This is a genomic window from Rhabdobacter roseus, assembly GCF_014202275.1.
Lineage (GTDB): Bacteria > Bacteroidota > Bacteroidia > Cytophagales > Spirosomataceae > Rhabdobacter > Rhabdobacter roseus.
Genome location: NZ_JACHGF010000001.1, coordinates 113,966 through 171,636 on the forward strand (window position 1 = coordinate 113,966; position 57,671 = coordinate 171,636).

A 57,671-nucleotide genomic window follows, 5' to 3' on the forward strand; every position below is an offset into this window, starting at 1 on the left:
GGATCACGGATACATCCTGCAAGGCATTGGATTTGATCCGCTTCACGCCCGAGATAGACTTCAGTTGCTTCTCGATGGGCTTGTTGATGGTATTCTCCACGTCGGCCGGAGCGGTACCAAAGTACACCGTATTGATGTATACCTGCGGTATCTTAATGTCCGGAAACTGTTCCTTGGGGAGGTTGTTGTAGATCATAAGCCCCGCCAACGTAATGATGAACGTAAAGATGTAGATCGTCGTACGGTTCTCTACGCACCAGTTGGTAAAGCCCATCGTTTTATGATTATCTACTTGCATAGTTTGGTTTTAATTAAGAATCGGAAAGGGGTACTTTCCGTAATTCGGTTTGAGAGTCTCATTCACAGTCGCGTTGGAAAACACTGCGGCCGGGGCCGTCAGCAACGTAAGGCTGGGTTGTTGGGTTAAAAACTGACGGTCTGGCCATCGGCTACTTCCTGGTACCCCTGCGTGATCAGCTGGTCGCCCGCCTGTAGTCCTTCCACGATCTCCACTTTGCCGCTATAGCTCAGCCCGGTTTTGACGGTTTTGGCTTTGGCTACTTTTTTGTTGCCTTCGGTGGTCGCTACGTACACGACCTGTCCCTTCTCGGTACTTTGAATCAGGTTTTGGTCAATGACCAGGGCGTCTTTCTTGGTGGCGTCGTTGATCTGCACCTGGGCCAGCATGTTGGGCTTGATGGCACTGCTGGAGGGCAGGTTAGCCTCAATGGTGAAGGTTCGGCTTAAAGGGTCCACCGTGGTACTTACGAACGTGACGCGGGCCTTGTACTCCTGGTTTAGGTCAGGAAATTTGATCAGAACCTCGTCGCCTTTACGAATGCTGGCGGCGTAGGTATCCGACACCTTGGCTACGACCTTCAGGTTGCTCAGGTTGACCAGACGCACCACGCCCACACCCGGAGCGGCCATTTCACCTACCTTGATGTTCACCTGGTCTACCACGCCCGAGATGGGCGCAACGATGTTGGACTGCGCCAATTGCGTGTTGAGCGTAGCCAGCTTCTTATCCAGCGACTCCATGTTGTTTTGAGCCTGTAGAAACTGCAACTCGGTACCTATTTTCTGATCCCAGAGGTTTTTCTGCTTTTGGTACAGGGTAGTAGCCAGCGAAAGCTGGTTTTTTACTTCCTCAATCGACTGCCGCAAAATGCTGTCGTCCACTTTGGCCAGGGTACTTCCCGCTCTTACCTGGTCGCCCTCTTTGACGTACACGGCCGTCACGGCCCCGCCCGACTGCGGCGTTACCAGCACGTTGTTCTTGGCGTCCACGGAGCCCTGCATTTCTACGTAGTGGCGAAAGGTACCTGGCTCCAGGGTGCCTACGGTAACGGCTTTTGTGCGTTGCTGTTCGGCTGCTTTCGGATCGAGCTTGGTGATCTCTCCTTCCAGCGTTTTGATGCGCTGCGAAAGCTCCCGCTGTTCGGTTTTGAGCTGGGCCAACTCTTCCCGTTTGGCTTCAACTCCTTCTTTTTTCTCTCCTGAGCAGGCTGCTATAAATAAAGCAACGGCGCTGAGTAGTAGGGTGGTAGGTTTCATAATGTATCGATAGTAGCTGTTTCTGAGTTTCATTGGGTATAGATTGGAATAAAGTTATTTCCCGGCTTCGGAATAGAGCTCTCCTTTGGCCCGGCGAAGATCGACGTTCGCAATCAGCAAGTCGAAGAGCGAGGCAAAGTAGTTGGTCTGGGCTTCCTTAAAAGATGATTCTGCGTTGATGACCTCGATGTTGGAGCCAACTCCTTCCTTGTATTTGATCTTGGATACCCGCACTACCTCCTGGGCCAGATCCACGTTACGGCGCTGGGTTTCGAGCGTGGCGAAGGCGTTGGCGAGGTTGATGTTGGCCTGCCGTACTTCCAGGTCGATGGACTGCTCCAGGAGTGTTTGGCTTTGGCGGACTTTGTTTTGGGTAACCCGGGCCTGCTGCAGCTGGTAATGCTTCGTCATACCATCAAAGATAGGTACCTGTACGTTGAGCGTGATGGCGGCGTTGTTAAACCAGCGGGTGGTAAATAAATCGCCAAGATTGTCCCGCCCGTTGTTGTGGCCGTAGCCCGCCGAAAGCGATACTACGGGTAAGTACCCACTCCTAATGTTACGGATGTCCAGCCCGGCCAGCTCGTTCTGGGTTTTGAGAAGCGAGTACTCGATGCGGTTGTCGTAGTCGGCAGCTTCCCGGCGGACGGGCCGCAGGGATTCAATGTTTAGATCGTTGATTTTATCCGTGAGTGTGAGCGGGTCGTCGAGCGGCATGCCCATCTGGTACTTCAGCAGCGTGTAGCTGAGCTCAATGAGGTTCTGCACGTTCTGGCGCTCGGTTTTCAGGTTGTTGAGCTGTACTTCCAGCCGGTCTACGTCGATGCGCTCCACAAAACCGCTTTCGTTCAGCGCCCGGGTTTCGCGCATCAGGGTATCCAGCCGCTCGATGTTCAGGTCCAGTACCTTGGCGCGTTCCTCGGCTACCTGGGCCGAGTAGTAGGCCTTGGTCACGGCGTCAGCCACGGTGACCTTCGACTGCGTCACGTTTTTCTGGGCCAGCTCCCGGTAGGTAGCCGCGGCTTTGAGCCCCACAAAGTAAGAGCCGCTAAAGATGAGCTGATTGAGCGTAGCGCCGGCATTGCCCAGGTACTTTACCCCAAAGGCAATAGCCACCGGTGGCGCATCTGCTGGTACGCTCGGATCACCAAAAGCATTGGGAGGTAGAAAAACACGCTGGATGATCAGGTTGTCCGTAACACTAAAGTTAGCGCTCACCTGCGGCAGTCCTGCCGCGCGAATTTCCCCGATGCGGGCTTCGGCCGACACGGCGTCCAGCTGGGTGTTCTTAATGTTCAGGTTTTGCCGCAGGGCGTAGTCTACCGCCTGCTGCAAGGAGAAGCTATTTTCCTGGGCTTTCAGCGGTGCCATACTGAGTAGTAGGGCCAGGCCGATGAGTCCGTTTCGTAAGAGGGATACTCGTTTCATGGGTTGTTTGGTTCAATTGCTGACTGTTCTAGGTAGTGGTTGTAAAGTTGAAATCCTTTTTCGGTCAGAAGGCCGCGCAGAAAATGGTGCAGAAACTCCATCTGGACGTCGATCATGGAAAAACGGCTGGGTGGAAAAATCGACGGATCGAAGGCCATTTCCACTTGCTCGAGACGAAGGCGAGAAAGGATTTCCACGTTGAGGTCGGGTCGGTACAGTTCCAAGGCTATGCCTTGCTCCAGATTACGCCGGATGCTCTTCATCATGTGCTGCTGCTTATGAGCCTGAAACAGGTTCCAGGCCTTGGGATAGTACTTCTTGAGGTCGTAGAGCAACACGGGGTTCATGGAGGCCAGCTCCTTGCTGAGGTAACGGGAAGCCTGTAGCATTTCATCCACCGGGTTTTGCGCCTCGATCTCGAGCTGGGATATATCGGAGCGCTCACATGACAGTTCCATCCCTACCACTTCGTTGATGATCGCATCTTTATCCGCAAAATGCTGGTAGATGGTTTTCTTGGATATGCCTAGTTCCCGGGCCATGTCGTCCATGGTTACGCTCTTGACTCCGTACCGCCAAAATAGTTTTTCTGCCGTTTCCAGTATTCGGTCTCTCACTTCCTCCTAGTTGAAATTTTCTAATGCTGAGAACCGAGGAAACTTTAAAAAGGTTCTTGGTTTCCGTCCGGATTTTCGAAAAACCCTTTCAGAAACGACAATCAATGAGTTTTTTGTGATGAATGGTGATTATCAATGATAATTGGCTAATAAACATCCTAATTATTAATTGTACTTTTCTAAGCAAGCGCTAATTTTCCACGTAACAAAACTAGAAGGCACCGTAGCCAGGAACAACGATAAATCGATGAAAGGGAGATTTATGGGTATGAACACGAAAAATCGCGGGATAAAGTAATTGGGCGGGAATGATTATTGTCCGGACAGTGTTTGGATAAGACGTAATTAATAGTCAATTTCGCACCCCCTCTATCTAAAAGAAGATCAAGCCATTAACCCATTTACGCCCCATACGAAAGAATGAAAAGCTACATTGACCTGATTCAGCAAACGTTCGAGTTCCCGACCATGGAGTTTAACGTTGAAAATAACGAGTTGCTGTTCAACAATGTACCTCTGATGGACATCATCGAGGAACATGGCACCCCCCTCAAATTAACCTACCTGCCCAAGATCGGAGAGCACATCGAAAATGCGCGGATGTTTTTCCGGAATGCTTTCAAAAGGCATAACTATAAAGGTAGCTATACCTACTGCTACTGCACCAAATCGTCGCACTTCAGCTTTGTGCTGGAAGAAGCGTTGAAGCATAATATTCACCTCGAAACGTCTTCGTCCTTCGATATTCCGATTATTCGGGAGCTCTACCGGCGCGGTAAGGTGAGCAAGTCGACCTACATCCTGGCCAACGGCTACAAGCGGCCGCTGTACACGCAGTACCTCAGCGAGCTCATCAACGAGGGCTTCAACGTAGTACCTATCCTGGACAACCTGAAGGAAATCGAGTCGTACGAGCAGCTCGTGACCGCCGACAGCCTCAACCTGGGCATCCGCATCGCGACCGACGAGGAGCCGAACTTTGCGTTTTATACGTCGCGGCTCGGGATACGCTATAACGACGTGCAGCAGCTCTATAAAGAGAAAATTGAGCCAAACCCGAAGTTTAAGCTCAAAATGCTGCACTTTTTTATCAATACGGGTATTAAGGATAGCGCCTATTACTGGAGCGAGCTGACGCGGTTCATGTTTAAGTACTGCGAAATGCAGAAAATGTGTCCGGACCTGGATTCGATTGACATTGGCGGCGGACTACCCATCCAGACCTCGTTGCAGGCCAACTACGATTACCAGCAAATGATCGACGAGATCATCGAGAATATCCAGTGGATCTGCAACAAGAACAACGTACCCGTTCCGCACATCTTTACGGAGTTTGGTAGCTACACGGTAGGCGAAAGCGGCGCGGTGATCTACAAGGTGATCGACAAAAAGTTGCAGAACGACAAGGAACTTTGGTACATGATCGACGGCTCGTTTATTACGCACCTGCCCGACTCCTGGGGCATGAACCAGAAGTACATCATGCTGCCAATCAATAACTGGGACAATCCGTACCAAAAAGTAAACCTGGGCGGGCTAACCTGCGACTCGCAGGATTTCTACAATACCGAAATGCACAGCGCCGATCTGTACATGCCGATCTTCAGCGAAGAGGAAGACCAGTACATCGGGTTTTTCCATACGGGGGCTTACCAGGAGTCGCTGGGTGGGTACGGCGGGATTCAGCACTGCCTCATTCCGGCGCCCAAGCACGTACTCGTGGACCGCGACGCTGACGGCCGCATTACCACGCGTGTGTTTGCCAAGCCGCAAGACAGCGAGTCCATGATGCGCATTCTGGGCTTCCGCGACGAGTCGTACGTGCAGCAAGATACGCCTACTGAAGGAGAGCAGTCGAAGCCGGAAGAGTCCGAAGTACCCGAAATGGCTGATACTAAAAATTAGACGACTTCCATAAGTTGCAGGCATCTAATTCGTTATACAGTCGGTTCTTGCTAAAAGTACCGGCTGTATTTCCAAATATTGGTATTATTTTTGCCATCAAAAGAAAGATATTCACCCTGGATTTTCTCAACTACTAATCAACTTTGGTAATGAAAAAGGCCTTTTTACTCGTAGCCGTTAGCGGATTATTGCTTTTCGCTTCTTGCACCCGCCACGCCTGTCCTGCTTACGGCTCTACTCAGAAAGTAGAAAAAGTACCCGCTCAGCGCGTTTAAGGTACTTAAAGTACCTCCGTGCCATTTTGCAAAATGATCCGTGCTGCCTCCAGCAGCGAGGGGGCGGCATAGTCACCCGCCGAGGTACCTCCTGCGGCAACAATATGAATGGTATGTACCCCGGCCTTGCGGCCCGCCTGCATATCCCGGGCGTGATCGCCCACCATCCAGGATAGCGCTGGGTCAATGTGGTATTTGGCCATTGCTTTTTCGATCAGGAGCGAGTCGGGCTTGCGGGTTAGCGAGCGCGAAGTGTAGTCGGGGTGGTGGCTGGCAAAGTACAGATCATCGAACGCTACGCCCGTCAGCTCCTGCATCCGCGCGTGGATGACGCGTACATCCTGGCCGGTGTAAAGTCCTTTGGCGATACCCGCCTGGTTGGTAATCACGATCAGCAAGTACCCCGCTTCTTTTAGTAGCCGCAGCGCTTCGGCCACGCCGTCCAGCAGTACGAGGTCTTCCAGCTTATAAGTATAGTACTGGTCGTCGCGGTTAAGTACCCCGTCCCGATCCAGAAAAACACATTTCTTCTTCAAATTCGTAGGTCGTTAAAGTTCCTCACCTTCCAGCAGCTCCACCCGATTTCGGGCTAGCCGCACCCTATCCATTCGTTCCAGTTGTTTCAACAAGCGCGAAACGACCTCCCGCGAAGTACCCAGCTCCTGGGCTATTTCCTCGTGGGTACCTTCAATGATAGCAGGCTGGTCGGGTTTCTTGGTCGAAAGTCGGGCTTTTCGTCGCAGGTAGTTCCAGAGGCGTTCGTCCATTTTCTGAAACGCTACGCCGTCGATGGTCGTGAGCAAATCATCAAAGCGGCGCTGGTAGGTCTGAAACACAAATTGCCGCCAGCTGGGGTACTTGGTGATCCATTCCTCGATCTTCTCGACCGGGATCAGCACCAGCTCGGCGGGCTCCTCGGCCACGGCTGTTACTTCGCTGCGGCGGGCGTTGAGGCAGCAACTGAGCGACATCGCGCACGACTCCCCGCTGCCCAGGTAGTACATCAGAATTTCCTTTTCCTCCTGATCCGAGCGCAGGATTTTGAGGGTACCTGCCAAAATAATGGGAACCGAGCGGATGTAGGCACCCGGCGTCATGAGCACATCGCCCGCCGCTAGCTGGCTGTAATGCCCCACTTCCGCCAACGCTGCCAGCAAACGAGGCTCAAACTTTCCCTGGAAACGTTCTTCGTAAAAGGAAACCGGTTGTTGCATGGTATTCTTTTTTTATAAACTATTCGCCACTAGGGGTACTTTGCACAAAGTACCCCTAGTGATTATTCAAACGAAGCATTTTTGTATTACGTTTCTCATGCAATTTACCCAAATAAAAGAAACCTGCCTCTACGTGGCCGATCTGGATCGCACCCGGGCCTTTTATGCCGAGCGGCTGGGGCTGGAAGTCATTTCGATGGTAGAAGGTAGTCACGTGTTTTTTCGGGCGGGTACCTCGGTGCTGCTTTGCTTTTTGCCCGAGGCTTCAAAGGCCAAGCAGTCGCCGCCCCCGCACTACGCCCACGGCAAGCAGCACCTGGCCTTTGAAGCCCCCGATGACCACTACGAAGCCCTGCTCCGGGCCGTGCAGGAGCGCGGTATTAAGGTATACCACCACGAAAAATGGCCCAACCACAAACGCTCTTTCTACTTCGACGACCCCGACGGCCACGTGCTGGAGGTGGTAGAAAGAGGCGTGTGGGGGTAGCCAGGTACTTTTGGGTGGGGGCTTAAAGTAGTGGCGGCCGACGATCCATCCAGGGCTCGGCGCGCTCGAGCTGGCCTGCGAGCCGGAAGAGCAGCCCTTCCTCACCCATGCGGCCAGTAAACATCATGCCCACGGGCAGGCCGCTTTCGGTCCAGTGCAGCGGCACCGACATGGAGGGCTGGCCGGTCATGTTAGCGATGGGCGTGTAGGGGATGTACCCAAAGGTTTTTTCCACCAGCTGATCCACCACGCTGCTGCCTTTCAGGAAGCGGTAGCCGCCCGTGGTTTGAAGTACCCGGAGGGCTACGTTTTCCTGCGTGCTATTCTGCAACGCACCGATCCGGATGGGAGGGCGCGAAAGCGTGGGCGTCAGGAATACATCGTACTGCTGGTGAAAATGGGCCATGCCACGGGCCAGCTGATTCCACTTGCCCAGGGCGTAGGCGTAGTCGGCGGCGGTGAATACTTCGCCCATCTGGGCCAGCAGCCAGGTGTTGGGCTCCACGTCGTCGGCCTTGACGGGCCGGGCCAGCCAGTCGCCCATGATGCGCAGGGCAGCGGCGGTTTCGCCCACGATCATGGGCAAAAAAGCCTCCTTGAATACATCAGCGCTGTACGGTAAAGGCACTTCGACTACCTCATGGCCCAGCGACTCCAGCAAGCGGGCGGCTTTGTACACCGCGGCTACGCATTCCGCGTCCAGCGACAGACCGGGGTACGGGTGCTGCGCACTAAAGCCAATCCGGAGCTTACCTACCTCTCGAAGTACCTCCTCGGCGTAAGGGCGCTCAGGTACCTGGATCTGGTACGGGTCGCCGGGCTCGTAGCCATTTAGAACATCCAGCAAGGCGGCGCTGTCGCGCACCGAGCGTGTCACGGTGCCTTCGGCTACGGCACCCGCCCACGATTCACCCGTCAGGGGTGCCAGCGAAATACGGCCCCGCGAGGGCTTCAGGCCAAACAGCCCGCAGCAGGAGGCCGGAATCCGGATGGAGCCGCCGCCGTCGGAGGCCGTGGCGGCGGGCACGATACCCGCCGCTACCGCCGCCGCTGACCCTCCACTGGAGCCGCCCGCCGAATGGTCCGGGTTCCAGGGATTGCGGGCCGGGCCAAACAGGGTAGGCTCGGTAAAAGGCGTCAGGCCTAGCTCCGGCGTATTGGTTTTGCCAAAAAGAACCAGCCCCGCTTTTTTACAGCGCTTCACGTAGTTGCCGTCCTGGCTGGAAATATACTTCAAGTACCCCTTGCTGCCGCTGCGCATGGGCGTTCCCGCCCACTCAATACTCAGGTCCTTTACCAGGAAAGGTACCCCCCGCAGCGGAGCTTCGGCGGGCAGCGCTTCCACCATTTTGCGCCCTTCCTCGTAGTGCGGCTGCACAATGGCATTGAGCCTGGGGTTAATCTTTTCGGCCAGTACCAGGGCGTTTTCCAGGAGCTCGTGGGGTGTCACTTCGCCGCGCCGAACCAGGTCCGCCAGTCCTACGGCGTCGTAGCGTAGGTATTCTTCTACTTTCATGCGTTTTGGTTTAAAGATGAAGTACTTATAGAAAAATATCAGGGGTACTTTGCCCGCTGTAGGTACCTTGTCTACTTCTTTAGGGGGGCCGACGCCACGGCTATTTTGGAATCGGCGGTGCCGTAGTACAGCCACCAGCGGCCCTTGTAAGGTACCAGGGCTTCCAGAAACGTAACGTTATTGACCTGCCCCGTTATTTCGTAGGGCTTGTCGGGCTTCATGAAGTACCCCTTCGAGCGGTCCAGGAGGCGGTCGGGCTCCTCGGCACTGAACAAAAACTGCCCCGCCGCGTAGGTACCTTCGGGCAGGTTTACCTGGCCCGTCTGGGCGTTGTACATGCTGTTGTAGATGAGCACAATGCCCCGGGGCGTCAGCAGCGCCGGGGGGCCGGGCTCCAGCAGGCGGTTGTCAAACTGATCGGCCCGTACTTCGGCCACGGCTTTCAGGGAGCGGTCGGGCCGGGTAAAGGGGTACCAGTTGATGAGGTCGTCGGAGACGGCCACGTACAGCTGCGGTTGGTCGCCCCAGTACATCCAGTACTTGCCGTTGATGCGGGTCGCTACCAGGCGGCTACCCACCCGGCGGCACACAATGGAGCCCGACTTCGACCATAGATCTTCGCCACCTCCCCGAATGAAGTTGTTAAAAGCCCGGCCGTACTTTTTCCAGGTCAACAGATCGCGGGAGGTGGCCACACACAGGCGGGCCTTGTCGCCGTCGTAGGAGGAGTAGGTCATGACGTAGGTACCGTCTTCGGCCTCCACCACGCGCGGATCTTCCACGCCGCCTTCCCACTCGTACTTTTTGAAGGCGTCGTTTTCGGGATAAAAAACGGGCCGGGGCATCCGCTCGAAACGCAGGCCGTCGGTGCTGGTAGCCAGGCCGATGCGCGAAGTACCCTGGTACTTGCCCACCAGGTCTTCGGCCCGGTAGAGCAGGTATATCTTTCCGTTCCGGACCACGGCGGCGGGGTTGAACACATCTTTTTCTTCCCAGCGCACGGTTTCGCCCCGCACGGGGCAGTCGAAGGTTGTGGTAGCGCGGGGTGTCAGCACCGGGTTGGCTCGGTCGTGCTTGCTGAAGGTACCTAATAGCCACGACTGGGCCTGTAAAGTACCTCCGGCGCAGAGCAGCAATAGTAGCGGAAAACGGAAGCGTATTTTCATTTTTTGAAAAGATGGTTTAGGTTGAAAAAGTACCTGTAGCTGGATTACCCAGGCTGAGTCAGGTTTTGAAAAAAAACGTTTAGTCTGTTTTCAAAGATACGAGATAAGTCGAGCTAATGTTTAGTACTTCTTGTTTTCGCCGTATGACCGGCACAAGCTACCTTTTATTCTGTTAGCCCCAAAAGCAGCCAAGATCAGCTGAAGTATAAGTAGTATTAGGGAAGAGGGGACTTTACCTGGGAGATAGCAAAATAATGAACCCAGAACTCATTGGGTAGCGGCTGTGAAGTTGGGGGTACTTTGGCAACTAGCCGTGCCTTCCCTTACAAACGTGTACCCTGCTCCTGAAGCCATGAAATATCCACTCAAACGCCTGAGCCTACTTAGCCTGCTGTGGGTACTTTACTCGCTGCACAGCTGCATCGAGCCCTTCTCGCCGCCCGAAATCACGTCGGCCAGCAGTTACCTGGTTGTGGATGGGTTTCTGAATACCAGCGCGGGCACCACGAGCCAGATCAAGCTGAGCCGGACCCAGAATTTATACGAAAACCGACAGCCTTGGGTGGAGCAACAGGCCAACCTACGCGTAGAAGGTGACCAGGGAAGCGCTTATGCCCTGGCCGAGGTAAAGCCCGGTACCTATGAGCTGGGGGGCGTTTCGTTGGCCGAGAATGAAAAGTACCGGCTTCGGATCCGGACCCGGGATGGCAAAGAGTACCTTTCGGACTACGTGCCGGTGGTAAAAACTCCGCCCGTCGACAGCGTGACCTACCGGGTAAGCCCCGACAGATCCGGTGTGCAGATCAACGTCCATACGCATGACCCGACGAAGCGTACCCGCTTTTACCGCTGGGGCTATGAGGAAACCTGGGAGTACCACTCGCCGCTCTACTCGGCCTTTGAGGTAGTCAACAAAGAAATCCGGCTACGAACCCAAGACATCAGTACCTGCTGGACGTTCCTGAAGTCGTCACGGATCGTGCTGGGTACCTCCGTGAAGCTCAGCCAGGATATCATGGAGAATGTGCCCATTACCTACGTACACGCCAGCTCAGGTAAGCTGCGGGTCAAGTACAGTATTCTGGTGAAGCAGTACGGCCTGTCGCAGGAGGAGTTTGAGTACTGGACGGCCATTGCCAAAACCAACGAGCTCACCGGCAGCCTCTTCGATCCGCAGCCCTCGCAGGTAACGGGCAACATCCGCTGTATCAACGACCCAAAGGAGCTAGCCTTTGGGTTTTTCAGCGTTTCCACGCCGCAGGAGAAACGAATTTTTATTACGGAGTGGCTGGGGCGGTTTACGAGCCCCTGCGAACCTGAGGATACCCTTAACGAAGCACAGGCCCTGGAGACCTACGACTTGATCCTCGTTGAGTTTCCCGTTCCGGGTTCTAACAAGCCGTTCTACATCACCGGCAGTGGTAGCTGCACCGACTGCCGCCTGCACGGCGGGATCAACGAAAAGCCCGCCTACTGGCAGTAGATAGGGGCCAGGGTTGCTAAGATGGATGAGCCGGGAGCTTGCTTTTAAGAGAGGAAGTACCTTCCAAATACCAAAGTACCCTCCTTCCGTGCGGGGAAAAGGTACTTTGGTGATGGGCTGATGAAGCAGATGATTTTGGCTTTTTTTGGCCAGCGCTACGCTTTCTTTTTCCGATAGGCCCAGTAAAATACCTGCGGCAGTACCGTAAGGCTCAGGAACATGCATACCAGCAGGCCACCGACGATCATGATGGCGAGGGGTTTTTGGATTTCGGAGCCCATGCCGGTGGAAAGCGCGGCGGGTAGCAGCCCCAGCGAGCCCATGAGGGCGATCATCAGAATGGGCCGGATGCGGCTGTACACGGCATTCGAGATGGCTTCTTTCAAGGGGGCTCGTTTTTCCAGATTTTGGCGAATATTGCCAATGAGTACAATGCCGTCGATAGTAGCTACGCCAAAAAGGATGATAAACCCGATACCGGCCGAGATACCGAAGGTAGTCCCGGTTATCCAGAGCGAAAGGTACCCGCCGATAAACGCGAACGGTACCACCAGGAAGGACACCAGCGTATCTTTTAGGTTGCCGTTGAAGTTGATCCACAGCAGGAACATGATCAGCAGCAAAGACACGGGAACGATCATAGTCAGCTGCTTGGTAGCCCGCTCTTTGGATTCAAATTCTCCGGCCCACTCCATTTTGCGGCCGGGGGGGAGCGTTACCTTTTCGGCTACTTTTGCCTTGGCCTCCGCGATGGTACTGCCCAGGTCGCGGCCTTCTATGCTAAATCCTACGGCGATGTAGCGGCTGCTGCCCTCGCGGTAGATGAACGTAGGGCCCGTTATGTAGTCAATGGAGGCAATTTCCTTCAGGGGTACTTTTAGATTGTCTTTGGTAGGAATCAGAATGTCTCCGATTTTTTGCTCATCGTCGCGGTATTCTTTGGCAAAGCGCAGCCGCACATCAAATACCCTTTCGCTTTCGTAAAAATGCGTGGCGGCGCGGCCACCGATGGCCATTTCGATAACCGCCTGCGCATCCGAAATGTCCACCCCGTACCGGGCCATTTTATGATCATGCAGCTCAATCCGGAGTTCGGGCAGGCCGATATTTCGGTACACGTTCAGGTCCTCGATGCCCGGCACGTCTTTTATGCTGCTGGCCACCTGGTCGGCATACTGCTCCAGCTCAAATAAATCCTCCCCGAATATCTTGATAACCAGCGAGCTTTTTACGCCCGCCACGTATTCTTCTACGTTGTCCTGGATGGGTTGGCTAAACCCAAACACAATACCGGGGTACGTTTGTAAAACCTGACGCATTTCTTCTACGAGCGCCTCTTTTTTTACGCTTCGCGTCCACTCTTTCTCCGGATGCAGCTGGATGTGGAATTCAATATTAAAAAAGCCGGTAGGGTCGGTGCCGTCGTTGGGGCGCCCTACCTGGTTCAGGACAAACTGTACTTCTTCAAACGTTCGCAGGTCGGCTTTCATTTCTTTGGCCAGCCGTTGAGACTCTTCGATATTGACACTGTTGGGAAGCGTAGCCCGGATGTAGATGGCACCCTCGTTGAGCTTGGGTAAAAACTCTGACCCGTGGTGCATGAAACCAACCACGCATACCAACAGCAGGCCCAAGAAACTAACAAGGGTTGCCCGTTTGTGACGCGTAGTCAGCAGGTACAGCTTAAACAGTCCGTTTCGAAAACTCCTCGTAATCAGGTTATCTTTCTCCACAATATTCTTTTGCAAAAGTACCTTGCACATGGCCGGGACGTACGTCAGGCTGAGGAGCAAAGAGCCCAGCAGCGCAAACCCCAGGGTATAAGCCAGCGGAGAGAACATTTTTCCTTCTACTTTCTGAAAAGAGAAAATGGGTATGAGCGCGACGATCAGGATGATCAGAGCAAAGAAAATGTAGGAAGCCACGCTTGAGGCGCTTCTCTTAATGATACCCGACTTGGAAATCTTGTTAAAACGCTCCATGCCCAGCTGGTGCGCTCTTTTTTCGAGCCCCACAAAAACGACCTCCGAGACCACCACTGCTCCTTCCAGCAACAGGCCGAAGTCCAGGGAACCCATCGAGATGAGGTTGGCGGGCATGCCCATGATCCGGAGCATGACAATCGAAAACAGGAAAGCCAGCGGAATAACCGACGCCACAATGAGCGTGAGCCGCCAGTTGTACAAGAAAATAAACACAATGACCGACACCAGTACAATCCCTTCTACGAGGTTTTTGGTTACGGTATTCACGGTGGTATTTACCAGCTCCGTGCGGTCTATGAAAGGCTCTATTTTGACGTCTTGGGGCAGTACACGTTCATTGAGGTCGGTGATGCGTTCTTTGAGGCGTTCGATGACCTCACTCGGGTTTTCACCCCGGAGCATCACAACGATGCCCTGCATGAGGTCGTCATCGTCCTGTAAGCCCACAATACCCAAACGTGGCTTGGCCGCCGCTTGTACTTCAGCTACGTGTTTGACCAGAATAGGCGTAGAGCCACGTACTTCGATCAGGATATTTTCGATATCTTCCACGCTTTCCAGCAAGCCTACCCCACGTACTACGTACGCCTGGTTTCCCCGTTCAATCACATCTCCACCTACGTTGATGTTACTTTTAGAGACGGCTTCAAATACCTCCAGGGGCGAAAGGTCGTAGTTGGCCAGCTCGGTAGGGTTGACTTTGATCTCGTAGATTTTTTCTTCCCCACCAAAACTGACCACATCTGCCACGCCAGGAACCGCCACCAGCTCCCGCTCAATGACCCAGTCCTGAATGGCCGTGATTTCCTTAATGGGCCGCTCACTCCTGACCACGTACCGAAACACCTCCCCCGTAGCGCCGTAAGGTGGCTCAATGGCTGCCTCGGCTCCTTCGGGTAGTTCTACGCCCTGAAGGCGGTTGGCGGCGTACTGCTGGGCGTAAAAATCGTCGACGTCATCCTCAAATAGCACCGTCACGACTGACAACCCAAAGAGCGAAATGGAACGTACTTGTCCCTTCCGCGGGATGGTATTGACGGCCTTGGTAATGGGAAGGGTCACAAATTTTTCTACCTCCTCGGCACTCCGGCCGGGCCACTGCGTAATGATGCGCGCCCGGGTACTCGTGACGTCGGGGAAGGCTTCAATGGGGGTATGGATGTAGCTGATAATACCGGCCACCAGCAAAACGCCCGTCATAAAAAAGACCAGAAGGGTATTTTTTAAAGAAAAGGCGACGATGTTTCCTACTAATTTCTGCATGTTGCCTTTTTACTTGATTGCGTTCTGTAATTCTTCAAAAATCAAGAGCTGATTTTTAGTAATGATTTTTTCGCCGTGCCGGATACCGCCAGTCAGGAAAATATCCTGATGGCTCCGCGACAGCGTTTCTACCTCGCGCGCTTCCAGCGCGCAGTCGGAGTGGTAGACCAGCAGGTAGTTTTTGTTGTTGCTGAAAATAAGGGCTTTCTGAGGTACCCGCAGCGCCTGGGTGCCGGTCTGTTTTTGGGCTACGACCTCGATGAACATGCCGGGCTTGAGCTTCAGGGCGCTATTGTCCATGACAATACGCGCCTTAAGTACCTTTTCTTCGGTATCAAAAACCTGCGAAAGTGCCTGGATGGTACCTTGGAATACCTCACCGGGATACGCCGTGGCCTGCAGCGATACACTCATTTTTTCTTTGACAAACTCCAGGTCACTGGCGTAGACATTGGCCGACACCCATACTTGCGACAGGTCTGAAATCGTAAAAAGTGGCTCACTCTCGGCGGCGATTTGCATGCCGTCGGTGATGTTTTTGTTCACGATAAAACCACTCGCGGGGGCTTTGATCAGAAAGACATCGCGCTGCTCGCTGGCGCTGAACAGGGCCAGGTTGGCCGTTGTTTTTTCGAGCTCGGCGCGCAGTACGCTCTCTTCGCTTTTGGCTTCGAGCAGCGACTTCTCCGACGCAATGCCATCTTCAAACATCGACTGTGCGGCCTGTACGCTCCGGAGGGCTACGGTAAGCCGCGATTCCAGGCTTTTGCGCTCCGACTCCAGCGCGCTTAGCTCCACGCTGCGGATTTCGGCCAGTACCTGGCCTTTTTTCACCTGGTCGCCCAGCGTAAAGTGCGTTTTGGTAATGACGCCACCCACCAGGCTCACGTAGTGAAGTACCCGGTCGGGGTGGTAGTCTACCTTGCCCGACAACCGCCGCGACTCCGTCACCGGGGCCAGCGCTACGGTGTCCATTTTGATTTTTTCTTTCAGGCTGGCCGGTAGGCAGTAGGCTTTTTTCTCCTTAGGTACTTCTTGTGTCTCTTCCGGTTTACACGCCGCGCCGATGATCAGCAGGCTTAGTACGAGACTGGCATTTTTTATTTTCATAAGGGGGTGAATTAGCATGAATGAAATTTTAAGCGCGTACTAGAGCTCCGCACCTACGACGTACTGTAGTTCTTCGTAGGTCTGGCTGAGCTCTTTGCGGGCGTTGATGATGGTCTTTTTGTTATCGAGGTAGGCTTCAAAGAAGTCTAGGTACTCCAGCATGCTTACGTTGCGGTTGCGGAAGTTGGCGGTGTAGCTTTGCAGAAGCCGGTCCAGTTCGTCTTCGTAAGTAGGCTCAATGGCCGTATAGAAGCGTACGTTGGTCTGTAGGTTTTTGAAGGAAGCCAGTACCTCGGCCTCAATCTGGCGTTTTTTTTCACTACGCAGGAGCTCCGATTTCTGCACGCCCAGCTGGGCGTACTTGATATTGCCCTGGTTTCGGTTAAATACCGGCAGGTCCATTCCTACGCCGAAGCCAATGAAATTCTTCAGGAAATTCCCGCCGCGGTCGTAGTTGATTCCTACGGTCAGGTCGGGCTTGCGAAGGGCCCGTTCGTAGTCAACAAGCCGGGTTTGGTAGGTAATGTCTTGCTGGGCCCCGGTGAGGTCGGGGCGGGCGGCCAGCGCCCGCTCTACCAACGCCTGGGCGCTGGTACCTTCCAGGCGGGTCAGGTCCGGGATGAAGTCTGCCGTATCGAGCACGAGGTAGGTAGGGGCGGGGAGGTTGAGCAGTACCACCAGCTCCCGCTGAATCCCGTGGATTTGTTTTTGGACATCGACACTTTCGTTGGTGAGCTCCAGCACCAAGGCTTTGAGCCGAACTACCTCCGCCCGGTTGATATTGCCGATGGCGGTTTGGCGCTCGTACGAGGTCAGTAGCTGCTGGGTTTGGGTGATCTGGTCGGCAAAAACGGCCTGGTACAGCTGCAGGTACTGCAATTCTACCAGCGACTGCCGCAGTTCTACTTTGAGGTTTCGCAGTAAATCTTCGAAGTAGGTGATGGCCCGGTCGCGCGAGACTTCCTCAAGCGCCACCTGTTTGCGGCGCTTACCCGCCGTGAGCAGTACCTGCTCCAGCTGCACAGCTACCTGGCGGTTGCGGCCCACGTTGTTGAAGTAGGGAGGTAGTTCTTCGCCCAGTGACAGCTGATTTCGCGTAGCCCAGAGGTTTACCTCCTCCACGCTGACCGACGGGTTGGGCCAGAGCCGGGCCTGCCTAATCAGCGCTTCGGACTGCTCGATATTGAGCTTTTCGGCTACTAGAAGCACGTTTTTTTCCAGGAAGCGCGCCTCGGCCTGCGGCCTGGTCAGACGCAGCGTATCGGCGGGAGGCGTTTGTGCGGATAAAAGTGAGGTACTTAGTAGAACGCAAAGAAGTACCAAACGGGTTGAGCATACGAGGGATTTCATTCGCTACTTTTAATGATAGCGACAAAACTACCCCCCCCACCTTAGAGCCAGCCCAACGCTACATTAGAAGTAGATTAGAGCCCTTCGAGCATCAGGGCCATAGCTTTTAGAATTGAATAAGTACCTGCGTTCCCTGCCGCAGGGTACTTTGGATGGAAATATGGGCCTGGCAAAAATCCAGGATCTGGCGGGTGAGGGCCAGGCCAATGCCGTGGCCGGGAATATGCCGAGTATTGGAACCCCGAAAGAAAAGTTCGTAGAGCTGGTCCAGCTCGGCTTCGGGAATGACCGGCCCGTCGTTTTCGACGAGCAGGGCGGGGCGTTGGTCCCGGATGCAGAGCGTAAGGCTGGGGTTGCCGTTCTGGGAGAACTTCACAGCGTTGTCAAGAATATTGAGCAGGGCCGTAGCCAGCAGCTCGCGGTGCGAATGGATTTCCAGCCGGGCTTCCTGCGCGGAAGGTACCTCCAGCGAGGTATGAATCACGGAGCCGGGGTACTTGAACTTCAGCTTTTCGAGTACGTCCCACACCAGTTCGTCGAGCCGGAAGGAGGTACTTGGCGGCCGTTGGGTGCCGGTATTGAGGCCGCTGATCAGCAGCAGGCCTTCGATGATTGACCGGATTTGGTGGGTATCGCGCACGATTTTCTGAAGTACCTGCCGGTACTGTGCCTCGGTGTAGGGGCTTTCCAGGCTAAGCTCGGCCTGGCCCATGAGGGCCGTCAGCGGCGTTTTAAGCTCGTGCGAGATATTTTTAAGAAACATACGCTGATTGTTTACCTCCTTTTCCAGGCGCGCCAAAAACATATTTAAGGTACCTGTGAGCTCGCTGAGCTCGTCGTGGGAGTCGGCTACGACGGGTAGCCGGGCATTGAGGTTGTCGGTAGAAATGGTATTGACCTTCTGTAAAATGGCCGAAAAGGGTTTGAAGGTACGTTGGGCTACGAGGATGTTCAGCAGGTAGTTGAGGGCAATTCCTACCAGAAAAAAAAGCAGCAGAACGTTTCTGAGGTTCTGAACCTGCTCGATACCCCGATTATTGATCCCCGACACCAGAATCACGAAATCGCCCTGGTTGTCCTGGTAGTATACGCCCGTAAACTGCCGCTCACCTACCCGGAAGTTCTCTTTTCCTGTTGTTCTTATTTTTTGCAGAAGTACCTGGCTGACGGGGTAGTTGGGGTGGACTTCCACGAAGGTGACGGAATCGCGGGCGTCGTAGATCTGCACTACCTCTTCGTCCAGCGACTGCGCGTATTTCTGTTCGTAGTCGCGGTAGGTGTGCGTGCTCATTTCGTCCTTTTCCAGGAAAAAGAAAGCCGTCGTGAGCGCGCGGCCGTCCAGGCGGGTGAAGTACTGCTGGCTGATGTAGTTATTGAAAAAATAGTAGGTACCCGCAAAAACGAAAAGCAGCGTGAGGGCGCACACCAGCGTGGAGCGCAGGGCTAGTTTCTGTTTAAGATTCATGCGCGGCTTTCTGTTTTAGCAAGTACCCCCGGCCTTTGATGGTATGGATGAGCTTGTCGTCAAAGTCCTTGTCGATCTTGTTGCGTAGGTAGTTGATGTACACCTCCACCACGTTGGTGTTGCTGCTGAAGTGAATGTCCCAGACGGCCTCCGCAATTTCGACCCGCGAAAGTACCCGCTCGCGGTTGCGGAGCAGGTATAGCAGTAAGTTAAATTCGCGCGGGCTGAGGTTGATCTCCCGGCCGCTGCGGGTGACGCGGTTTTGCTCTACGTCTACCTCGATGTCGGCGTACTTATTGTTTTCAAAAATACCCTTTTCGAGCTGCTTGCGGCGCAGCTGGGCGTTGATGCGGGCCAGCAGCTCCCGAAAGTGAAACGGCTTGGCCAGGTAGTCGTCGGCCCCGGCTTCCAGCCCTTTGATTTTCTCCTCGTAGTCGCCCAGAGCGCTCAGGATGATGATGATGGACTTGATATTGCGCTTGCGGGTAATCTTACATACCTCGTAGCCGTCCAAGTCCGGTAGCATGATGTCCAGAATGATGACGTCGTAGTCGTTGACGGTGATCTGATTCAGGGCCTCGAAGCCCGACGTAACGGCCTCGACGAGAAAGCCCTGGTCGGCGAGGCCTTCCTTGATAAAAGAGGCCACGCGGTCGTCGTCTTCCACTAAAAGAAACTTCACCATAGCGGGGTACTTTTAAGGATCTAACTCAATACCCATCATGCGCATGAGTTCGCTGGCGTTGAAGCTCTGGCAAATACCTTCCTGGAGCTGGTAGTTGAAGGTCAGTGCGCCGTCCTGCACGTCGGAGCGGAAGTGGTAGTTGTGGACGTACGGCTGGGTCGCGCCCCATTCGCCCAGCTCCAGGTCGTGGGTCGATACGAGCCCGGCGGCCTGTTTGGGATGAAGCTGCCGGATCAGCGCTTCGGCCCCGCGGTGGCGGTCGGCGGAGTTAGTACCTTTCAGGATTTCGTCCAAGAGGTAAAAGATGGGGCTACCGGAGGTACTTTGGGAAAGCTCGATGAGCTGCCGGAGGCGTTTTAGTTCGGCGTAGAACGAGGAGGTACTTTCTTCCAGCGAGTCCTGCGTACGCATACTGCTGAATACCTGCACCGGGGAGCAGGCCAAGCGCCGGGCGCAGACCACGGCCCCCATCTGGGCCAGCACCAGGTTGATACCCAGTGTGCGCAGAAAGGTACTTTTGCCCGACATGTTGGAGCCCGTAATGAGCACGGTCGTGCCGGTACCATGTAGGTTAAAATCATTGCTGACGCGCTTGCTGGCCGGTATGAGCGGGTGTGCCAGGGCTTCGGCCTCCACGCGTACGTCCTGCTCCCAGGTTACCTGCGGCAGGGGGTAGTTGGGCTGGGCGAAGGCAAAACCCGCCAGGCTATTCATGGCTTCGGTATCGGCGAGTACCTCCAGCCACTGGTCAAGTTGCGCTTGATGGCGCTCTTTCCAGGCTTCGAGTGCGGCCAGGCAGTGCAGGTCCCAGAGGAAAGGAATCCCGACGAAGATCAGGAAGAAGGGATGCAGGCGGTAGTCGAGGCGGGCAAACCAGTGCCCCAGCGTACGCAGGGTGGGGGCGGCCTGCTGGATAAGGCTGCGGCGTAGCTGCCACCAGCGCGTTTGGAAGGGCGCGTCGTGGGCCAGCTGCAGCAGGTCGGCGTAGGCCAGCAACGTGAGGCCTAAGTCGGTGGTGCGACTGGTGAGCGACTGGACCCCAGCGTTGTAGCGATTCAAGATCACCGCCTGCCAAACCAGGCTTAGCCAGAAGGGCCAGGCGGGCAAGGTACTTGTGAGCGCCAAAGTACCCAACAACAGCGTAACAACGGGCCACCAGCGCCACCGCAACGATTGCCGCAGAGGTACTTCCATGGTTTCTTTGGCCCAGGCCCGCAAAGTACCTACCTGCTGGGCGGCGTGCTCGTGCAGGAGCGCGGTGGCCTCCCAGGCTTGTCGCCATTCGGCTTGCTTCTGAAATTCAGTAACGGACTCCTGGCGCATCATGATTTCGTCCAGCTCGGCGTGGCGGGTGAGCCAGCGGGCCAGTCGGCGGCTGCCTTCGTCGGTACGGGTACGGTTAAGAAGGCGGTAGAGCGAATGCTTCCCAAAGAGATCGAGGTCGGCGGCGTAGGGATGGCCCAGGTCCAGGAAATGCTCGCCGGTATCTTTACGGCGAAACTGAAAATTCAGCCGCTCCAGCTCGTCAGTATTGATGGTTTGGAGGTTCCGGGCGAATTCACGCCGCCGCCGGGCGGCCTGTTGGCGGCGCATCAGTACCAGGTACAGTACCGTAGCCAATAGCGTAAGTACCCCCCAGGCCGCGTCATCGCTCCGGTCCCAGAGCGAGATTGATATCGGCACGGCGGCAAAGGTACCCAACCTACCCAGCGATAGCGAATTGAATTGCCGCTGGGCTGCGCGCTCAGCCTGGCGTGCAGCCTGCATCTGTTGATCAAAAAAAGAAGTAGGTGTGGGTAGGGATTGCATACGATTACGACGGTACCTCGGCCGCTTCAAATTGTAACTTGATGAGGCTGGCGTAGAGCCCTCCGCTGAGTAAAGATAGTTCGTTATGTGAACCTGACTCGACGATTTGCCCCTCGCGGATCACGTAGATGGTGTCTACCTTCCGAATGGTCGCCAGGCGGTGGGCGATCACGATCGTCGTGCGGTTTTTCATGAGCTCGTCGAGGGCGGCCTGTACTTGTTTCTCCGATTCTGCATCCAGCGAGCTGGTGGCTTCGTCCAGGATCAGGATCTTGGGGTCTTTCAGAATGGCCCGGGCAATGGCAATACGCTGCCGCTGCCCGCCCGAAAGCTTCACGCCGCGCTCGCCGACTACCGTCTGAAAATCTTCGGGAAAGGATTCAATAAAGGAAAGCGCGTTGGCTTTGCGGGCAGCCTCCCGCACTTCGGCCTCGGTGGCGTTGGGCTTACCATAGGCGATGTTCTCGTAGATCGTACCCCCAAACAGCATAACCTCTTGCGGTACCACGGCGATGTTGTTGCGTAGCTGGGTGAGCTGAAAGTCGGTAAGTACCTTGCCGTCGATCCGGATCTGGCCCGCCTGTGGCTCGTAAAAACGCATGAGCAGCTGAATGAGCGTAGACTTACCCGCGCCACTATACCCTACCAGGGCAATTTTTTCTCCCGCGCTTACGTCAAACGAGATTCCTTTCAGCACGGGTACATCCGGCCGCGACGGGTACGAAAACTGCACGTCGTCGTAGCTGATATGGCCTACAACGGGCGTGATTTCAAGTACCTCTTCTTTGAGGTCTACTTCCGTCGTTTCGCCCATGATTTCCAGCAGTCGCTCCGATGCCCCGACGGTCTTGTTGATTTGGGCGTACATGTCACCCAGGCCGCCCATGGCCCCGCCAATGAAGGTCGTATAAAGTACAAAGGTGAAGAGGTCGGCAATGGTCATCTCGCCGGTTTGCACCAGATTGGCCCCGTACCAGATCACCCCCACAATACCCCCAAAGAGCGCAAAGATGATGAAGGAAACAAAGCCCCCGCGGAAGGTAGCCGCTTTGAGGGCGTTTTGGACTACCCGGTCCAGGGCGCTTTGGTACCGCCTTACTTCCAGGCGCTCGTTGGTAAAGGCTTTTACCACATTCACCGACTGCAGCGTTTCTTCGGCAATGACGTTGGCGGCGGCCAGTTCGTCCTGCGCTTTCTTGGAAAGGCGACGAATGTAGCGGCCAAAAAACATAGCAGCCACCACCATGACCGGAAAAGTAGCCAGCATGAAAGCCGTGAGTTTCCAAGACGTGAGGGAAATAAGCACAATACCTACCACCAAAGTGGCGATCTGCCGAAAGAACTCGGCGATGGTGAACGATAGCACATCCTGGAGCTGCGTAACGTCGGAGGTGATCCGGCTGGTGAGCTCACCCACGCGGCGTTGTTCCAGAAACGTAATGGGCAACGTGATGATCTTACCGTACACTTCGCGCCGGACGTCGGCCATGGCCCATTCGCTCACCCGCGAGAAGAGGTAGATACGGAAGAAGGAGAAGATCGACTGAAAAACCAGCACCACGATCAGGAAGCCCGTGATCTGATTGATGGTGTAGGGCGATTTTCCCTCAATGACTTCAATGATACTACCGACCAGCTTGGGAAATGCCAGCGAAGTACCCGTAGAAAGTACCAGGAATACAAACCCCGCGATGAAATACCACTTATAGGGAAGCGTATACCGAAAAAGCTGTAATGTCTTTTTCAGGCCTTCCCAGCTTATTTTTTTTACCGCCAGGGGCGATTCTTCGTTATCGTCACTAGCTCCTCTGCCAAAGCGTCTTTTTGCCATAATAATGATTCGGTACGTAGCTCGTATTTGGGTTTATTCTAAAATATCCTGTCTTTGTTTACTCTTCGTCCAGCTGCCCTTTGTAGCCCGACTCCTGCAAAAGCTGCCGGGCGTTGGCCATCTTCATCAGCTCCGGAAGGCTTACTTCCGGGTGCTCGGCCAGGTACTTACTCACGATGCGCCAGCCGATCCAGCGGCCAATGCCGCCGGGTACTTCGGGGCCCATCTCGGACGTAAAGGGGCGTTCACCCACGTACTTTTGTTTTTTTAATTCACTGCTTTCATAGAGCAGTTTATTTTCTACTAAAAAGGCCCACAGCTGCGTCTGACTGTTGTAAGCACGGCTCAAGTCTCTTTCCGAAAAGCCCAGCAGCAGGCTGTCGGGCGTTTGCGGGGCCATGTGTTTCACAAATTCGAAGGCTTTGCCGTACCCGATCATATCGGCCAGCAGCGTACGATCAGCGGGATCGATCCGATTGTATTTATCCGATAAAAAAAACAAAATGGCGGGTACCAGCGCCGCAGGCTGGTAGCGGTGCAGCTGGTAGTCATATACCTGAGGACGGTACCTTGCCTGCGGCCCGCCGAAGTAGTCGAGGCCAATGACGATCAAACTATCGGATATATAGAGATCATTGCCCAAAAAACCCGTGACAATCGTGGCTACGCGCGGAGGCGTAAAATCGGGATAGTAGTAGGTCAGGTACCTAAAAGCCTCCCGTAGCTCCTGCGCCGGATCGTTGGAATTGGTACTAAACAAGGAATCGAGTTTCTGCTTGAAACCCCGCAGCTCATTATTACGTAAATTAGTGTATAGTTGAGTGGCGAGAAGCGTATCGGCTGCCGGAAAATCGGTAAAGTAGTGGTGGGAGAGGTACGGATATTTCATAAGAAACTCCCGAACCGCTTCTACAGACTCACAGGCGAAGAGTTCATTTTCGAGGCGTTCGACGGTTAAAACTACTTGAACGTGGCTTACATCAGGGTGGCGATCGGAAGTTCCACAGGCCAGTATTCCGCTGAGCAAGCTCCCCAGAAGCAGTAATCGAGTAAAGTACATTCTCGCAGAAGTCAGAAAACACGGTAATAAAACACGCAAAAGTAAATAAAAAGTTGCAGTAAAAGGCCTTTCATTCCGAGGGAAAAGGGCCAACCCTAAAACTACCCAGTAGGGGTAACGCATTCTAAACTAGAATAAATACCTATGAAGGATATTTCAGGCAAGACAGTAAGTATACTTGGTTGCGGGTGGTTAGGCCTTCCGCTGGCGGAGCATCTTCTGGCTCATCCGGCTGGGTTCTCCGTAAAAGGTAGTACGACGACTCCTGAAAAATTAGCTTTGTTGGCTAGCCGCGGCATTGATCCCCACCACCTTTCTTTTACTCCTTCCCCGCAAGGAGAGCACGTAGAGGCCTTTTTTGAGAGCGAAAGCTTAGTTGTAGATATTCCGCCCCGCCTTTCGAAACAAGGTGAGGAGTTTCATCCTCAGCAGCTTGAGCATATCGTTAGGCTCGTAGAAAAATCTCCGATCAAGAACATAATTTACCTTAGCTCTACCTCGGTGTACCCCGCGCTCAACCGCCTGGTTACGGAGGAGGACGTCCGTCAGCCTGATGAGTCGGCTTCACCAGCTTTAGTAAAGGCCGAGCAGCAGATGGCTTCGCTTCGGGCTGATCGCCACGTGACCATACTGCGCTGCGGGGGGCTGATGGGGTACGATCGCATTCCGGGGAAGTACGTTAAAGGGCAAAAAAACCTGACAACGGGTTCAGTGCCCGTCAACTATGTACACCGGGATGACGTTATTGCGCTCATAGCCAGGATTCTGGAAGATAATGAAGTGACAGACAGTACCTTTAACGTAGTAGCCCCTTTCCATCCAACGCGTCGGGAAGTCTACGAAGCATCCTGTGCACAATTTGGCTGGGAAAGCCCCACTTTTCTGCCAACAGCCCCTAATGAAAGCTTCAAGATTGTGGTGGGGGATAAAGTTTGCTCCAGCTATGATTTTTCATTCCGGTTTCCGAACCCCCTGCACTTCTATTATACTCAGGCGCAATCTGTAACCGAACCCAAGGCATGATTTTAATAATTAACTGTGGAATTAAAGTTAAATAAAGTTTAGACAGTTTTGAAGAGAGAGATTTTACGAGGGCGGGGCAGCATAGCGGGAAGAGGAGAAGAGAGTGGGGGTAAAAATAGGAGTTTAGAGGTAATTAGTGCGCAGAAACTCAGAAGGGGCCGACGGAAGCAGGAAGTAATACCTAGAACTTTGTTTATCTTTTGCCATTAAAAATTACACAAATAATATTTGCACTTTTGTTTAAGATTTACGTATCTTTGGTTCAACAAAAATAAATTCATACTTTATGACAGCGATTGAGTTCACATATAACATCCATCAGGTATCGAAGTCCCTGAAGCCGTTTGCTATGCGCTTAACCCGCGACTCAGAAGATGCCAACGATTTGTTGCAAGACACCCTTCTGAAAGCTTTCACCAACCGCGAGAAGTACACCGACGGTACTAACCTCAAAGCTTGGTTGTATACGATCATGAAGAATACCTTCATTACGAACTACCAGCGGATGGTGCGCAAGAACACCTTCATTGATACTACCGATAACCTGCACTACATCAATTCGATGGAAAGTACCACCGACAACGGGGCCTATTCCAGCTTTGCGATGGAAGATATCAACGGAGCTATTAAAGCTTTAGATAAGGCTTACCAGGTACCTTTCATGATGCATTTCCGGGGCTTTAAGTACCACGAGATAGCCGCCAAGCTGGATATTCCGATCGGTACGGTAAAGAATCGCATTCACATAGCCCGTAAGGAACTGAAAAGTAAACTAAGGATGTACTCGCACCTGGATTAACCAGATACGAGAGAACGGCTACCTGGCGTTCCACGGAATCTACTATACAATTCAAAGAAGAAACTAATCAGCCCTGAGGTTGAAAGTACCATTAATATGATTTTTGGTTAAAAGAGGAAGGTTTGGAAAAAGTTAGATAGAACTCTGTCTAACTTTTTTTTTGCTTTTAAATTACAAAAAATACGAGTTTATTGCCGAATGGATACCGCCCCCCCCCCTAACAGAGTTATCGTAATTGGTGCCGGATTTGCCGGCCTTTCTGCTGCTACTCAGCTGGCCCATTGGGGTTATGATGTAACGCTACTGGAAAAAAACAGCCAGGCCGGTGGCCGAGCGCGCGTGTTTGAAGCTGAGGGCTTTACCTTTGACATGGGCCCTAGCTGGTACTGGATGCCCGATGTCTTCGAAAAGTACTTTGCGCAGTTCGGGAAGCAACCCGCTGACTACTACGACCTGGTCCGACTGGACCCTTCTTACAAAGTCATTTTCAACGCCGCCGAGAGCGTGGATTTGCCCGCCGATTTGCCGGGGCTAAAAAGCCTATTTGAGTCGATGGAGGCCGGTAGCGGCGCCCGGTTGGATGAATTCCTGCGGCAAGCGGCCTATAAGTACCAGGTAGGTATCCACGACTTTGTATGGAAGCCGAGCCGCAAACTTTCTGAATTCATAAGTTTAAAGTTACTGTACGACGTAGCTCGGCTGGATGTATTTAAACCTTTTTCCTCCCACGTACGTAAGTTTTTTAAGGATTCGCGGCTGCTGCAGCTGGTCGAGTTTCCCATTCTTTTTTTAGGGGCCACGCCCGCCAATACGCCCGCTATGTATAGCCTCATGAACTACGCCGAAATGACCAAAGGGACCTGGTACCCCCTGGGAGGGATGCACGAGATTGTGCGGGGGATGGTGGCGCTGGCGGAAGAAAAGGGCGTGAAGGTACTTTTGAACCAGAATGTACTGAATATAGAGGTAGAAAATGGCTTGGCGCGCCGGGTGGTGACGGAGGCCGGAATTTTTGAAGCCCAGGTAGTGGTGGCCGGTGCCGACTACCACCACGTCGATAGCCAGCTCCTGGATCCCGCGTACCAAAATTACGACCAGGCGTACTGGGATAAGCGTACCATGGCACCTTCGTCGCTGCTCTACTACCTGGGCGTAAACAAACGCCTACCCCGGCTGCTGCACCATAATTTATTTTTCGACGAAGATTTTGCCATCCACGCCCAGGAAATCTACGAAACGCCCCGCTGGCCTTCCAAGCCGCTGTTCTATGTGTCGGCACCTTCCAAAACCGATCCTTCCGTAGCGCCCGAAGGTAGTGAAAACCTGTTTTTGCTCATTCCGGTGGCACCCGGCCTGACGGACGACACCGAAACGGTGCGAGAAAAATACTATAACCTCATTATGGAGCGGCTCGAGGCCTACGTAGGCGAACCCATCCGTCCCCACGTCGTTTTTAAACGCACCTACGCCCACCGGGATTTCATCCAGGACTATAACGCGTTTCGGGGCAATGCCTACGGCCTGGCCAATACCCTCCGGCAAACGGCTATTTTGAAACCCAGCCTTAAAAGCAAAAAAGTGAAAAATCTGTACTACACCGGCCAGCTTACGGTACCTGGGCCCGGTGTGCCACCGTCCCTTATTTCGGGGCTAGTGGTAGCGCGTGAGCTGGCCAAGGAATATCCTAAATAAAATATTGTTTAGCGAAATGTGGAAATTGCTTCAACAATACTAGGAGTTCCTGGTTATATTCATGTAATTTACAAAAAAGGCCCAAAATCGAATCTCATGCTGGGATTGTATAAGCAAACCGCACTCGAATGCAGTAAGATTGTTACGGAAAAGTACAGTACATCCTTTACGCTCGGAATCCGTACGCTAAATCGGAAATTTCATTTTCCGATCTACGCGATCTATGGCTTTGTGCGTTTTGCCGACGAAATTGTCGATACCTTTCATGACTTTGACAAAAAAAGTTTGTTGGACCGTTTCCGATCGGATGCCTACCAGGCCATCGACGAAGGCATCAGCCTCAACCCGGTGTTGCATTCCTTTCAGTGGGTCGTTAATGAGTACGGCATCGAGCATGAGCTCATCGAAGCCTTTCTGCGCAGCATGGAGATGGACCTATACCAGCAGACCTACGAAAGCACGGATGAATACGAGGAGTACATTTACGGCTCAGCGGAGGTAGTGGGGCTTATGTGTCTTCGGGTTTTTTGCGAAGGCGACACGGCCATGTACGATCGCCTCTGCGACGGCGCCCGCCGATTGGGTGCGGCTTTTCAAAAGGTTAATTTCCTGCGCGACCTCAAGAGTGATTTCCAAGAGCGGGGGCGGGTGTATTTTCCCGGGGTAGACTTTACGGCTTTTGACCCCGACTCTAAAATAAAAATAGAAAAAGATATTCAGGCCGATTTCGACGCCGCTCACCAAGCCATTCTTCAACTACCTGCCAGCGCCCGTCAGGGGGTGTATCTGGCCTACGTGTACTACTACACACTTTTTAGCAAAATAAAACGCCTCCCGGCGGCTCGCGTTCAGGAAGAGCGCATTCGGGTACCTGACAGAAAAAAACTGGCACTTTTGGCACAGACTTACGTAAAATTCCGATTTAATGGCCTCCTGGCCGGGTTCTTCTGAAGCATATGTATCATTAGATACGTACTTTCGCAGTCTTTAAAGAGTAAAGTTTACGGAATGGAATGAATCCTAACTGTTTACCGCCAAGGTAGATAAGGAAAGTCCCCTCCCGTAGCTGCTGTCTTTTTTCACCCAAATCCTACTCGAAAAGACCTTGAAAATCGTAGTACCCAAAGAGACCAAAGCGCTGGAAAGGCGTGTGGCCATTACGCCCGATGTGGTCAAATCGCTGCACAAAGCCGGTTTTAGCTGCCTGATCGAAACAGGGGCTGGCGAAGCCTCCTATTTTTCCGATGAATCCTACCTGCGCGCCGGGGCGTCGATTGCACCCAGCGCAGCCGAAGCCTACCAGGAAGCAGACGTGGTGTTGCGGGTCAATGCCCCCGAACCCGCCGAAGTAGCCCTGATGAAAGAAGGTACTGTGCTGCTATCGTACCTCTACGCGTATACCATCCCGGCGGTAGTAGAAGCGCTGAACCAGAAAAAGATCGCTTCCTTCGCGATGGATGCCGTACCGCGCATTTCCCGAGCCCAGAAAATGGATGCACTTAGCTCGCAGGCTAACCTGGCGGGCTACAAGGCGGTACTGCTGGGTGCCAACGAGCTCGGTAAAATATTCCCGCTCATGATGACCGCCGCCGGTACCATTACGCCCGCGCGAGTGCTGGTGTTTGGAGCCGGGGTGGCAGGCTTGCAGGCTATTGCTACGGCCAAGCGGCTGGGTGCAGTCGTGGAGGCCACGGATGTCCGGCCCGAAACGAAGGAGCAGGTGGAGTCATTGGGTGGGCGCTTTGTACAGGTAGAAGGCGCCGAGGGCGTAAAGACCGAAGGCGGCTACGCACGGGAAGTATCGGCAGAGTACTTGCAAAAACAGCAGGAGCTTATCAAGGAGCGGATCAAAGAGGCAGACCTGGCCATTACAACGGCCCTGGTCATTGGTAAAAAAGCCCCCGTGCTCATTACGGAAGAAATGGTAAAAAGCATGAAGACCGGCTCCGTGATCGTGGATATGGCCGTGGAGTCGGGCGGAAACTGCGAGCTGAGTGAGTTCAATAAAACCGTGGTGAAGCACGGCGTCACGATCGTGGGTGAATCAAACCTGCCTTCGCTCCTGCCGGTAAATGCCAGCGAGCTGTACGCCCGTAACATTTCTACCTTGCTTCTGCACCTGGCCGGTAAAGATGGCTTCCGCTGGGAAATGGAGGAAGAGGTGACCAAAGGGAGCCTGATCACCTACCAGGGAGAGCTGGTTCATGCCTTTACCAAAGAAATCTTGTCTAAAAATAAAGCCTAACGCGCCTAGCCGTAAACGATAGAAATCATGACGATCGAAAACTTTATCTTTCTGCTCTACATTCTGGTGCTGGCCAGCTACGTGGGCTTTGAGCTGATCTCCAAAGTACCCCCCACGCTGCACACGCCCCTGATGTCGGCGTCCAATGCCATTTCGGGAATCACCATTGTGGGGGCCATCCTCTGCGTGCGCGAAGGCGAAGCCAGCAAGTACCTGGGCATGATCGCGCTGGTTCTGGCTACCATCAACGTAGTAGGTGGCTACGCCGTGACGGACCGGATGCTGCAAATGTTCAAAAAAAAGAAGGCCTGAGTACGGGCTGATCGACTTTCTCTTTTACCTGACTCCTCTGTTTTTCAAAAAACATGAATATACTGATACAACTTACCTACCTGGCTTCCGCGATTCTATTCATTGTCGGGATCAAGAAACTCAACCGTACCCAGGAAGCCCGGCAAGGCAACACGTTTTCGGCCGTGGCCATGTTACTGGCGGTACTGGCCACGCTGGTGCAGGTCCAGCTGCTCACGCTCCCCGAGATCCTGATCTGCGTAGTACTTGGCGGTGCCATTGGCATCTACTGGTCGCGCAAAGTAGAGATGACCCAAATGCCCGAAATGGTGGCTATTTTTAACGGCTTCGGAGGAGCGGCTTCCCTCTTTGTGGCTCTCTCTGACTATTGGACCCGCGCCGTTGAGCAACCCGAACAAACCACGGAGATCGTGACCATCGTGAGCATTCTGCTCAGTGTACTGATTGGGGGCGTGACGTTCACGGGCTCCCTGACCGCCTACGGAAAGCTCAGCGGTAAAGTAAGCGGACAAGCCATTGTTTTCAAAGGACAACACCTTTTTAACCTCATTCTTTTGCTGGCGATCATTGCCTGCGGAGCGGTGGTAGTACTGGAAACCGGTTCGGTGACCGCCATGCTCGTGCTGGCCGCCATTGCGCTGGTGCTGGGTATCCTGGTCGTGATCCCGATCGGCGGGGCCGATATGCCTGTGGTAATTTCCCTGCTCAACTCCTACTCCGGCATGGCCGCCTGTACCACAGGCTTTGTACTCAATAACAGCGTACTCATCGTAACCGGAGCGCTGGTAGGGGCGTCGGGGATCATCCTGACCCAGATCATGTGCAAGGCCATGAACCGCTCACTGGTGAGCGTACTACTGGGAGGCTTTGGCGCTACCTCCGGCGGCGGTCCGGCGGGCCCGGCGGGAAGCGAAATGGTGATCAAAGAAGTAGGCGTGGAAGAAGCGGCCATGATCTTCGACTCGGCTTCGTCGGTGATCGTAGTGCCCGGCTACGGCATGGCCGTGGCGCAGGCACAGCACGTCGTGCGCGAAATGATGGATATCCTGGAGAAAAAGGGCGTCAACGTTCGCTTTGCCATTCACCCCGTAGCGGGGCGGATGCCCGGCCACATGAACGTGCTCCTGGCGGAGTCCAATGTGCCCTATGACAAACTCATCGAGATGGAGCTAATCAACGACGACTTTGCCAATACGGATGTGGTACTGGTGGTGGGGGCCAATGACGTTGTGAATCCGGCGGCCCGCACCAACCCGGCCAGCCCAATTTACGGCATGCCCATCCTGAACGCCGATAAGGCCCGCACGGTGATTGTGAGCAAGCGCTCCATGGCCGCGGGCTACGCCGGGATCGAAAACGAACTCTTTGGCTACGAAAACTGCCTGATGCTCTTCGGCGACGCTAAATCAACGCTCACAAAAATGGTGAGTGAGTTGAAGGAAATGTAAAGTATAAAATCATTCGGTAGCCTCAGCCATAAATCCTTACCTTTGCCGGGTCAACGCGTATTAAGATTGGCTTTTTTGGCTCTATGAAGGTAAAATATGATCAGGTAGCGGCCTGGTTGCTGCTGATAGCATCCGTCGGGTATTTTCTACTGTATGTAGCAAAATACGTGGCGGATGTTCCTTTTTTTGATGATTTCCGGAACATCACCATCCTGCACGAAATCCAGAAGAACCCCTCGGAGCTTCTCCCTCAGCTGTTTCAGAATTTTAACGGCCACCGGTTAGCGGTACCCTTCGGGATCACTTGGCTAGGGTACCTCGTGCAGGGTACCTACCACCCCCAAACCATGATGCTGATCGGCGCGCTGTCGTACGTGGGGCTGCTCCTGGTGATGGTACGGACGCTTCGGGTAGCGGGGGTGTCGCTGCTCGCCACGGTACCACTGGCGTTTTTCCTGCTTCAACCCAGCGTGCACCAGAATATCTTTTTTGCGCTAAGTACCCTCCAGTACGTATTTTCTTCGTTTCTGACGGCGCTTATGTTTCTTTGCCTGTGCGTGGGCGGCAAGCCCAACTTCGCCCTGGCCCTGCTGGCGGGGCTGCTGCTCCCCTACACCAACGGCAACGGCATGTACGTCTTCCTCATTGGGCTTCCCATTTTGCTTTTTATGCGCCGCCGCCGCGAAGCCACCGCCTGGGCTGTTGCGTTGGTCGCCAATGCTTTGGTACTTTATAAACTACTACCCCAGGTGGCGGCGGGTTCTACGAGTACCGTTCCGCATACCAATTTTTATACCGATTATGGCCTGGCCGTTTACCGGTTCTTTAGCTTTTTGGGAAGCTACGCGTACCCGTTCCGGCTTAATTCCAACGACACCATCGGGGCGGGCGTCCTACTGTTTGTACTGATTGGGGGCGGTTCGCTTTGGCTCCTGGGCAAAATGCTCCTTGAGTACCAGCGAGCCTGGGTCAAAAAAGGGTTTTCGACCGAGTGGCGCGGACAAATTGCCCTCATCGCCACCGGAGGGGCTATTTTGATTACTTCCGTGGGCGTGGCCTTATCCCGCGGACAAGGTACCCGCTACAACATTGTAGACCGCTACATGCTTTACTCCATCTGGGGCCTGGCCGTTGCCTACGGCATAGCATGGGTACTTTTGAACAAAAAAGCCCAGCTGCGCGGCCTGTTCGTGGCTTTGCCGCTCTCCGTTTTTTTTAGCGTATTTATGTACTGGTACTTTACGCCCCACGTGTCCTGGTGGAAAAACTCCCTGGAAGCAGACGCTTATAACCTGCAAAATAACTACACCGTTCAAGGCAAGATCCACCCCTTCAATCAGCAAGGCTGGGAGGAGTACAAAGCGGCGTACGATGACGGTATCTACAAGTACCCCCCCACGCTCTTTGGAGCCGTAGAAAATCAGCTGAATAATCCTGCTTCGGCCCCGACAAACTACCGGTTTGCGATTGGCGCAGAAAAGCTGGAGGTCTACGGTGGCATCGACATCCTGACGATCAGCCTCGACGCCCAGGGCCAGCCGCTGGCCAAGTACCCCAACGAGTTGTTTGTTTTGCTCAGCGATACCACCAACCACCGCACCTACCTGGTGGCACCCGAGTGGGAGCGCAACTTCGGCTACCGGGCTTTTTTGCGCGGCGAAAATGCTTATTCGGAGGTATTCACGGCCCGGATCTACCAGGGCAATCTGCCCAGCAGTACCTACCGGATCGGGCTGCTACGGATGGATAAAAATACTCCCGTCCTGGAGTATAGCGACCAGCTCGTCAGCATTTCCGCTTCCAACAAACATCATTTGTCAGGTACTTTCCTGGCGCGCGACGCCGCCCGGAAACGAGCAGACAACGCGTTGCAGTAGTGCATTTTTTTCTGATAACCGTATCTTTGCCAAGGTATTTTCTACTTGATCCAGCATGACCACATCAACCCTTTCGGCCCAAACCATCGGTAAAGAGCTCCTTGATCGCTACGAGACGGTCATTGGGCTGGAAGTACACTGCCAGCTCCTGACGGAGTCCAAGCTTTTTGCGGCCGACGTCAACCGCTTTGGAACCGAGCCCAATACCAACGTCAGTCCATTGACGCTGGCGCTACCGGGTACCTTGCCCAAGCTCAACAAAAAAGCGCTCGAGTACGCCGTCCGGATGGGCCTGGCCTGTGGAAGTACCATTAGCCGCCATACCATCTTCGACCGCAAGAACTACTTCTACCCTGACCTCCCCAAGGGCTACCAGATTTCGCAGGATAAAGCGCCCATCTGCGTGGGCGGTGGCATTGCGGTAGCCACCAAAGGAAACGAAGGTACCTCCACCGAGCGGCTGATTCGCTTTCACCACATTCACCTGGAAGAAGACGCCGGCAAGTCCGTGCACGACGGTAGCGACACCGAAACCCTGCTAGACTACAACCGGGCCGGTACGCCGCTGATCGAGATGGTGTCGGAGCCGGACCTGCGCTCGGCCGAGGAAACAGGTACCTACGTGACCGAAATCCGGCGGCTGGTCAGGTACCTCGACATCTGCGACGGGAACATGGAGGAAGGCTCGCTGCGCTGCGACGTGAACGTGTCGGTACGGCCGGTGGGTACTTTGGCCTACGGCACCAAGGTGGAGGTGAAGAATATGAACTCCATCCGGAACATCATGCGGGCCGTGGAGTACGAGTGGCGACGCCAGGTGGCCTTGCTGGAAAACGGCGGGACCATAACGCAGGAAACCCGCATGTTCGACGCCGAAACGGGCCAGACTTACGGCATGAGGGTGAAAGAAACCATGAACGACTACCGCTATTTTCCCGACCCGGACCTATGCCCGGTGGTACTTTCAGACGCCTGGCTGGACGAAATAAAAAGCCGGATGCCCGCCCTGCCGCACGAGCTGCGCGAGAAATTTACTACCAGCTACGGCATACCCGCCTACGACGCCGTGGTGCTGACGGAGACGAAAGAGGTAGCCATCTACTTTGAGGAGGTATGCGCGCATACCCAGCATTATAAGTCGGCCTCGAACTGGCTGATGGGTACCATTAAATCGTACCTGAACGAAACGGGGCATGACATAGGTACGCTGCCCGTCACGCCCCCGGTGCTGGCGCAGCTCATTGAGCTCGTGGAAGACGGTACCCTCAGTATATCCACGGCTACCCAAAAGGCCTTTCCGGCCCTGCTGGCGGAGCCGGGGCGTTCGCCGCGCGAGCTCGCCGAGGCGAATAACTGGCTCCAGAATCGCAATACCAGCGAGCTGGAAACGTTGGTAGAAGAGGTACTTAGCGCCATGCCCGACAAAGTAGCGGCTTTCCAAAAAGGAAAAAAAGGACTGATGGGTCTTTTTGTGGGGGAGGTGATGAAGAAATCGGGCGGCACGGCCGACCCCCAGCTGGTGAACCAATTGCTCCAAAAAAAGCTTTGAACAAAAAATAGTATTGATAATCAACTATGAAGAAGGTACTTTTTCTATTAACGATGGGCTTGTGGGCCGCTCAGGCCGGAGCCCAAACCACCGCGCCCCGTGAATTTACGGTGCAGGGTAAAATAAAAAATGGCAGCGCGGGTGAAAAAGTTTACCTGCAGCTCTCCACCAATCCGCCCGTTACCGTCGACTCCACCACGCTGGCCGCCGATGGTACTTTTAGCATAAAGTCTACCGAGAAAGACGGCGGGAATTTTTACTTGCTCAACGTAGCCGAACGGCAAAAAATAGTGCTGCTGGTGGAAGGGGGTGAGCAATTGAACGTAGTAGCCGATGGCTTCGACAAAGACTCCAAGGGTGCCGCGGGGAAAACCACCGTGACGGGCTCCAAAAACGTGGAGTACTACGGCAAGCTGCTGGATCTGAACCAGGCGATGGTTGAGAAGGTGAACCAGTGGACCGAAAGCTACGCGCAGGCTAACGAGAAAAAAGACACCAAAAAAATGCAGGCGATTCAGGAGGCCTTTCGGCAGGCCGAGCTGGAACACGTGACGAAAATCAAAGCCATGATCCCGGAAATGGGTACTTCCATGGTCGCCCTTTTTGCGGCCAACAACCTCTTGAATCCCGAGCGCGATTTTGCCGAGATGGAGGCCGTGGCCAAGCGTTTCGAGCAGGAAAAAATTAACACCAAAATGGCTCAGGCTTACCTGGGGTACATCAAGCGGGTGCGGGGCGTGGCCGTGGGCGACGAAGCCCCGGACTTTACCCTGGATACCCCCGAGGGAAGTACCGTTTCGCTGTCTTCACTCCGCGGAAAGTATGTCCTCATCGACTTCTGGGCGTCCTGGTGCGGGCCCTGCCGCTTGGAAAACCCCAACGTGGTGAAAATGTATAACAAGTACAAAGACAAAGGTTTCTCGATCTTTGGCGTGTCGCTGGACAACAGCAAGGACGCCTGGGTCGCGGCGATCAAAAAAGATGGCCTCACCTGGGTACACGGCTCGGAGCTCAAAAAATGGAACTCGGAAGTGGCGCAGAACTACGGCGTTAACGCCATTCCGGCTACTTACCTGATCGACAAAGACGGCAAAGTGATTGCTAAAAACCTCCGGGGGCCTTCGCTGGAAAGCAAGTTGGAAGAGCTCATTGGTAAATAAAAGTACCCCTCGTAGCACGAATAGCGAAAAAAGTACGGCTCATAAGCGGGGCCGTACTTTTTTTTGTGCGTACGGAAAGCGACGCTTTTGTATCTTGCGCCGGGTACTTTGCTACACCCATCGCTGGTGTGGCAAAGTACCTGTCCCGTATTTTTTTCGTATTCATTCCTCCTTACTTCATGAAGATTGCCATTGTAGGTTGCGGAAACATGGGAATGGCTTTTGCCCGTGCCTTCCTGAAATTTGATCTGGTAAAAAAAGAAGATTTCCTGCTGGTAGAAAAAAGTACCGAGCGTCAGGAAAGTTTACAGAGCTTCCAGCCGGGGGTACTTACGGGCCTCATCGGCCCCCAGATCGGGGAGTACGACCTCGTGATTCTGTCCGTTAAGCCCCAGGATTTTGCGGCCGTGGGTACGGCCCTGGCCCGGGTAGTACAGCCCACGCAGGTGATCTTGTCCATCATGGCGGGTATTCCGATGAAAACCATCCAAAGTACCTTACAGCACCAGCGGGTGATCCGGGCCATGCCCAACACGCCTGCCATGCTGGGGATGGGTATTACGGCCTACGCCGCCTCGCCGGAGGTGGACATCCAGCAGCTGCGCAAAATTGAGAATTTGATCAACGCCACCGGACGCTCCGTGTTCCTGGAAGACGAAGCCCAGCTCGACGCCGTAACGGCCCTGAGCGGCAGCGGACCGGCCTACTTTTTCTATCTGGTGAAAGCCATGGTGGAAGCCGGCAAGCAGATGGGCTTCGAAGAGTCAGTGGCTACGCTGCTCGTGAAGCAAACCATGCTAGGCAGCTACCACCTGATCAACAACGCCGACAAGTCTTTGGACGAGCTCATCAAGGCGGTGGCTTCCAAGGGAGGTACCACCGAGGCGGCCCTCCAGCACTTTGAGGAAGGTACCTTGGGGCTGACGCTGGCGCAGGGTATCCACGCGGCCCGGAAGCGGGCCACGGAACTATCCAAGTCATAAGCCTGCGTGGGTACTTGGGGTACTTTAGCGGTTTTCTTCTACTAGTCCGAGGTAGTTGAAGGGCGTAATCTGCCGGAGCTCCTCCCGGATGGCCTCCGACACGTCCAGGGTTTCGATGAAGCGCGTGATGGACTCGTGCGTAATTCGCTCGTTGGTGCGGGTCAGTGCCTTGAGGGCTTCGTAGGGTTTGGGGTACCCCTCGCGCCGCAGAATAGTCTGGATGGCTTCGGATACCACCGCCCAGTTTTCTTCCAGATCCGCTTTAAGTACCTGCTCGTTCAGTTCGAGCTTGCCCATTCCTTTCAGGAGCGAGTTCAGCGCAATCACCTGGTGGGCAATGGGCACGCCCATGTTGCGTAGTACGGTGGAGTCCGTCAAGTCCCGTTGGAGGCGCGAAATGGGTAGTTTGGCCGAAAAGTGGTCAAACAACGCGTTGGCAATACCTAGGTTGCCTTCTGAATTTTCGAAGTCAATGGGATTTACCTTATGCGGCATGGCCGACGAGCCTACTTCTCCGGCTTTGATCTTTTGCTTGAAGTAGTTCATCGAAATGTACGTCCACATGTCGCGATTCAGGTCCACCAGGATGGTGTTGAGCCGCTTGAGGCTGTCAAAGGTAGCCGCCAGGTTGTCGTAGTGCTCGATCTGGGTCGTATGGCGGCTGCGTTTCAGCCCCAGACTCTCCACAAAGCGGTGGCCGAAGGCCATCCAGTCTATGTCGGGGTAGGCTACGTGGTGGGCGTTGAAGTTGCCCGTAGCGCCGCCAAACTTCGCCGAGTAGGGGACGCAGTCCAGCAGCTCAAACTGCCGCTCCATCCGCTCCACAAACACCAGAAACTCCTTGCCCACGCGGGTAGGCGAGGCGGGCTGTCCGTGTGTGAAAGCCAGCATGGGTACATTACGCCACTCGATCGACATCCGCTTCAAAACGAAAAGTACCTGCCGGAACAACGGCTTGATCTCGCGCTCCAGGGCATCTTTCAGCGAGAGTGGAATGGCGGTGTTGTTAATATCCTGCGAGGTAAGTCCAAAGTGAATAAACTCCTGAAAAGAAGCAATACCCAGGGTTTCGAATTTCTCTTTGAGAAAGTACTCCACGGCCTTTACGTCGTGGTTGGTCTCTTTCTCAATTTCTTTTATGTGGTTGGCATCCTTCTCACTGAAGGTCTCGTAGAGCTCGCGAAGTTGGGGATAATATGATTTATCGAAGTCGGTAAGCTGAGGAAGGGGCAATTCGCAAAGCGCAATAAAGTACTCAATCTCCACCCATACGCGGTAACGAATCAGCGCGTATTCTGAAAAGTAGGAAGAGAGCTGGGCGACTTGCTTGTGGTAGCGTCCGTCTACCGGAGAGATAGCCGTTAGTTGATTTAAAAGCATCAGTTACAAATACTAAGGTTTGAGCCGCAAAGGTACGGGATTTCGGGGGTTGAATCCCCGCGATAAAATGAAAATCTTATTTTTGGTATTTCTTATGGAAATTATAATACAATTTACCTATTTGCTTTTTAATTCTACCAACCCTTCTTTATTCGTATGCAAACCTCCCCTTTTATCGGCGAGCTGATCGGTACGCTGGTGCTTATTTTATTGGGAAATGGCGTGGTCGCCAACGTAGTACTCAAACAAACCAAGGGTGAAAATGCCGGGCTTATGGCCATTACTACGGGTTGGGCGTTTGCGGTAGTGATGGGTGTGTTCACGGCCAACGCCTTCGGTAGCCCCGATGCGCACATCAATCCGGCCGTTACGATAGCCTTTGCCGTTTTGAACCAGGATTTTAGCCAGGTAGGTACCTACTTCCTGGCCCAGCTCATGGGCGCTTTTTTAGGCGCGGCGCTGGTGTGGCTCCACTACCTGCCGCACTGGAAAGTAACCCCCGAGCCGGGCGATAAGCTGGCCTGTTTTTCTACCGGCCCGGCCATTCGAGCGGCGGGCCCTAACTTCATCAGTGAGCTATTAGGTACCCTCCTGCTCATCATTGGCATTGTTGCCATCAGCAAAGCGGGCGCTATTCCCGAAAACGGGGCCATTCCGTCCGGCCTGGGCCCCTACCTGGTGGGCTTGCTAGTGTGGAGCATTGGGCTTTCGCTGGGAGGTACTACGGGCTACGCCATCAATCCCGCCCGTGACCTGGGCCCGCGCCTGGCGCACGCCGTGTTGCCCATCCCGAACAAAGGGACCTCCGACTGGCGCTACGCCTGGATACCCGTGGCCGCGCCGCTGGCCGGGGCGGTGCTCGCTGCGCTATTTTTACAGTTTTTCTCGCTCTGAGGAAGCGCCCCTGGCCAGGTACCTCGTCACTTGCCTCCTACCACCACCTCGGTCATATCGTCGGGCTGGAGGTAGGTATTAAACATGCGGAGTATATCTTCCGGGCTGGTGGCGTGGATCTGCCGCACGTACTGCTCGAAGAAGTCGGCGGGCAAGCCCTCCAGCAGCAGGATCTTCTGGCGGTCGGCGATGTCGAAAGCGGTATTGAGCGAGCCAGCAAATTCGCCCGCCATGAAGTTCTTGACGTTCTGGAGCTCTTCGGCCCCAACGGGCTCGGTCTGCAGGATCTGAATTTCCTTCCGAATCTCGTCCAGGGTTTGTTGGGTAAATTCTTTCTTGACGTCCGTGCCAATGGTAAAGTACCCCTCGTGCCGGTAGGTTACTACGCTGGACGAAATGCCGTAGGTCAGCCCTTTTTCTTCGCGGATGTTTTTCATGAGCCTTGACCCAAAGTACCCCCCCAGCAGCTCGTTTGCAACCAGCAGTTGGTAGTAGTCGGGGTGCTTGCGCGTAAAGAGCCGCTTTCCGTACCGGATCGACGACTGCAAGCTCTCGGGCTTCTCCACCAACGCGGGTTCAATAGCCGCCGGAAAAGCCGGAGGTACCGCTTCGCTCTGGTCCAGCGTCAGGTCCACGGCCTGGCCCAGGTACTTGTTCACGACCTGGATCTCGGCCTCGCCAACCTGCCCCGACAGCACGATCCGGTAGCCGTTTCGCTGCATGTACTGCGCGTAGTGCGCCTGGGCCTCTTCCTTTTTGAGGTTCGTAATCCGCTCCTCGCTTTGGCTGCGGCCGTAGGGATGCTCCTTTCCGAAGAGGCTGGCCCGTAGCTGCACCGTGGCCAGAAAGGAGTTTTTCTGTTGGTTGACCCGCAGGTTTTGCAAGGTAATATTGCGGAGATCTTCCCATTCTTTGTCCGGAAAAGAGGCCGTGGCGATCAGTTCCTGTACCAGCGGAAGTACCTCCGGCAGAAAACGAGCCAGGCAGTACACCACAATCCCGACGCGGTCGGGTGAATGCGACAGATCGGTAAAGGCCCCCACGCGATCAAAGGCGGCGCTGATGCCGACAGAGGTAGTGGCAGAGGTACCTTCGGTGAGCATCTTGATGGCAAAGTAGGAGGCACCGGGCTGCTTCTCGAACCAGGTACCGGCTTCAAAGATGCACTCCAGCCGCACCACGGGCTGCTCGCCAATGTTGATTACGTGCAGCGGCAGGCCGTTATCGAGGTAGATGGTGTTGAAATCAGGAAAATGGATCGTTTGAATAATCCGGTAGGGTGGGGCTATGGTTCGGTCTAGCTGCATCGTGGTAAAGGGGCTAAAAAAAGGAATGACATCCCCAGGGAGACGTCATTCGCTAAAAACATTTTTATAAGGTACTTAGTTTTCGAGCGCATCCAGGGTGTCGGAGGCATTTCTGTCTTTTTTGTTCAACGAAAGCGCCAGGGTGAGCCGCAGTGTTTGGGACAGTGGGTTGCCTTGCGCCTGGCCCTGGGGCATCAGGTAAGCAAAGTCGATGTTGTACTTATCCATAAACCGGGCACCTACCCCCGCCGTAAAGTACTTCTGGCCGCCCTTCATGTTGGACTGGTTGAAGTACCCGATCCGAACCGCAAAAACGTCGTTGTACCAGTACTCCACGCCCGTTGAAATCATGATTTCCTTTACCTCTTCGTTGAAGCCATTGGGGGCGTCGGCGAAGGAGCCAAAAATACCACTCAGCACCGAGAGGTTACGCGGATCTCTACCCTGCACCGCTACCTGCTGGCCGTTTTGGGTACTCCATACGGGAGGGGTGGGCACCATTAGCTTATTGGCATCCAGCACGAAGTTGAAACGGTTGCGGCCGTCGGCGGTATACGAAATACCGGTACCTAGCTTCAGGTTAGTCGGAATGAAATACGAATCCGGACCGCCGTAGGAGACCTTACCGCCCAGATTGGAAATCATGGCTCCCCAGGACCAAACCAGGTTGCTGCCGGTTTCTGCGTTGGTGTATTCTTTCTTGTAGTAAGCACTAATATCGGCGGCACCCGTCGAAGCCGGACGAAGTGAGACTCCGCCCACAGTGCCTTGGCCGGCTAAATTGGAGTGCAGAAATTTAAGCGTAACCCCCATGGAAAAATTTTGGGCCAGCTGTCGGCTGTAGGTACCTCCGGCGGCAAACTCGCGGGAGTTAAAAAAACCGGCCGATTGCCCGGTTGGGGTCCGGAAGTCGATCATCCCCATGTCGAAGTAATTGATCGAAAGAGCCACGACTTCCCGCTGCGACACTTTCTTGTAGCCCGACAGATAGGTCAGAAACATGTCGTCGATAAGGTTCCGCAGCCAGGGCGTGTAAGAAAGTGATACTCCGAAGTCTTTGTCCACATAAGGCAGCTTGGCAGGATTCCAGAAGGTAGCGTTGGCGTCAGGGCTGAGCGCTACGCCGGCATCTCCCAGGGCCGCACTGCGGGCATCAGGGGCAATGGTAAGCAAGGGAAATGGTGTGGTGATGACCCTTTCTGTGGGAACTTGGGCCGTAGCAGCACTCCCACAAGCAAGTAGTAAAGAAGAAAAGCTAACGAAAAAACGTTTCATATTTTTTTGGTTTGGCTGCACAGCGCACTAAGACGTTCGCTAAGACAGAGGGAGTCAAAAATACGACGAAAGTAACGGAATAAATAAAATATATACAAACAATTCGTGTAAGTCAATCCATACGCAGGAGTTTGCCGGTATGCCGGTCGGTACTATTGTCTTTGGAGGAACGAATCAACAACTCATACAGGTATAACGCGCGGCCGGGAGTTAGCAACTGGCTGGGAACGAGGTTCGGGATGGCGTCCTCAATAATGGCTTCGCTGTTATAATACATTCGATGAAAGGTCTTGAGCGTTTGACCTGCTACGTTAAACAACCGGAAAGTAATTTCGACATCTTCACTTTCGCGCGTGTGTTCTATTTTAAAAGACAAGTGTTGTTCGAATGGATTAGGGAAAACAAGGGCCTGGGCGAGCTTAATGGCGGGCTCGGAGCCAACTATAAAACGCAACGTTTTTTCGGCTGAGTTAGTATGCGTGTCCCACACTTTTATCCGAAGCTGGTGGGGCCCGGGTGGTAAAGTACCCAACGGGAAGCGGATGGTTCCGCTTCGGAAGTCGTTGGGGTGGGCCGTATAATATGCATTAAGTACCCAGCTGAGTGTATCGTTGAGCGTAGCCGTGAGGTCGTGGCCTAGGCCCGCCTGCGAGAGATTGATGCCACTTTCGTCAAAGAGCTCGGCATAAAGTACCGGCGTGGGCGTCACGGTTTGTCCGTCCTGAAACGCAGCGTCGTTCAGGTAGGCGGTCAGGGTCGGAGGGGTGCGGTCGGGAGGTACGTTGGCGCTACCGCCTACCCACACGGCTAGCTGCGCGGAGGCGTCGGTGAGGCTATCCTGGCTAAGGGCGTATACGCTTACCCGGCCCTCGCCCAGGCGGTAGTCGATGTCGCGCGGCACCACAAACTCCACCCGGAACCTCCCCTGCTGTACCTGCACGTTGCCGGCAAAGAGCCGGTTGCGGTATTCCTGGTACTCGGCGGCGGTGGCTTCGTTGCCCAGCGTCCGAAACGCCACGGGCTTGTCGTACACCACGACCTGGGCGCTGCCGTTAAAATCGAGCAGGGGTACTTCGGCGCCCGGTGCCACAATCTCACCCTCCAGAAGTACCTTTTGCAAAGCCCGAAGGGTATCGGGGACTTGCCGCCAGCGGATGGCGTGTTCGGCCTGGGCGAGCCGCAGGGAGGGGTCGCCCAGCAGGGCAAAGTTGCGGTTGAGGCTACCGCTGAGGCTGTTATTTTTGGTAAGCCGTACGATGTCCCCCAGCCGGAGCTGCTGCGGCCTGGCTACGGCCAGGGCTTCGTAGAACGCTTTATTGAGGGTAAAATTGGTACTGGCAAATACAGGACGCGTGGTCGTGACGGCCCCGATGGCCGCTCCGCGGGGGCTAAGTACCATCAGCTCTGCGCCCGAGACCAGCGCCGGGTCGTCGTAGCGGCCAAACTCACAGGTGGCCGTAACGAGCAGCGGCAGGTTGTTATAGCCCCGCATGGCCTGCATATCGGCCAGCGTAAGTACCTGCTCCTCGGCCCAACCCACCGCACCGCCGTGGCCGGTGTAGTTCAGGATGAGGGTACCTTCTTCCACGGTTCGGCGGATGGCCGTGTTCAACTCCGGTGCTTTGGTCCCGCCGGGGGTAGTTTGTTGGGGAAAAGCGTCGATGAACAGCCGCTGAGACAGCAGGTGTGGCTGGATAAAAGTAGCCAGCTGGTCGGCGTGTTGCTGGTGAATGTTGGCGTCGCCGTCGTCGGCCACGAAGCTGATGCGGTTGCGCCAGGCCCCCCGGCTGCGGGGCGAAGTAGCGTAGTGGATGAGCTTATCTACCACGACGCGGGCTTCTTCCGGCGTTTTGACGGGTAGCCGCCCCACGCCAATATCCAGGGTGTGGTCGCCACTGGTACTTTCTTCCCAGGTACCTTCGCGGGTTTTAAAGAATCCAAAGTAGTCGTCGGAGGAGTACGAAAACACCGGATGCAAAGATTCCCGGCTTTGGTACACCGGTACGCCAACGCCGCCTCCGGCCGCCGTGCGATTTTTGTAGTCGTAGGAGGCGTCCCCAAACAGCAGCAAGTACCTGAGCTTGTCCGGTGCTCGTAGGTAAAGGTACCTGGCCAGGTCCCGCAGGGCTGAGATGTCCGGCTGCCCCGAGCCAAATTCGTGGTACACCTGCTCGGAGGTGACGACCAGTACGTCCAGGCCGTCGTGCTGCTCACGGAAGTCGGCCAGGCGGCGGGCCTGTGTTTCCCAGGCGGGGGGTGTGACAATGAGTAAATCAGGTACTTTGCTTTGGCGGATATTCTGATTAGCGATGGCCCGGCCACTCACCGGCTCCAGCGCCTGCGAGGGCCGAAAACCGATGAATCTCCTGAATCGTCGTCCCTGAATTGCCGTAAAAGTACCCGTACCGTCCGGTCCTCGGTCCACCTGGGCGCGGGCCGGACGCGCCGGATCGCTAACGTCCCACCAGTACCAGTCGGGCAAGGTACCGGTGATGCGGTAGGTAACGGTATCGACGCTGGCAGGCAGGAAATAGTAGCTCTGCTGGCCGTCGTAGGGCCGCAGGTACCTCTTGGTCTGTAGGCTCGCCCAATCCAGGTAAGCCTGGGCGCTACTCTGGCCGTTGGGGTCAAACGCCACGCTAAGCGTGGTAGTAACGGGCGGCGAAGTACCTACTGGAAAAACGTACGCCTGATCACTGAGCTGGGCCCGTAGGTCATACCGATAAGTAGACACCGTCCCTACCGACGGCCTCCCTACTTCCTGGCCGTTGACCTGCCACCGAAACTGCGTAGGTACCTGCGCCGAGGCAATGGCCCGCACCCGGAGCCGGGTCATACTGCCGGGTACCAGGCCGGGGGTAGGTACCTGTAGGTTCAGGGCACCGGTATTGGCCAGGTACTCACCCCACCACTCCCGCCCGGACTGCAGCAGGTTTACGGATTCTTTTTCGTGAAACCAGTAATCGTCGAACTGGTCAAGGGGGGTACTTTGGCTGGCCATAAGGCTGGGGAGATCTGTAAGGCGTAAGCCGGGGGAGGTACCTACCGTCAGGAAGTAGTAGCTGGTATCGGAGTAGTAGTTGGTTTGGTGGTATAAATGATGGTTTAGTGAGTCGTAGCGGGTCACGTGTGGGCCCTCAGCATAAAAGTACAGGGCGTCCTGCTCGTCAAAACGGCCGTCTTCCTCACCAGGTACCCAGATGGCATTCTGGCGGAGGTCCTGCGGGCGGAGCGCGTCGTTGGCCTGGGGCAGCATACCGCCGCCGTTACCGTACAGCTGCAGGTGGCGCGCGTTAAGGGTGGAGGTAGTGAGGCCCAGGCGTCGTAGCGCCGGGGCGTCGAGGCGGTAGATACCCGACTGCACCACGCCTATTTTATACCAAGAGCCCTGCGCCAGCACCGAGGCATCCTGCGCCTGCGCGTTGGAGAAGAGCACAAGGCCGCCAAGCAAATAAAGCGTGATCCAGTAGAGAAAATTAGCGGGTTTCCACCAGGGCATGGGCAGGAATCGTATAGCGACGCTGGGAGGTTTTTTCGGTACAGAGCACGCGGGTACGGCGGAGCACGCCTCGTGTAAACTCCCTTTGCTGAAAAACGAAATCGCAGCCCTCATTGAGATGCAGCAGCGGTACTTTATTATGGTCGGGCAGGGGCGCATCGTATTGCCGCAGGGCGTGCAGCAGGGGCAGATCGCTCCCGGTGGAGGCTTTGGGAGCCAGCGCATACCGCCGGAGCGGAAGCAAAACAGAAGGGGGAAAAATAGCCTCCGTAAGGACGGGTTGCAGGAGTTCGCGAAAGGATTTTTGCCATTCGGGCCCATGGGGCGCTACCCGGCACTTATGCGTTGCGAACACGGCGCAGTGCGCTACTTCGTGCAGGTAGGTAATCAAAAAGCTGTACGGATTCAGGTTGACGTTGACGGTAATGCGCGGGCGGGCTTTTGGTTTTACCGAAAAATCGCCCAGCCGGGTACGCCGCGGCCGCGTGATCCGTAGATCAAAGTTGTATTGCTGCCAGAGCTGCTCACAATAGCTCAGCGCCAGAGGTGGAATATAGGGAGCTAAGAGGGCTTGTCTTTCCATACCTCTAAGTAAAAAAGAAAAGCCTTACTAGGGTAGCAAGGCTTTTCTTTTTTCTGAACGTATCTAATCCAAATTAGGCTTAGAGGCTGTCAGACATCATAGTCGTGTCAGCGAAAGAAGTATCAACGGTCATCGTATCAATGTCCATGTTGATAGACGTCGTGTCAGCACCTTCTTCAGCAGGTTTGCTAGTACAAGCGGCAAATGCCATCATGCCAGCTACGAAAGCGAAAGCAAGTAATTTTTTCATTTTTTTGCGGTGTTTATAAGGTTTCGGGTACAAAAGTAGCACTAATTTTTAGATGGCAATGGTTTTATGTTTGTATTTTTCCAAGAACTTAAAATTTCCTTAGAAAGTAATGCCAGTACTTACTTTTATACAATAAAGAAGTGGTACCCTTACAGTTAAGTAAGAGCCTCTGATTGAGCATTGAAGGATTTAACGGCGTAAGCGACCTCCGGTAGTAGCGCTGAATTGTGTTCGATGCCATTGCCTACCACAATCACGTCCGCGCCCGCTTCCAGGGCAGCGTAGGCTTTGTCCGTTGAATTGATACCCCCACCCACGATAAGAGGTACCTCCGTTACTTCGCGTACGGCGGCAATCATGGCGGCGGGCACGGGCTGCTGGGCTCCGCTACCGGCGTCGAGGTACATATACCCCAGGCCCAGCATTTCACCAGCCATGGCGGTGCAGGCGGCCACGCCGGGCTTGTCGTGCGGGATCGGGAGCGTATTACTAATGTAAGAGACGGTCGTTAGCTTGCCACTTTCAACAAGCATATAGCCGGTAGGAAGTACCTCGATGCCGCTCTTGCGTAGTACGGGGGCGGCTATGACGTGCTGACCGATGAGCAGATCCGGGTTGCGGCCCGAAATCAGCGAAAGCAGCAGGATGGCATCCGCCGAGGAGGCAATGTGCAGGCTGCTGCCGGGGAAAAGAATAGCGGGAATGGTAGTATGGACGTGAATGGCTTCGATAAGCTGATCGATCGCGTAGTTCATGATCAGGCTTCCTCCCACAAAAAAAAAGTCAACGCCCTGAGTGGCCGCTTGCCGCAAAAAAGCGGGAAAAGTAGCCAGGTCAACCTTATCGGGATCCAGTAAAACGGCAAACGATTTTTTTTGCCGCCTGCGTTTGTCGGATAGAAGTGACGCTATTTTTTTAGATGTATTCTGCATTCGATTCTTGCTCTACCGTACGTCTAGAAAGGCTGTGTTAGTCCCAATGAGCCGCTAATTTTACCCAAAAGTACTAAAATAGGTCAAAAAGGGATGCCCGGAACGAAAGCAATTTAAAAATCATCCTGGCGGCCTTATCTCAGGAAGACATTGCTCAGCCCGGACGCTCTAGTCCAGAAACATACCCAAAACCCCGGAAACGATGGCGACGATCAGACCGAATAGCAAGGCCGTAATGAAGCCATCGATCGCGAAACCATCCACCAGCGCGGCCGTCAGGTAGATCATCAGCACGTTGATGACAAAGTAAAAGAGGCCCAGCGTGAGAATGGTGATCGGGAGGGCCAGGATCTGTAATACGGGCCGCACGAAGGTATTCAAAATACCCAGCACAATGGCCGCTACTACGGCCGTAGTAATGTTGGAGACGTGCACGCCATCCAGGAGGTTCGCCGCCACAATGATGGCCACGGTACTGATGACTAATCGTATCAATAAATTCATTTGCTAGCAGAAGTTTAGCGGTGACGGCTACTAAGTACGTCAATAACCTCATCCAAATCAACATTTTTGTATTCCAATAGCACCAGCAGGTGAAAAAGCAGGTCGGCTACTTCGTCCTTGAAGAGGTCGTCGTTGGTATCTTTGGCTTCAATCACCACCTCCACAGCTTCTTCACCTACCTTCTGGGCTACCTTATTAATGCCACGACTGAAGAGCTGGCTCGTGTAGGAAGCGTCGGTGGGGTTGTTCTTCCGCTCGCGGATAATTTGTTTCTGTAGGTAGTTTAAGAACAACGCTTTGCCCTCGTTTTTTTCGTCGAAGCAGGTGTCGGCCCCGGTGTGGCAGGTAGGTCCGGCGGGCGTAGCCTTGATCAGGATCGTGTCGCCGTCGCAGTCTACGGCCATGGATTGTACGTACAGAAAATTATCGGAGGTTTCGCCCTTGGTCCAGAGGCGCTGCTTGCTGCGGCTGAAAAAGGTTACCTTACCCTCCGCCTGGGTTTTTTCGAAGGCTTCCTGGTTGAGGTACCCCAGCATAAGTACTTTGTGGGTGGTGGCGTCCTGCACCACGGCGGGCACGAGTCCGTCGGGAGCTTTGGAGAAAGCGATGGTAGAAAAGTCCGTATTCATGTATAATCGTACATCAAGGGTAAAAAAATCGGGAGTTGTTGGGGTAGTTGGCGCTACTTGGTCATGCGCATGGGAATACCCTGGCCGTGCAGGTACTGCTTGAGGTCGGGGATGTCGATTTCGCGAAAATGAAAAATACTGGCCGCCAGGCCCGCGTCGGCTTTACCGGCCGTGAATACTTCCTGGAAGTGCTCCATGGTACCCGCCCCGCCCGAAGCAATGATGGGGATGTTGGCGTTGCCAGAAATGGTGGCGGTGAGCTCCAGGGCAAAGCCCGCTTTGGTGCCGTCGGTATCCATGGACGTGAGCAGGATTTCGCCCGCGCCGCGTTCTTCTACCTCCTTGGCCCAGGGTAGGGTACGTAGCTCGGTGGGTTTGCGCCCGCCGTGGGTGTGCACGATGTGCTCCCAGGGCATGTCGGGGCCGGCAGGTACGTAGCGGGTGTCGATGGCCACCACGATGCACTGGCTCCCAAACTCCAGCGCCAGCTCATTGATGAGATCCGGATTGCGCACAGCGGCGGAGTTAATGGATACCTTGTCGGCCCCGGCGTGCAGCATGGCCGACACGTCCGCTACGGACGAAATACCGCCGCCCACCGTAAAGGGTATATTAATAGTATGCGCTACCCGCCGCACCAGCTCGGCGAAGGTTTTGCGGTCTTCGACCGTCGCCGTGATGTCCAGAAACACGAGCTCATCGGCGCCCTGCTCAGCGTAGAGCGCGCCCAGTTCTACGGCGTCGCCGGCGTCGCGGAGGTTTACAAAATTTACTCCTTTAACCGTTCGTCCGTCTTTAACGTCCAGGCAGGGGATGATGCGTTTGGTGAGCATAGTCAGGAACGGTCTATTTAAGAACTAAAGGCTTTGAGTTGGGACAGCGTAATGCGGTTTTCGTAAATCGCTTTTCCGATAATAACCCCAAATAGCTTCATCTGGGCTAGTTTTTCTACGTCGGCCAGGGTACTTACGCCCCCGCTGGCAATGATGTGCAGGTCGGGGCATTTGTCCTGTAAGTTTTTATAGAGGTCAAACGAAGGCCCCTGCAGCAGTCCGTCTTTGGCTACGTCGGTACTGATGGCGTAGCGAACGCCTTTCTCCAGGTACCTTTCCACGAAGTCATACACCCAGAGCTCGGTACCTTCTTCCCAGCCGCTTACGGCTACTTTCTCATTGCGGGCGTCGGCCCCCAGGATGATGCGGTCGCCGCCGTACTGGCTCAGCCAGGCCTCAAAGAGCTCGGGCTGCTTCACGGCCACGCTACCGCCCGTAACCTGCTTGGCCCCGCTTTCAAACACCACGCGCAGGTCGTCGTCAGACTGTACCCCGCCGCCGAAGTCGATGTGCAGACGGGTGCGGGAGGCCAGCGTTTCAAGTACCTTCCAGTTTACTACTCGCTTGGCTTTGGCACCGTCGAGGTCCACCAGGTGCAGGCGGGTGAGGCCGGCGTCTTCAAATTGCTTGGCTACCTCGAGCGGGTTTTCGTTGTAGATTTTCTTCTGGGCGTAGTCGCCCTGCGTCAGGCGCACGCACTTGCCCTCGATGAGGTCAATGGCCGGTATGATATGAAAGGTACTTTTCATGAATGCGGGAAAAGGTACTTTGGTAAATTTAGAGCGTCAAAAAATTGGACAAAATCCGCTGCCCTACTTCTCCGCTGATTTCGCAGTGAAACTGGGCGGCGTAAAAGTTGTCCTTGTGCAGCATGGCGCTGAAAGGGTGTACGTACTCGCAGCTGGCTACGGTGAAGGGGCAAACCGGGGCGGCGTAGCTGTGCACGAAGTACACGTAGGCATCCTCCGGTAGCCCCGCCGTGAGCGGACTGCCGTAGGCGTGGATGCTGTTCCAGCCCATGTGGGGTACTTTGAAGCCCGGCGTAGCCGGAAAACGCAGCACGTCAACGTCGAAGATACCCATGCAGGTGGTGTTGTTTTCCTCGGAGTAGCGACACATGAGCTGCATGCCTACGCAGGTACCCAGTACGGGCTGCGTGAGGGACGGGATGAGCCGGTCGAGGCCTTTGCGGCGGAGGTAGTTCATGGCCGTGCTGGCCTCACCCACACCGGGGAAAATCACCTTATCCGCCGAGCGAATCTCGGCTTCGTCGTCGGTGTAGAGGTAGCTGGCACCCAGGCGGTCGAGGGCGTACATCACCGACTGCACATTGCCCGCGTTGTATTTGATAATAACTGTTTTCATGTATTTCCTACGTAAGAAATTGACCCAAAGGGTACTTTCTATTTCTATTTTCAAATAAATATTTCCCAAGTACCCTGTGCCGTGCGACGGACCGCCATCCGCCAAAAAGGAAGCCCGACTCGTCAAGAATCGGGCTTCCGGGTACTATGTATTGAACCTTATTACACCTTTTATTCGCAAAAATACATCGCCCATCATGCCCTAAGCACAATGACTATGGTGAATGGGAAGATATATTCCGGCGTTTAGCATGGCACAAAGGTACGTAAAGATTTTGAGGCTGTAAAAAGCTTTTTTTAAAAAAGAGTACCTTGTACGGCCTGCGGCCGGAGCACGGGCGGCTCTACCGCTAGCCCAAGCTGTTCATTGAGGGTATCAACCCAGTACTTGGTAAGCTCCGGCGAGAGAATGTTCTCGTGCAAATGAATGAAAATATACGCTTCCTGTAGGCCCTGAGCCAGCCATTGCCCCAGGCGGTCTATCCAGGCGTGGGTGCGGGCGTAGTCGGTGGGGTGCAGCTCGTTGCCCACAAAGCGCAGCGTGAAGGTAGGGCTGGTGAGGGCCATGTGCAGGACGTCGCGCCGCCCGGCCACGTCGGTCATGACGGTGCCCGCTCCCTGCGCACGAAGTACCTCCAGGGTGCGTTGCCACTGGTACTCGTCCGAGAACCAGGCTGGATGCCGAAACTCCACCGCTATAGGGAAGCCATCGGGCAGGCTTTTCAGAAAGTGTTCCAGCGCCGGAAGCTTGGTCGGATCAAAGGCGGGCGAAAGCTGTAGAAAGGTGGTGCCGAGGTTGTGCTCCAGACTCAGCATGGCCTCCACAAACTGGTTGGTGAGCTGGGTGGCTCCTACGAGCTCTGCCTCGTGGCTGATGGCCTGCGGCCACTTGGGACAAAACCGGAACTCCCGCGTGACGGCCTCCTGCCACTTCCGCAGCGTCGTGTCGGTGGGGATCTGGTAGTGGGTGACGTTGAGCTCAATGGTATTGAACTGGCGGGCGTAGTGGTACAAAAACTCCTTTTCCTTGGCGTTGGAAGGGTACAGCTTCCCGAGCCACTCCCGGTTGGACCAGATCGGCGGGCCCACGTAGATCCGCGGACTGGCGGCGGGGGTACCTGTAAGTACCTTTTGCGTGAAGGGATGGGTAGGTGGAAGCGTGAAGTTTACCTGCGAAATATCGTCAAGTTTACCAAAGTCCATCGTCGGTTTCCGTTTTAGGGTAGTTGTCTAATCTGGTTATCGCCTACAAGAATCAATCGGGGTACCTACGCTCCCTGATACCGTACTCCGGCTGGGTACCTTTGATGTGGGGAGCGGCGGCTCCTTTCTGACTCCTTTAAGTAGTGTCATGAAATCAACGCGTAATCTACTAATTTGTCCTATTTTTGTCGAATCATTTTACAAAAATAAAATGAAAACAGCCCTTCTTTTCATGTCATTACTAACTGCCTCTGCCGCGCTGGCGCAGCCTGCTCAGCTGGCACAACACCAGTTGGCCCAGCGCCTGCACGACGCCCACACCGCCTACCAGGAGCCGTCGCTGGCTTTCCGGCGCTTCAAACACGCCGACGTGCTGGCGCTGGTCAATCAGCGGCGCACGAACCCGATGTACGAGGTCACGCAGGTAGGGGAGTCGTTTGAGGGGCGAAGTATCCACATGATCAAAGTAGGTACCGGGCCGCACAAGGTACTTTTCTGGTCGCAGATGCACGGCGACGAGCCTACGGCCACCATGGCTACCTTCGACATCCTGAATTTCCTGGAAGCGAAAAACGACGGCTTCGACGCGCTACGGAAGCAGGTACTTGACAGCACGACGCTGTACTTTGTGCCCATGCTCAATCCCGACGGGGCCGAGCGCTACCAACGCCGCAACGCCCAGGGCATTGACCTCAACCGCGACGCCAAGTACCTTCAGGCACCCGAATCCCGCATTTTGAAGGAACTTCAGCAAACGCTCAAACCCGAAGTAGGTTTTAACCTCCACGACCAAAGCCCGCGCTACTCGGCCGGGCGCAGCCCCAAGGTAGCTACGTTGTCATTTCTGGCTACGGCCTATGACCACGAGCGGTCGATCAACCCCGTTCGGGAAAAATCCATGCAGCTCATTGTGCGCATGAACCGCGTGCTGCAGCGTTTTATCCCCGACCAGGTAGGGCGCTACAACGACAACCACGAGCCCCGGGCCTTTGGCGATAATATCCAGAAGTGGGGTACCACGCTGATCCTGATCGAGTCGGGAGGGTACCTGGGCGACCCCGAGAAGCAGTACATCCGGAAGCTAAACTTCGTGGCCATGCTGTCGGCCCTGGAGGCGATTGCCGACGGCTCGCTGCGGCAGGAAAACCGCGAGGACTACTACCAGATCCCCGAAAACGCCAACTACGTGTACGACCTGCTGGTGCGCAACGCCACCATCAGGAAAGGCGCTCACCTCTACCAGACCGACCTGGGCATCAACCGCAGCGAGGTCAACTACGCCAACGCCACCAAGTTCTTTTATTACAGCCGCATCGACGAGCTCGGAGATTTGTCGACGCACTACGGCAGCGAGGAAGTCGATGCCCGGGACTATGTGCTGGAGCGGGGCAAGGTATATCCAACGGTTTTTAAAAACCTAACCGAGCTGGGTAAAGTGAACACCCGGCAGCTGCTACAGCAGGGCTACACCTACGTGCGCCTGGCCGGCGACACCAATAGCCGGGCGCTGGGGCTGTACTTTACGGTGCACCCGCTGCACGTGCTGCGCAAAGGGCAGGTACTTTCGGGTACCCCGCAGCTGGGCGAAACCGCTACTTTCGTGCTCAAAAAAGAAGGGAAGGTCGTGTACGCCGTGGTAAATGGCTTTGTGTATAACCTGCAAGAGGAACATACGCGCGTAGGCAACGGAATTGTGGAATGAACCTACTAAAACAGGGGTAAAACCCCCAGATACCCGAAGACTATTTGCCATTAGGTACTTTGGGCTACCCTTCCTGTTTTGTTAGGTAGGTTAAACTTAAAATATTGAAAAACAGGAACTTGCTTTATTTAAAATAACTGACCCGTAATATTGGCATAACATTGAGGTAATACGAGCAATCTACTTTTGTGGCGGAAACATAAACTGTATTCTGACACCTGAAAAAGTATGAAAGCTAAAGCATTACTCCTCATTCTCTTTTGTTGTACGGGTAGCCTGGCCTGGGCTCAGACCGGTACCATCCGGGGTACCGTCAAAGACGCGAAAAACAACGAACCGCTCATCGGCGCTACCGTTCGGGTAGCCGGAACTACCGTCGGCGTTTCTACCGACATCGAAGGTTTTTTTACCCTTCCCAAGCTTGCCGCAGGTACCTACACCATTGAAGTTTCCTTTATTTCGTACAAGACCAAGGCCATTCCCGGCGTAGAGGTACAGGCCGAAAAAATTACCGAAATCAACACCGGTATTGAAGAGGAGTCGACGACGCTCGAGGAAGTACGGGTAGTTGCCACGCGCGAAACCAACACCGAAATCTCGATGATTTCCGAGATTAAAGCCGCGCAGCAGATCGTGAGCGGGATCTCGGCCCAGCAGATTGGCCGCACGCTGGACCGCGACGCGGCGCAGGTGGTACGGCGGGTACCGGGCATCACCATCGTGGGCGACCGCTTCATCAACATTCGTGGGCTCAACCAGCGCTACAATAACGTAATGCTGCACAATGCCTTTACGCCTAGCATGGAAACGGACGTGAAGGCGTTTTCGTTTGACATCATCCCCAGCTCCCAGATCGACCGCCTGCTGGTCTTCAAGAGCCCGGCGGCCGAACTACCCGGTGAGTTTGCGGGGGGGATCGTGAAGATTTTTACCAAGAATATCCCCAACGAAAACTCCATCGAGCTGGACTACAACACCACCTTCCGGCAGGGAACTACCTTTGGGACCATCAGCCAACCCGAGCAGGGAGCCAACTACTGGACCGGCTTCAACAATGGGTACCAGAACTTGCCCAAGTTTTTTCCGGCCAGTCTCAAAAACGTGAACGGTGCGCAGCTGGAGCAGGCCGGGCGCATGCTCCGCAACAACTGGGAAGCTACCCCCCAGACGGCCCTGCCCGACCAGCGCCTCTCGCTCACCGGTAACTTCCGGATCAACGCCGGGAAGGTGAAGATTGGGAATATTACGTCGCTGACCTACAGCGATGCCCGCCTGGTGGCGAACGTGCAGCGTAAGGAGTTCAATACCAACGTGGGAGGCGTAGAGCAGGTAGTATATGACTACAACGACCAGCGTAACGCCCGCAGCATCCGGGTAGGGCTGATCCATAACTGGGCCGTGAAATTTAACGACAATCATTCTATAGAGTGGAAAAACCTCTATAACCAGAATAGCATCGGTACCTACGTGGACCGGACGGGCCAAAACTTCGAAGGAAATTTTGCACCTAATATCCATAGCTTCGACCAGATCTACCGCGGTATCTACACTGGCCAGGTTACGGGCAAGCACCAGTTTGGAAAGAACACAACGATTGACTGGGTGGGAGGCTACAACAACTCCTACCGCGAGCAGCCCGACTACCGCCGCTACCGCGCCGACATCGTAGACCCGGCTACGGGCCGCCAGGAGCTGTACGTACCCGTGGGCTCGGCGGTGGCTTTCTTCCTGGGGCGTTTCTCCTCCCGCATGGACGAGCACGCCTACACGGGTGGTCTGAACCTCTCGCAGAAGATTGCGTTCCGCCAGGATGATTTCCTGGAAGTAAAAGCCGGGGCTTTCTACGAAGACAAACAGCGGGAATTCCGGGCGCGGAACCTGGGCTTTGTCCGGACGCTGTCTACCAATCCGGACCTGCTTACGGGCTCCATTACCGATTTGTTTCAACCCCAGAACATCAACAACCAGTCGGGGATTCGGGTGGATGAACAAACCAACCCCAACGACTCCTACGACGCCTCCAACCGCCTGGCGGCGGGGTACCTGTCGGTGAATGTGCCGCTGACCAAGAAGCTGAACATCATTGCCGGTGCCCGCTACGAAAATAACGTACAGGCGCTCCAAAGCTCGCTGCTAAACGGGCAGCCCGTTAACGTGGAGTACCCCGTGGGTAAGCTGCTGCCTTCGGCCAACCTGACGTACAACTTTACCGAGAAAAGCCTGGTGCGCCTGGCCTACGGTACCACCGTCAACCGTCCGGAGTTCCGGGAGCTGGCGCCTTTTGCTTTCTTTGATTTTGACTACAACATTGTGTATGCCGGTAATCCGAGCCTGAAAACGGCAACGGTCAATAACCTGGACCTGCGCTACGAATTTTATCCTACCCCGGCGGAGGTCATAAGCATAGCGGGTTTCTACAAAAAATTCACCAACCCGATCGAAGCATTGTTTGATCCGGGCGCGGGCTCGCAGGGGATCAAGAACATCAACTTCGGCAACGCCCAGGGAGCGGTTTCGTCGGGTGTAGAAATTGAGATCCGGAAATCACTGAATGGCTTGACGGCCTCGCCGATACTAGAAAGAATGAGCGTACTCTTCAACACGGCGTTGATATACAGCAAAGTAGAGCTTGGTGGTAACCTGGGCGTGGGGCAGTCGGACAACCGGCCGCTGCAAGGGCAGTCTCCGTACATTGTGAACACGGGCCTCAACTACCACGATCATAACCGCAACTTCCAGCTCAACCTGCTCTACAACGTCATCGGGAAGCGCATCTTCGCCGTGGGCTTCGAAGGCTACCCGGATATTTACGAAATGCCTCGTAACATCCTGGATCTTACGTTTTCCAAAGGCATAGGTACCCGCTGGACCCTCAAGGGAGGCGTGACGGATCTCCTGAATCAGTCTTTTATTTTCTTACAGGATGGCAATCAGGACGGAAAATTTGATCGCCGCAACGATCAGATCATACAGGACTTCCGTCCCGGAAGTACCGTGCAGCTGGGTATTTCGTACCGTATTCTCTAACAACCTCCATAGTCCTACTACTAATCAGATCAATTAAACCAAACCAAAACACCCATGAAACGACAAAGTACGTTGAGAAGTCTTTTCACGTTCTTGCTAGCGTCCTCGTTACTGTTTACATTCAATGCCTGTAAAGAAGACGAAGAAATAGGTCCGGCACCTACGGTTTCAGCCGGAAGCGGTACCCAGGGCATTCCTGGCGCTACGGTGCAGATTTCGGCCTCCATCAATGCGCCCGAAGGTATTCAGAGCCTGACAGTTCTGAAGAATGGTCAGCAGTGGGATACCAAAACCTACCCCGCTGGCACCACCAGCGACAACTATGCTAAAGACTACGTGGTAGAGCAACTACCTGTAAACAGCGTGGTGACCTTTACGTTTCAGGCTACCGACAGCCGCAACCAAACCTCCACCCTGGCTACCCAAACCCTGACGGTATCGGCTTTGCCAGCCAAGCAGGTCGTAGACGTACAAGGGGTACTGGAAGGGAACATCACCTGGACCAAAGATAAAATCTACAAGCTGATTGGCTTTGTGCGGGTAGGAGAAGACCCCACCGTAGACGGGCAGCCTACCAAAACGGGTACCCTCACCATCCAGCCGGGTACTTTGATCATCGGCGATCGGGCCTCTAAAGCCACGCTGGTGGTGCAGCGCGGCAGCAAAATCATCGCCGAAGGTACCGCCGCCGAGCCGATCGTGTTTACGTCCGAGCGCCCCGTGGGTGAGCGTGAACCCGGCGACTGGGGTGGCCTGGTGATTTGTGGCAAGGCTACGAATAACCAACCCAACGGCGTGTTCCAGCTGGAAGGTGGCTACGGCGCTTTCAGCGGTGGTAATGACGACAACGACAACTCTGGCTCGCTGAAGTACGTGCGCGTTGAGTACGCCGGGGTACCTATCAACCCCAACCAGGAGGTAAATTCCTTTACGTTTGGTTCGGTAGGAAAAGCTACCAAGATGGAGTACCTGCAGGCTTCCTTTGGTCTGGACGA

The 57,671-nt window shown here is 54.5% G+C and carries 47 protein-coding genes (2 of these 47 running past the window's edge); 18 read left to right on the plus strand and 29 right to left on the minus strand.

Annotated features, from left to right (window positions below):
* From HNQ92_RS00490 to HNQ92_RS00505, 4 genes are all read right to left on the minus strand, one after another.
* Positions 1 to 298, minus strand: the beginning of a protein-coding gene (locus HNQ92_RS00490) for an efflux RND transporter permease subunit (protein ID WP_184169364.1). Its footprint begins 3,131 nt before the window's first position; only the first 298 of its 3,429 coding nucleotides appear in the window; its start codon is at positions 296 to 298; the stop codon falls past the left edge of the window.
* A gap of 125 nt (positions 299 to 423) precedes the next feature.
* Positions 424 to 1,557, minus strand: a complete 1,134-nt coding sequence (locus HNQ92_RS00495; RefSeq protein WP_184169366.1) for an efflux RND transporter periplasmic adaptor subunit — start codon at positions 1,555 to 1,557, stop codon at positions 424 to 426.
* A 54-nt stretch (positions 1,558 to 1,611) separates the two neighbouring features.
* Positions 1,612 to 2,985: a TolC family protein gene (locus tag HNQ92_RS00500; protein WP_221307348.1), complete on the minus strand. Its 1,374-nt coding sequence runs from the start codon at positions 2,983 to 2,985 to the stop codon at positions 1,612 to 1,614.
* A complete protein-coding gene (locus HNQ92_RS00505) occupies positions 2,982 to 3,602 on the minus strand; it encodes a TetR family transcriptional regulator (RefSeq protein WP_184169368.1) in 621 nt (206 codons plus the stop codon). The genes HNQ92_RS00500 and HNQ92_RS00505 overlap by 4 nt, the downstream gene beginning before the upstream one ends.
* A 420-nt stretch (positions 3,603 to 4,022) precedes the next feature.
* On the opposite strand from HNQ92_RS00505, the gene HNQ92_RS00510 reads away from it, so the two are divergent.
* Positions 4,023 to 5,507 (plus strand): type III PLP-dependent enzyme domain-containing protein, encoded by a 1,485-nt coding sequence (locus HNQ92_RS00510; protein ID WP_184169370.1) that lies wholly within the window; start codon positions 4,023 to 4,025, stop codon positions 5,505 to 5,507.
* A gap of 280 nt (positions 5,508 to 5,787) precedes the next feature.
* Here the strand turns inward: HNQ92_RS00510 and HNQ92_RS00515 are convergent, their stop codons facing one another.
* Both HNQ92_RS00515 and HNQ92_RS00520 read right to left on the minus strand, forming a co-directional pair.
* Positions 5,788 to 6,318 carry a D-glycero-alpha-D-manno-heptose-1,7-bisphosphate 7-phosphatase gene (locus tag HNQ92_RS00515; protein ID WP_184169372.1) on the minus strand — a complete coding sequence of 177 codons (531 nt, stop codon included), beginning with the start codon at positions 6,316 to 6,318 and terminating at the stop codon, positions 5,788 to 5,790.
* Between the two features lie 12 nt (positions 6,319 to 6,330).
* On the minus strand, positions 6,331 to 6,996 hold the full coding sequence (locus tag HNQ92_RS00520; protein WP_184169374.1) for a Crp/Fnr family transcriptional regulator: 666 nt from the start codon (positions 6,994 to 6,996) through the stop codon (positions 6,331 to 6,333).
* A gap of 97 nt (positions 6,997 to 7,093) precedes the next feature.
* Between HNQ92_RS00520 and HNQ92_RS00525 the strand changes: the two genes are divergently transcribed.
* A complete protein-coding gene (locus HNQ92_RS00525) occupies positions 7,094 to 7,483 on the plus strand; it encodes a VOC family protein (RefSeq protein ID WP_184169376.1) in 390 nt (129 codons plus the stop codon).
* A 22-nt stretch (positions 7,484 to 7,505) separates the two neighbouring features.
* On the opposite strand, the gene HNQ92_RS00530 is transcribed toward HNQ92_RS00525, so the two are convergent.
* Both HNQ92_RS00530 and HNQ92_RS00535 read right to left on the minus strand, forming a co-directional pair.
* The gene (locus HNQ92_RS00530; protein WP_184169378.1) at positions 7,506 to 8,999 is read right to left on the minus strand and encodes an amidase; all 1,494 of its coding nucleotides are present in this window, start codon (positions 8,997 to 8,999) and stop codon (positions 7,506 to 7,508) included.
* A gap of 71 nt (positions 9,000 to 9,070) precedes the next feature.
* A complete protein-coding gene (locus HNQ92_RS00535; protein ID WP_184169380.1) occupies positions 9,071 to 10,165 on the minus strand; it encodes a glycoside hydrolase family 130 protein in 1,095 nt (364 codons plus the stop codon).
* 352 nt (positions 10,166 to 10,517) lie between these two features.
* Between HNQ92_RS00535 and HNQ92_RS00540 the strand changes: the two genes are divergently transcribed.
* Positions 10,518 to 11,648, plus strand: a complete 1,131-nt coding sequence (locus tag HNQ92_RS00540) for a DUF4249 domain-containing protein (protein ID WP_184169382.1) — start codon at positions 10,518 to 10,520, stop codon at positions 11,646 to 11,648.
* Between the two features lie 155 nt (positions 11,649 to 11,803).
* Here the strand turns inward: HNQ92_RS00540 and HNQ92_RS00545 are convergent, their stop codons facing one another.
* The 8 genes from HNQ92_RS00545 to HNQ92_RS00580 form a co-directional block, all read right to left on the minus strand.
* Positions 11,804 to 14,896 carry an efflux RND transporter permease subunit gene (locus HNQ92_RS00545; protein WP_184169384.1) on the minus strand — a complete coding sequence of 1,031 codons (3,093 nt, stop codon included), beginning with the start codon at positions 14,894 to 14,896 and terminating at the stop codon, positions 11,804 to 11,806.
* A 9-nt stretch (positions 14,897 to 14,905) separates the two neighbouring features.
* Positions 14,906 to 16,006, minus strand: coding sequence for an efflux RND transporter periplasmic adaptor subunit (locus tag HNQ92_RS00550; protein ID WP_184169386.1), 1,101 nt, complete (start codon positions 16,004 to 16,006; stop codon positions 14,906 to 14,908).
* 39 nt (positions 16,007 to 16,045) lie between these two features.
* The gene (locus tag HNQ92_RS00555; protein ID WP_184169388.1) at positions 16,046 to 17,356 is read right to left on the minus strand and encodes a TolC family protein; all 1,311 of its coding nucleotides are present in this window, start codon (positions 17,354 to 17,356) and stop codon (positions 16,046 to 16,048) included.
* A 106-nt stretch (positions 17,357 to 17,462) separates the two neighbouring features.
* Positions 17,463 to 18,821, minus strand: a complete 1,359-nt coding sequence (locus HNQ92_RS00560; protein ID WP_184169390.1) for a HAMP domain-containing sensor histidine kinase — start codon at positions 18,819 to 18,821, stop codon at positions 17,463 to 17,465.
* Positions 18,811 to 19,506, minus strand: a complete 696-nt coding sequence (locus HNQ92_RS00565; RefSeq protein WP_184169392.1) for a response regulator transcription factor — start codon at positions 19,504 to 19,506, stop codon at positions 18,811 to 18,813. The genes HNQ92_RS00560 and HNQ92_RS00565 overlap by 11 nt, the downstream gene beginning before the upstream one ends.
* Positions 19,507 to 19,518: 12 nt before the next feature.
* Positions 19,519 to 21,315: a MutS family DNA mismatch repair protein gene (locus HNQ92_RS00570; protein WP_184169394.1), complete on the minus strand. Its 1,797-nt coding sequence runs from the start codon at positions 21,313 to 21,315 to the stop codon at positions 19,519 to 19,521.
* 4 nt (positions 21,316 to 21,319) lie between these two features.
* Positions 21,320 to 23,146, minus strand: a complete 1,827-nt coding sequence (locus HNQ92_RS00575) for an ABC transporter ATP-binding protein (protein WP_184169396.1) — start codon at positions 23,144 to 23,146, stop codon at positions 21,320 to 21,322.
* A gap of 58 nt (positions 23,147 to 23,204) precedes the next feature.
* Positions 23,205 to 24,206, minus strand: a complete 1,002-nt coding sequence (locus HNQ92_RS00580; RefSeq protein ID WP_460885345.1) for a gliding motility protein GldB-related protein — start codon at positions 24,204 to 24,206, stop codon at positions 23,205 to 23,207.
* Between the two features lie 144 nt (positions 24,207 to 24,350).
* On the opposite strand from HNQ92_RS00580, the gene HNQ92_RS00585 reads away from it, so the two are divergent.
* The 11 genes from HNQ92_RS00585 (at position 24,351) to proC (ending at position 37,294) form a co-directional block, all read left to right on the plus strand.
* Complete coding sequence (locus HNQ92_RS00585; RefSeq protein WP_184169401.1) at positions 24,351 to 25,229, plus strand: Rossmann-fold NAD(P)-binding domain-containing protein; 879 nt, start codon at positions 24,351 to 24,353, stop codon at positions 25,227 to 25,229.
* A gap of 286 nt (positions 25,230 to 25,515) precedes the next feature.
* On the plus strand, positions 25,516 to 26,028 hold the full coding sequence (locus tag HNQ92_RS00590; protein WP_184169403.1) for an RNA polymerase sigma factor: 513 nt from the start codon (positions 25,516 to 25,518) through the stop codon (positions 26,026 to 26,028).
* A gap of 198 nt (positions 26,029 to 26,226) precedes the next feature.
* Positions 26,227 to 27,720: a phytoene desaturase family protein gene (locus HNQ92_RS00595; RefSeq protein WP_184169405.1), complete on the plus strand. Its 1,494-nt coding sequence runs from the start codon at positions 26,227 to 26,229 to the stop codon at positions 27,718 to 27,720.
* A gap of 96 nt (positions 27,721 to 27,816) precedes the next feature.
* Positions 27,817 to 28,671 carry a phytoene/squalene synthase family protein gene (locus tag HNQ92_RS00600; RefSeq protein WP_184169407.1) on the plus strand — a complete coding sequence of 285 codons (855 nt, stop codon included), beginning with the start codon at positions 27,817 to 27,819 and terminating at the stop codon, positions 28,669 to 28,671.
* A gap of 154 nt (positions 28,672 to 28,825) precedes the next feature.
* Positions 28,826 to 29,965, plus strand: a complete 1,140-nt coding sequence (locus tag HNQ92_RS00605; RefSeq protein ID WP_184169409.1) for a Re/Si-specific NAD(P)(+) transhydrogenase subunit alpha — start codon at positions 28,826 to 28,828, stop codon at positions 29,963 to 29,965.
* Positions 29,966 to 29,992: 27 nt separating this feature from the next.
* Positions 29,993 to 30,277 (plus strand): NAD(P) transhydrogenase subunit alpha part 2, encoded by a 285-nt coding sequence (locus HNQ92_RS00610; RefSeq protein ID WP_184169411.1) that lies wholly within the window; start codon positions 29,993 to 29,995, stop codon positions 30,275 to 30,277.
* A 53-nt stretch (positions 30,278 to 30,330) separates the two neighbouring features.
* Entirely contained in the window at positions 30,331 to 31,725 is a 1,395-nt protein-coding gene (locus tag HNQ92_RS00615) for an NAD(P)(+) transhydrogenase (Re/Si-specific) subunit beta (RefSeq protein WP_184169413.1), read from the plus strand.
* A gap of 83 nt (positions 31,726 to 31,808) precedes the next feature.
* The gene (locus HNQ92_RS00620) at positions 31,809 to 33,602 is read left to right on the plus strand and encodes a hypothetical protein (protein ID WP_184169415.1); all 1,794 of its coding nucleotides are present in this window, start codon (positions 31,809 to 31,811) and stop codon (positions 33,600 to 33,602) included.
* 55 nt (positions 33,603 to 33,657) lie between these two features.
* Positions 33,658 to 35,151 (plus strand): Asp-tRNA(Asn)/Glu-tRNA(Gln) amidotransferase subunit GatB, encoded by a 1,494-nt coding sequence (gatB, locus tag HNQ92_RS00625; RefSeq protein WP_184169417.1) that lies wholly within the window; start codon positions 33,658 to 33,660, stop codon positions 35,149 to 35,151.
* 26 nt (positions 35,152 to 35,177) lie between these two features.
* The gene (locus HNQ92_RS00630; RefSeq protein ID WP_184169419.1) at positions 35,178 to 36,311 is read left to right on the plus strand and encodes a TlpA disulfide reductase family protein; all 1,134 of its coding nucleotides are present in this window, start codon (positions 35,178 to 35,180) and stop codon (positions 36,309 to 36,311) included.
* 179 nt (positions 36,312 to 36,490) lie between these two features.
* Positions 36,491 to 37,294: a pyrroline-5-carboxylate reductase gene (gene proC / locus HNQ92_RS00635; RefSeq protein ID WP_184169421.1), complete on the plus strand. Its 804-nt coding sequence runs from the start codon at positions 36,491 to 36,493 to the stop codon at positions 37,292 to 37,294.
* A gap of 24 nt (positions 37,295 to 37,318) precedes the next feature.
* On the opposite strand, the gene purB is transcribed toward proC, so the two are convergent.
* Positions 37,319 to 38,674, minus strand: a complete 1,356-nt coding sequence (gene purB, locus HNQ92_RS00640) for an adenylosuccinate lyase (RefSeq protein WP_184169423.1) — start codon at positions 38,672 to 38,674, stop codon at positions 37,319 to 37,321.
* Between the two features lie 156 nt (positions 38,675 to 38,830).
* Here purB and HNQ92_RS00645 point away from each other — a divergent pair, with 156 nt between their 5' ends.
* The gene (locus HNQ92_RS00645; protein WP_184169425.1) at positions 38,831 to 39,568 is read left to right on the plus strand and encodes an MIP/aquaporin family protein; all 738 of its coding nucleotides are present in this window, start codon (positions 38,831 to 38,833) and stop codon (positions 39,566 to 39,568) included.
* Between the two features lie 26 nt (positions 39,569 to 39,594).
* On the opposite strand, the gene HNQ92_RS00650 is transcribed toward HNQ92_RS00645, so the two are convergent.
* The 12 genes from HNQ92_RS00650 to HNQ92_RS00705 all read right to left on the minus strand — a co-directional run bounded on the left by HNQ92_RS00650 (position 39,595) and on the right by HNQ92_RS00705 (position 51,947).
* Positions 39,595 to 40,875: a M16 family metallopeptidase gene (locus HNQ92_RS00650; RefSeq protein ID WP_184169428.1), complete on the minus strand. Its 1,281-nt coding sequence runs from the start codon at positions 40,873 to 40,875 to the stop codon at positions 39,595 to 39,597.
* Between the two features lie 75 nt (positions 40,876 to 40,950).
* Positions 40,951 to 42,150: a type IX secretion system outer membrane channel protein PorV gene (porV, locus tag HNQ92_RS00655; protein ID WP_184169430.1), complete on the minus strand. Its 1,200-nt coding sequence runs from the start codon at positions 42,148 to 42,150 to the stop codon at positions 40,951 to 40,953.
* Between the two features lie 112 nt (positions 42,151 to 42,262).
* On the minus strand, positions 42,263 to 45,649 hold the full coding sequence (porU, locus tag HNQ92_RS00660; RefSeq protein WP_184169432.1) for a type IX secretion system sortase PorU: 3,387 nt from the start codon (positions 45,647 to 45,649) through the stop codon (positions 42,263 to 42,265).
* Positions 45,627 to 46,232, minus strand: a complete 606-nt coding sequence (locus tag HNQ92_RS00665; protein ID WP_184169434.1) for a SprT-like domain-containing protein — start codon at positions 46,230 to 46,232, stop codon at positions 45,627 to 45,629. The genes porU and HNQ92_RS00665 overlap by 23 nt, the downstream gene beginning before the upstream one ends.
* Before the next feature lie 79 nt (positions 46,233 to 46,311).
* Entirely contained in the window at positions 46,312 to 46,482 is a 171-nt protein-coding gene (locus tag HNQ92_RS00670; RefSeq protein ID WP_184169436.1) for a hypothetical protein, read from the minus strand.
* A 155-nt stretch (positions 46,483 to 46,637) separates the two neighbouring features.
* Positions 46,638 to 47,414: a phosphoglycerol geranylgeranyltransferase gene (locus HNQ92_RS00675; protein ID WP_184169438.1), complete on the minus strand. Its 777-nt coding sequence runs from the start codon at positions 47,412 to 47,414 to the stop codon at positions 46,638 to 46,640.
* A gap of 168 nt (positions 47,415 to 47,582) precedes the next feature.
* Positions 47,583 to 47,918: a phage holin family protein gene (locus HNQ92_RS00680; protein ID WP_184169440.1), complete on the minus strand. Its 336-nt coding sequence runs from the start codon at positions 47,916 to 47,918 to the stop codon at positions 47,583 to 47,585.
* Between the two features lie 14 nt (positions 47,919 to 47,932).
* The gene (hisIE, locus tag HNQ92_RS00685; protein ID WP_184169442.1) at positions 47,933 to 48,547 is read right to left on the minus strand and encodes a bifunctional phosphoribosyl-AMP cyclohydrolase/phosphoribosyl-ATP diphosphatase HisIE; all 615 of its coding nucleotides are present in this window, start codon (positions 48,545 to 48,547) and stop codon (positions 47,933 to 47,935) included.
* Positions 48,548 to 48,600: 53 nt separating this feature from the next.
* The gene (gene hisF / locus HNQ92_RS00690; RefSeq protein WP_184169444.1) at positions 48,601 to 49,380 is read right to left on the minus strand and encodes an imidazole glycerol phosphate synthase subunit HisF; all 780 of its coding nucleotides are present in this window, start codon (positions 49,378 to 49,380) and stop codon (positions 48,601 to 48,603) included.
* Positions 49,381 to 49,397: 17 nt separating this feature from the next.
* Positions 49,398 to 50,129: a 1-(5-phosphoribosyl)-5-[(5-phosphoribosylamino)methylideneamino]imidazole-4-carboxamide isomerase gene (gene hisA, locus HNQ92_RS00695; protein WP_184169446.1), complete on the minus strand. Its 732-nt coding sequence runs from the start codon at positions 50,127 to 50,129 to the stop codon at positions 49,398 to 49,400.
* Between the two features lie 28 nt (positions 50,130 to 50,157).
* Positions 50,158 to 50,745, minus strand: a complete 588-nt coding sequence (gene hisH, locus HNQ92_RS00700) for an imidazole glycerol phosphate synthase subunit HisH (protein ID WP_184169448.1) — start codon at positions 50,743 to 50,745, stop codon at positions 50,158 to 50,160.
* 296 nt (positions 50,746 to 51,041) lie between these two features.
* Complete coding sequence (locus HNQ92_RS00705; RefSeq protein WP_184169450.1) at positions 51,042 to 51,947, minus strand: DUF72 domain-containing protein; 906 nt, start codon at positions 51,945 to 51,947, stop codon at positions 51,042 to 51,044.
* A 232-nt stretch (positions 51,948 to 52,179) separates the two neighbouring features.
* On the opposite strand from HNQ92_RS00705, the gene HNQ92_RS00710 reads away from it, so the two are divergent.
* From HNQ92_RS00710 to HNQ92_RS00720, 3 genes are all read left to right on the plus strand, one after another.
* The gene (locus HNQ92_RS00710) at positions 52,180 to 53,649 is read left to right on the plus strand and encodes a M14 family zinc carboxypeptidase (RefSeq protein WP_246439361.1); all 1,470 of its coding nucleotides are present in this window, start codon (positions 52,180 to 52,182) and stop codon (positions 53,647 to 53,649) included.
* A 228-nt stretch (positions 53,650 to 53,877) separates the two neighbouring features.
* On the plus strand, positions 53,878 to 56,676 hold the full coding sequence (locus tag HNQ92_RS00715; RefSeq protein WP_184169454.1) for a TonB-dependent receptor: 2,799 nt from the start codon (positions 53,878 to 53,880) through the stop codon (positions 56,674 to 56,676).
* A 54-nt stretch (positions 56,677 to 56,730) separates the two neighbouring features.
* Positions 56,731 to 57,671, plus strand: the 5' portion of a protein-coding gene (locus tag HNQ92_RS00720; RefSeq protein WP_184169456.1) for an Ig-like domain repeat protein. Its footprint extends 802 nt past the window's final position; only the first 941 of its 1,743 coding nucleotides appear in the window; it begins with the start codon at positions 56,731 to 56,733; its stop codon lies off the right edge, out of view.

Excerpts from the sequence above, each read along its gene's own strand:
- HNQ92_RS00495 (WP_184169366.1), bottom strand. The coding sequence starts at position 1,557 with ATGAAACCTACCACCCTACTACTCAGCGCCGTTGCTTTATTTATAGCA.
- HNQ92_RS00500 (WP_221307348.1), bottom strand. The coding sequence starts at position 2,985 with ATGAAACGAGTATCCCTCTTACGAAACGGACTCATCGGCCTGGCCCTA.
- HNQ92_RS00510 (WP_184169370.1), top strand. The coding sequence starts at position 4,023 with ATGAAAAGCTACATTGACCTGATTCAGCAAACGTTCGAGTTCCCGACC.
- HNQ92_RS00520 (WP_184169374.1), bottom strand. The coding sequence starts at position 6,996 with ATGCAACAACCGGTTTCCTTTTACGAAGAACGTTTCCAGGGAAAGTTT.
- HNQ92_RS00525 (WP_184169376.1), top strand. The coding sequence starts at position 7,094 with ATGCAATTTACCCAAATAAAAGAAACCTGCCTCTACGTGGCCGATCTG.
- HNQ92_RS00530 (WP_184169378.1), bottom strand. The coding sequence starts at position 8,999 with ATGAAAGTAGAAGAATACCTACGCTACGACGCCGTAGGACTGGCGGAC.
- HNQ92_RS00535 (WP_184169380.1), bottom strand. The coding sequence starts at position 10,165 with ATGAAAATACGCTTCCGTTTTCCGCTACTATTGCTGCTCTGCGCCGGA.
- HNQ92_RS00540 (WP_184169382.1), top strand. The coding sequence starts at position 10,518 with ATGAAATATCCACTCAAACGCCTGAGCCTACTTAGCCTGCTGTGGGTA.
- HNQ92_RS00545 (WP_184169384.1), bottom strand. The coding sequence starts at position 14,896 with ATGCAGAAATTAGTAGGAAACATCGTCGCCTTTTCTTTAAAAAATACC.
- HNQ92_RS00550 (WP_184169386.1), bottom strand. The coding sequence starts at position 16,006 with ATGAAAATAAAAAATGCCAGTCTCGTACTAAGCCTGCTGATCATCGGC.
- HNQ92_RS00555 (WP_184169388.1), bottom strand. The coding sequence starts at position 17,356 with ATGAAATCCCTCGTATGCTCAACCCGTTTGGTACTTCTTTGCGTTCTA.
- HNQ92_RS00560 (WP_184169390.1), bottom strand. The coding sequence starts at position 18,821 with ATGAATCTTAAACAGAAACTAGCCCTGCGCTCCACGCTGGTGTGCGCC.
- HNQ92_RS00565 (WP_184169392.1), bottom strand. The coding sequence starts at position 19,506 with ATGGTGAAGTTTCTTTTAGTGGAAGACGACGACCGCGTGGCCTCTTTT.
- HNQ92_RS00570 (WP_184169394.1), bottom strand. The coding sequence starts at position 21,315 with ATGCAATCCCTACCCACACCTACTTCTTTTTTTGATCAACAGATGCAG.
- HNQ92_RS00575 (WP_184169396.1), bottom strand. The coding sequence starts at position 23,146 with ATGGCAAAAAGACGCTTTGGCAGAGGAGCTAGTGACGATAACGAAGAA.
- HNQ92_RS00580 (WP_460885345.1), bottom strand. The coding sequence starts at position 24,206 with ATGTACTTTACTCGATTACTGCTTCTGGGGAGCTTGCTCAGCGGAATA.
- HNQ92_RS00585 (WP_184169401.1), top strand. The coding sequence starts at position 24,351 with ATGAAGGATATTTCAGGCAAGACAGTAAGTATACTTGGTTGCGGGTGG.
- HNQ92_RS00590 (WP_184169403.1), top strand. The coding sequence starts at position 25,516 with ATGACAGCGATTGAGTTCACATATAACATCCATCAGGTATCGAAGTCC.
- HNQ92_RS00595 (WP_184169405.1), top strand. The coding sequence starts at position 26,227 with ATGGATACCGCCCCCCCCCCTAACAGAGTTATCGTAATTGGTGCCGGA.
- HNQ92_RS00600 (WP_184169407.1), top strand. The coding sequence starts at position 27,817 with ATGCTGGGATTGTATAAGCAAACCGCACTCGAATGCAGTAAGATTGTT.
- HNQ92_RS00610 (WP_184169411.1), top strand. The coding sequence starts at position 29,993 with ATGACGATCGAAAACTTTATCTTTCTGCTCTACATTCTGGTGCTGGCC.
- HNQ92_RS00615 (WP_184169413.1), top strand. The coding sequence starts at position 30,331 with ATGAATATACTGATACAACTTACCTACCTGGCTTCCGCGATTCTATTC.
- HNQ92_RS00620 (WP_184169415.1), top strand. The coding sequence starts at position 31,809 with ATGAAGGTAAAATATGATCAGGTAGCGGCCTGGTTGCTGCTGATAGCA.
- gatB (WP_184169417.1), top strand. The coding sequence starts at position 33,658 with ATGACCACATCAACCCTTTCGGCCCAAACCATCGGTAAAGAGCTCCTT.
- HNQ92_RS00630 (WP_184169419.1), top strand. The coding sequence starts at position 35,178 with ATGAAGAAGGTACTTTTTCTATTAACGATGGGCTTGTGGGCCGCTCAG.
- proC (WP_184169421.1), top strand. The coding sequence starts at position 36,491 with ATGAAGATTGCCATTGTAGGTTGCGGAAACATGGGAATGGCTTTTGCC.
- purB (WP_184169423.1), bottom strand. The coding sequence starts at position 38,674 with ATGCTTTTAAATCAACTAACGGCTATCTCTCCGGTAGACGGACGCTAC.
- HNQ92_RS00645 (WP_184169425.1), top strand. The coding sequence starts at position 38,831 with ATGCAAACCTCCCCTTTTATCGGCGAGCTGATCGGTACGCTGGTGCTT.
- HNQ92_RS00650 (WP_184169428.1), bottom strand. The coding sequence starts at position 40,875 with ATGCAGCTAGACCGAACCATAGCCCCACCCTACCGGATTATTCAAACG.
- porV (WP_184169430.1), bottom strand. The coding sequence starts at position 42,150 with ATGAAACGTTTTTTCGTTAGCTTTTCTTCTTTACTACTTGCTTGTGGG.
- porU (WP_184169432.1), bottom strand. The coding sequence starts at position 45,649 with ATGCCCTGGTGGAAACCCGCTAATTTTCTCTACTGGATCACGCTTTAT.
- HNQ92_RS00665 (WP_184169434.1), bottom strand. The coding sequence starts at position 46,232 with ATGGAAAGACAAGCCCTCTTAGCTCCCTATATTCCACCTCTGGCGCTG.
- HNQ92_RS00670 (WP_184169436.1), bottom strand. The coding sequence starts at position 46,482 with ATGAAAAAATTACTTGCTTTCGCTTTCGTAGCTGGCATGATGGCATTT.
- HNQ92_RS00675 (WP_184169438.1), bottom strand. The coding sequence starts at position 47,414 with ATGCAGAATACATCTAAAAAAATAGCGTCACTTCTATCCGACAAACGC.
- HNQ92_RS00680 (WP_184169440.1), bottom strand. The coding sequence starts at position 47,918 with ATGAATTTATTGATACGATTAGTCATCAGTACCGTGGCCATCATTGTG.
- hisIE (WP_184169442.1), bottom strand. The coding sequence starts at position 48,547 with ATGAATACGGACTTTTCTACCATCGCTTTCTCCAAAGCTCCCGACGGA.
- hisF (WP_184169444.1), bottom strand. The coding sequence starts at position 49,380 with ATGCTCACCAAACGCATCATCCCCTGCCTGGACGTTAAAGACGGACGA.
- hisA (WP_184169446.1), bottom strand. The coding sequence starts at position 50,129 with ATGAAAAGTACCTTTCATATCATACCGGCCATTGACCTCATCGAGGGC.
- hisH (WP_184169448.1), bottom strand. The coding sequence starts at position 50,745 with ATGAAAACAGTTATTATCAAATACAACGCGGGCAATGTGCAGTCGGTG.
- HNQ92_RS00705 (WP_184169450.1), bottom strand. The coding sequence starts at position 51,947 with ATGGACTTTGGTAAACTTGACGATATTTCGCAGGTAAACTTCACGCTT.
- HNQ92_RS00710 (WP_246439361.1), top strand. The coding sequence starts at position 52,180 with ATGTCATTACTAACTGCCTCTGCCGCGCTGGCGCAGCCTGCTCAGCTG.
- HNQ92_RS00715 (WP_184169454.1), top strand. The coding sequence starts at position 53,878 with ATGAAAGCTAAAGCATTACTCCTCATTCTCTTTTGTTGTACGGGTAGC.